At 65.6% G+C, this 57,671-nt stretch carries 37 protein-coding genes (1 of these 37 cut by a window edge); 26 read left to right on the forward strand and 11 right to left on the reverse strand.

The window, feature by feature from the left end; all coding sequences use genetic code 11:
* Both QQL87_RS02650 and QQL87_RS02655 read left to right on the forward strand, forming a co-directional pair.
* Positions 1-5,138: the 3' portion of a HAMP domain-containing protein gene (locus QQL87_RS02650; RefSeq protein WP_502871123.1), read on the forward strand. It extends 1,159 nt beyond the left edge of the window; the window shows 5,138 of its 6,297 coding nt (coding positions 1,160-6,297); its start codon lies off the left edge, out of view; the stop codon is at positions 5,136-5,138.
* 13 nt (positions 5,139-5,151) lie between these two features.
* Entirely contained in the window at positions 5,152-6,645 is a 1,494-nt protein-coding gene (locus tag QQL87_RS02655; protein ID WP_284416428.1) for an HWE histidine kinase domain-containing protein, read from the forward strand.
* 19 nt (positions 6,646-6,664) lie between these two features.
* Here the strand turns inward: QQL87_RS02655 and QQL87_RS02660 are convergent, their stop codons facing one another.
* Together QQL87_RS02660 and QQL87_RS02665 are read right to left on the reverse strand one after the other, a co-directional pair.
* On the reverse strand, positions 6,665-8,950 hold the full coding sequence (locus tag QQL87_RS02660) for an FdhF/YdeP family oxidoreductase (RefSeq protein ID WP_284415940.1): 2,286 nt from the start codon (positions 8,948-8,950) through the stop codon (positions 6,665-6,667).
* Between the two features lie 260 nt (positions 8,951-9,210).
* Positions 9,211-9,771 (reverse strand): type 1 glutamine amidotransferase domain-containing protein, encoded by a 561-nt coding sequence (locus QQL87_RS02665; protein WP_284416427.1) that lies wholly within the window; start codon positions 9,769-9,771, stop codon positions 9,211-9,213.
* A gap of 176 nt (positions 9,772-9,947) precedes the next feature.
* On the opposite strand from QQL87_RS02665, the gene QQL87_RS02670 reads away from it, so the two are divergent.
* The gene (locus QQL87_RS02670) at positions 9,948-10,241 is read left to right on the forward strand and encodes a hypothetical protein (protein ID WP_284415939.1); all 294 of its coding nucleotides are present in this window, start codon (positions 9,948-9,950) and stop codon (positions 10,239-10,241) included.
* A 106-nt stretch (positions 10,242-10,347) separates the two neighbouring features.
* Positions 10,348-10,635 (forward strand): hypothetical protein, encoded by a 288-nt coding sequence (locus QQL87_RS02675; protein WP_284415938.1) that lies wholly within the window; start codon positions 10,348-10,350, stop codon positions 10,633-10,635.
* A gap of 24 nt (positions 10,636-10,659) precedes the next feature.
* On the opposite strand, the gene QQL87_RS02680 is transcribed toward QQL87_RS02675, so the two are convergent.
* A complete protein-coding gene (locus QQL87_RS02680) occupies positions 10,660-12,024 on the reverse strand; it encodes a glycoside hydrolase family 3 N-terminal domain-containing protein (RefSeq protein WP_284415937.1) in 1,365 nt (454 codons plus the stop codon).
* Positions 12,025-12,234: 210 nt separating this feature from the next.
* Between QQL87_RS02680 and QQL87_RS02685 the strand changes: the two genes are divergently transcribed.
* The 7 genes from QQL87_RS02685 (at position 12,235) to QQL87_RS02715 (ending at position 21,398) form a co-directional block, all read left to right on the forward strand.
* Positions 12,235-13,713: a DUF4153 domain-containing protein gene (locus tag QQL87_RS02685; protein WP_284415936.1), complete on the forward strand. Its 1,479-nt coding sequence runs from the start codon at positions 12,235-12,237 to the stop codon at positions 13,711-13,713.
* A 23-nt stretch (positions 13,714-13,736) separates the two neighbouring features.
* Positions 13,737-14,438, forward strand: coding sequence for a response regulator (locus QQL87_RS02690; RefSeq protein ID WP_284415935.1), 702 nt, complete (start codon positions 13,737-13,739; stop codon positions 14,436-14,438).
* Positions 14,435-16,051, forward strand: a complete 1,617-nt coding sequence (locus QQL87_RS02695; protein WP_284415934.1) for an ATP-binding protein — start codon at positions 14,435-14,437, stop codon at positions 16,049-16,051. Before QQL87_RS02690 ends, QQL87_RS02695 begins: the two co-directional genes overlap by 4 nt.
* A 276-nt stretch (positions 16,052-16,327) precedes the next feature.
* Complete coding sequence (locus QQL87_RS02700) at positions 16,328-17,944, forward strand: ABC transporter substrate-binding protein (RefSeq protein WP_284415933.1); 1,617 nt, start codon at positions 16,328-16,330, stop codon at positions 17,942-17,944.
* Between the two features lie 24 nt (positions 17,945-17,968).
* On the forward strand, positions 17,969-18,946 hold the full coding sequence (locus tag QQL87_RS02705; protein ID WP_284415932.1) for an ABC transporter permease: 978 nt from the start codon (positions 17,969-17,971) through the stop codon (positions 18,944-18,946).
* 2 nt (positions 18,947-18,948) lie between these two features.
* On the forward strand, positions 18,949-19,779 hold the full coding sequence (locus QQL87_RS02710; protein ID WP_284415931.1) for an ABC transporter permease: 831 nt from the start codon (positions 18,949-18,951) through the stop codon (positions 19,777-19,779).
* The gene (locus QQL87_RS02715) at positions 19,776-21,398 is read left to right on the forward strand and encodes an ABC transporter ATP-binding protein (RefSeq protein WP_284415930.1); all 1,623 of its coding nucleotides are present in this window, start codon (positions 19,776-19,778) and stop codon (positions 21,396-21,398) included. Before QQL87_RS02710 ends, QQL87_RS02715 begins: the two co-directional genes overlap by 4 nt.
* A gap of 23 nt (positions 21,399-21,421) precedes the next feature.
* Here the strand turns inward: QQL87_RS02715 and QQL87_RS02720 are convergent, their stop codons facing one another.
* Positions 21,422-22,732, reverse strand: coding sequence for an NAD(P)/FAD-dependent oxidoreductase (locus QQL87_RS02720; protein ID WP_284415929.1), 1,311 nt, complete (start codon positions 22,730-22,732; stop codon positions 21,422-21,424).
* Positions 22,733-22,882: 150 nt separating this feature from the next.
* Between QQL87_RS02720 and QQL87_RS02725 the strand changes: the two genes are divergently transcribed.
* The gene (locus QQL87_RS02725; RefSeq protein ID WP_284415928.1) at positions 22,883-23,740 is read left to right on the forward strand and encodes a VOC family protein; all 858 of its coding nucleotides are present in this window, start codon (positions 22,883-22,885) and stop codon (positions 23,738-23,740) included.
* Positions 23,741-23,783: 43 nt separating this feature from the next.
* Here the strand turns inward: QQL87_RS02725 and QQL87_RS02730 are convergent, their stop codons facing one another.
* A complete protein-coding gene (locus QQL87_RS02730; RefSeq protein ID WP_284415927.1) occupies positions 23,784-24,821 on the reverse strand; it encodes a 2Fe-2S iron-sulfur cluster-binding protein in 1,038 nt (345 codons plus the stop codon).
* Entirely contained in the window at positions 24,821-26,752 is a 1,932-nt protein-coding gene (locus tag QQL87_RS02735; RefSeq protein WP_284415926.1) for an ethylbenzene dehydrogenase-related protein, read from the reverse strand. The genes QQL87_RS02730 and QQL87_RS02735 overlap by 1 nt, the downstream gene beginning before the upstream one ends.
* A gap of 1,056 nt (positions 26,753-27,808) precedes the next feature.
* On the opposite strand from QQL87_RS02735, the gene QQL87_RS02740 reads away from it, so the two are divergent.
* The 9 genes from QQL87_RS02740 to QQL87_RS02780 all read left to right on the forward strand — a co-directional run bounded on the left by QQL87_RS02740 (position 27,809) and on the right by QQL87_RS02780 (position 46,802).
* Complete coding sequence (locus tag QQL87_RS02740; RefSeq protein WP_284416426.1) at positions 27,809-29,560, forward strand: type I secretion system permease/ATPase; 1,752 nt, start codon at positions 27,809-27,811, stop codon at positions 29,558-29,560.
* A gap of 3 nt (positions 29,561-29,563) precedes the next feature.
* Complete coding sequence (locus tag QQL87_RS02745; RefSeq protein WP_284415925.1) at positions 29,564-31,495, forward strand: HlyD family type I secretion periplasmic adaptor subunit; 1,932 nt, start codon at positions 29,564-29,566, stop codon at positions 31,493-31,495.
* 67 nt (positions 31,496-31,562) lie between these two features.
* A complete protein-coding gene (locus tag QQL87_RS02750) occupies positions 31,563-33,701 on the forward strand; it encodes an autotransporter strand-loop-strand O-heptosyltransferase (RefSeq protein WP_502871124.1) in 2,139 nt (712 codons plus the stop codon).
* A 559-nt stretch (positions 33,702-34,260) separates the two neighbouring features.
* Complete coding sequence (locus QQL87_RS02755; protein ID WP_284415923.1) at positions 34,261-37,563, forward strand: beta strand repeat-containing protein; 3,303 nt, start codon at positions 34,261-34,263, stop codon at positions 37,561-37,563.
* Between the two features lie 551 nt (positions 37,564-38,114).
* Positions 38,115-39,896, forward strand: a complete 1,782-nt coding sequence (locus QQL87_RS02760) for a hypothetical protein (RefSeq protein WP_284415922.1) — start codon at positions 38,115-38,117, stop codon at positions 39,894-39,896.
* A gap of 221 nt (positions 39,897-40,117) precedes the next feature.
* A complete protein-coding gene (locus QQL87_RS02765; protein ID WP_284415921.1) occupies positions 40,118-44,347 on the forward strand; it encodes a sulfotransferase in 4,230 nt (1,409 codons plus the stop codon).
* A 739-nt stretch (positions 44,348-45,086) separates the two neighbouring features.
* Positions 45,087-45,680 carry a formyltransferase family protein gene (locus QQL87_RS02770; RefSeq protein WP_284415920.1) on the forward strand — a complete coding sequence of 198 codons (594 nt, stop codon included), beginning with the start codon at positions 45,087-45,089 and terminating at the stop codon, positions 45,678-45,680.
* 281 nt (positions 45,681-45,961) lie between these two features.
* Positions 45,962-46,312, forward strand: coding sequence for a hypothetical protein (locus tag QQL87_RS02775; protein WP_284415919.1), 351 nt, complete (start codon positions 45,962-45,964; stop codon positions 46,310-46,312).
* A 55-nt stretch (positions 46,313-46,367) separates the two neighbouring features.
* A complete protein-coding gene (locus QQL87_RS02780) occupies positions 46,368-46,802 on the forward strand; it encodes a hypothetical protein (RefSeq protein WP_284415918.1) in 435 nt (144 codons plus the stop codon).
* A gap of 6 nt (positions 46,803-46,808) precedes the next feature.
* Here the strand turns inward: QQL87_RS02780 and QQL87_RS02785 are convergent, their stop codons facing one another.
* The gene (locus QQL87_RS02785) at positions 46,809-47,036 is read right to left on the reverse strand and encodes a hypothetical protein (RefSeq protein ID WP_284415917.1); all 228 of its coding nucleotides are present in this window, start codon (positions 47,034-47,036) and stop codon (positions 46,809-46,811) included.
* Between the two features lie 197 nt (positions 47,037-47,233).
* Between QQL87_RS02785 and QQL87_RS02790 the strand changes: the two genes are divergently transcribed.
* The 3 genes from QQL87_RS02790 (at position 47,234) to QQL87_RS02800 (ending at position 51,386) form a co-directional block, all read left to right on the forward strand.
* Positions 47,234-48,124, forward strand: a complete 891-nt coding sequence (locus QQL87_RS02790; RefSeq protein ID WP_284416425.1) for a DMT family transporter — start codon at positions 47,234-47,236, stop codon at positions 48,122-48,124.
* A gap of 208 nt (positions 48,125-48,332) precedes the next feature.
* Positions 48,333-49,793: a caspase family protein gene (locus QQL87_RS02795; protein ID WP_284415916.1), complete on the forward strand. Its 1,461-nt coding sequence runs from the start codon at positions 48,333-48,335 to the stop codon at positions 49,791-49,793.
* A 174-nt stretch (positions 49,794-49,967) separates the two neighbouring features.
* Positions 49,968-51,386 carry a caspase family protein gene (locus QQL87_RS02800; RefSeq protein ID WP_284415915.1) on the forward strand — a complete coding sequence of 473 codons (1,419 nt, stop codon included), beginning with the start codon at positions 49,968-49,970 and terminating at the stop codon, positions 51,384-51,386.
* Between the two features lie 108 nt (positions 51,387-51,494).
* Here the strand turns inward: QQL87_RS02800 and QQL87_RS02805 are convergent, their stop codons facing one another.
* Together QQL87_RS02805 and cysK are read right to left on the reverse strand one after the other, a co-directional pair.
* Positions 51,495-51,734 (reverse strand): BrnA antitoxin family protein, encoded by a 240-nt coding sequence (locus QQL87_RS02805; protein WP_284415914.1) that lies wholly within the window; start codon positions 51,732-51,734, stop codon positions 51,495-51,497.
* Between the two features lie 2 nt (positions 51,735-51,736).
* Positions 51,737-52,705, reverse strand: coding sequence for a cysteine synthase A (cysK, locus tag QQL87_RS02810; protein ID WP_284415913.1), 969 nt, complete (start codon positions 52,703-52,705; stop codon positions 51,737-51,739).
* A 576-nt stretch (positions 52,706-53,281) separates the two neighbouring features.
* Here cysK and QQL87_RS02815 point away from each other — a divergent pair.
* Positions 53,282-53,500, forward strand: a complete 219-nt coding sequence (locus QQL87_RS02815) for a hypothetical protein (protein ID WP_284416424.1) — start codon at positions 53,282-53,284, stop codon at positions 53,498-53,500.
* 130 nt (positions 53,501-53,630) lie between these two features.
* Here the strand turns inward: QQL87_RS02815 and tgt are convergent, their stop codons facing one another.
* Entirely contained in the window at positions 53,631-54,785 is a 1,155-nt protein-coding gene (tgt, locus tag QQL87_RS02820) for a tRNA guanosine(34) transglycosylase Tgt (RefSeq protein ID WP_284415912.1), read from the reverse strand.
* Between the two features lie 273 nt (positions 54,786-55,058).
* Here tgt and QQL87_RS02825 point away from each other — a divergent pair, with 273 nt between their 5' ends.
* A complete protein-coding gene (locus QQL87_RS02825) occupies positions 55,059-56,084 on the forward strand; it encodes an aspartate-semialdehyde dehydrogenase (RefSeq protein WP_284415911.1) in 1,026 nt (341 codons plus the stop codon).
* Positions 56,085-56,480: 396 nt separating this feature from the next.
* On the opposite strand, the gene queA is transcribed toward QQL87_RS02825, so the two are convergent.
* A complete protein-coding gene (gene queA / locus QQL87_RS02830) occupies positions 56,481-57,575 on the reverse strand; it encodes a tRNA preQ1(34) S-adenosylmethionine ribosyltransferase-isomerase QueA (protein ID WP_284415910.1) in 1,095 nt (364 codons plus the stop codon).
* Positions 57,576-57,671: the final 96 nt, after the last annotated feature.

Here is a 57,671-nt window from a genome sequence, read left to right on the forward strand (position 1 = left end):
ACCTGACCGACAACGTCAACTTCATGGCCTCGAACCTGACGGCGCAGGTCCGCAACATCGCCGACGTGGCAACCGCAATCGCGAGCGGCGACCTCTCGAAGAAGATTACCGTGAACGTGTCCGGCGAGATCCTTCAGCTGAAGGAGACGCTCAACACGATGGTCGACCAGCTCAACGCCTTCGCCGGAGAAGTGACGCGTGTGGCACGCGAGGTCGGCACCGACGGCCGGCTCGGCGGCCAGGCCAATGTGCTCGGTGTCGCCGGCACCTGGAAGGACCTGACCGAGAGCGTCAACTCGATGGCGTCGAACCTGACCGCCCAGGTTCGCAACATCGCCGAGGTGACCACGGCCGTGGCGAACGGTGATCTCTCCAAGAAGATCACGGTGGACGTCCGCGGCGAGATCCTCGAGCTCAAGGACACCATCAACACGATGGTCGATCAGCTCAACGCCTTCGCCGGAGAGGTGACGCGGGTGGCGCGCGAGGTCGGCACCGAGGGCAAGCTCGGCGGCCAGGCCATGGTGCGCGGCGTCGCCGGGACCTGGAAGGATCTGACCGACAGCGTCAACTCGATGGCCTCCAACCTGACCGGCCAGGTGCGCAACATCGCCGAGGTGGCGACCGCGGTCGCGAAGGGCGATTTGTCGAAGAAGATCACCGTCAACGTCTCGGGCGAGATCCTTCAGCTGAAGGAAACGCTGAACACGATGGTCGACCAGCTCAACGCTTTTGCCGGCGAGGTGACGCGCGTCGCGCGCGAGGTCGGCACCGACGGCAAGCTCGGCGGCCAGGCCGAGGTGCCCGGCGTCGCCGGCACCTGGAAGGACCTCACCGACAGCGTCAACTCGATGGCCGGCAATCTCACGGCGCAGGTGCGCAACATCGCCGAAGTGGCAACGGCCATCGCCGGCGGCGACCTGTCGCGCAAGATCACCGTCGACGTCCGCGGCGAGATCCTGAGCCTGAAGGAAACCTTGAACACGATGGTCGATCAGCTCAACCGCTTCGCGGGCGAGGTGACGCGCGTCGCGCGCGAGGTCGGCACCGAAGGCCGGCTCGGCGGCCAGGCCAACGTGCCCGGCGTGGCCGGCACATGGAAAGACCTCACTGACAGCGTCAACTCGATGGCCGGCAATTTGACCGCGCAGGTGCGCAACATCGCCGAGGTGACCACGGCCGTGGCGCGCGGCGACCTGTCGCGCAAGATCACCGTCGACGTGAAGGGCGAGATCCTGGAGCTGAAGAACACCATCAACACGATGGTCGACCAGCTCAACGCCTTCGCCTCCGAGGTCACACGTGTCGCGCGCGAGGTCGGCACCGAGGGCAAGCTCGGCGGCCAGGCCCAGGTGCCCGAAGTCGCCGGCACCTGGAAGGACCTGACCGACAGCGTCAACTTCATGGCCTCCAATTTGACGGCCCAGGTTCGCAACATCGCGGAGGTCGCGACGGCCATCGCCGGCGGCGATCTGTCGAAGAAGATCACCGTCGACGTCCGCGGCGAGATCCTGCTTCTGAAGGACACCCTGAACACGATGGTCGAGCAGTTGCGCTCGTTCGCAGCCGAGGTGACGCGCGTGGCGCGCGAGGTCGGCACCGAAGGCCGGCTGGGCGGCCAGGCCGTGGTGCCCGGTGTCGGCGGCACGTGGAAGGATCTCACCGACAACGTCAATCTGCTCGCCGCCAACCTCACGACACAGGTCCGCAACATTGCCGAGGTGACCACGGCGGTGGCCCGCGGTGACCTGTCACGCAAGATCACCGTCGACGTGAAGGGTGAGATCCTGGAGCTGAAGAACACCATCAACACGATGGTCGATCAGCTCAACGCCTTTGCCGGCGAGGTGACGCGCGTCGCCCGCGAGGTCGGCACCGAGGGCAAGCTGGGCGGCCAGGCGCAGGTGCCCGGTGTTGCCGGCACCTGGAAGGATCTCACCGACACCGTCAACTTCATGGCGGCGAACCTGACCGAGCAGGTGCGCGGCATCGTCAAGGTCGTGACCGCCGTGGCCAATGGCGACCTCAAGCAGAACCTCACCGTGAAGTCGAAGGGCGAAGTCGCCGCCCTTGCTGACACCATCAACAACATGACCGAGACGCTCGCGACCTTCGCCGACCAGGTCACCAGCGTAGCGCGCGAGGTCGGCGTCGAGGGCCGCCTCGGCGGCCAGGCCAACGTGCCCGGCGCGGCCGGCACCTGGAAGGACCTGACCGGCAACGTCAACCTGCTCGCCGCAAATCTGACGTCGCAGGTGCGCGCCATCGCCGAGGTCGCGACCGCCGTGACCAAGGGCGACCTCACGCGATCCATTCAGGTCGATGCGCGCGGCGAGGTCGCCGAGCTCAAAGACAACATCAACACGATGATCACCAATCTGAGGCTGACGACCGACCTCAACACCGAGCAGGATTGGCTGAAGACGAACCTCGCGGAATTCACCAACATGCTGCAGGGCCAGCGCGACCTCGCCACCGTCGGCCGGCTGCTCCTGACCGAGCTGACGCCGCTCGTGAACGCCCATCGCGGGGTCATCTACCAGGTCGAAGCGGAGTATACGCCGCAGCTTCGCCTGCTCGCCTCCTACGCTCATGACGGCGTCTATCCGCACCGACAGCTCGTGCAGTTCGGCGAGGGACTGATCGGCCAATGCGCCATCGACAAGCGCCAGCGGCTGATATCCGAGATCCCGGCCGATGTCATTCCGGTCGGATCCGCCCTGCTCCGCGCCGTTCCGAAGAACCTCGTGGTGCTGCCCGTGCTGTTCGAGAACCAGGTCAAGGCCGTGATCGAGCTGGCTTCGCTCAGCCCGTTCACGACCTCGCAGATGACCTTCCTCGAACAGCTGACCGATTCCATCGGCATCGTGCTCAACTCGATCGAGGCCACGATGCAGACCGAGGGCCTCTTGAAGCAATCGCAGCAGCTCGCCGCCGAGTTGCAGGCCCAGCAGCGCGAGCTGCAGCAGACCAATGAGCAGCTCGAACAGAAGGCGCAGCAGCTCGCCGAGCGGAACGTCGAGGTCGAGCGCAAGAACCAGGAGATCGAACAGGCTCGCCGCGCGCTCGAGGAGAAGGCGACCGAGCTCGCGCTGACCTCCAAGTACAAGTCCGAGTTCCTCGCCAACATGTCGCACGAGCTGCGCACGCCACTGAACAGCATCCTGATCCTCGGACAGCAGCTCACCGAGAATCCCGACGGCAACCTGACGACCAAGCAGGTCGAATTCGCGCGCACGATCCACGGCGCCGGCACTGATCTGCTGAACCTCATCAGCGACATTCTCGATCTGTCGAAGATCGAATCCGGCACCGTCACGGTCGACGCCGAAGAGATACTCACGGCCAACCTGCTGGAGACGGTCGGGCGCCCGTTCCGGCACGAGGCCGAGAACCGCCTGCTGTCCTTCAACATCGATGTCGATCCGAACCTCGCCCGAAGCATCGTCACGGACTCCAAGCGACTGCAGCAGGTCTTGAAGAACCTGTTGTCCAACGCCTTCAAGTTCACCGCCGACGGCGGGGTCCGCTTGAAGGTGTCCGCGGCGCTCGGCGGCTGGAGCGCGGACCATCCGGTGCTCAACAGCGCCCCGGCCGTGATCGCTTTCGAGGTCACGGACACCGGAATCGGCATTCCTCAGGACAAGCAGAAGCTGATCTTCGAGGCGTTCCAGCAGGCCGACGCCGGCACGAGTCGCAAATATGGCGGCACCGGACTCGGGCTCGCAATCAGCCGCGAGCTCGCCAACCTCCTGGGGGGCGAGATTCACCTCAGGAGTGCGCTGGGCAAAGGCAGCACCTTCACGCTCTATCTGCCGCTGAAATATTCGGGACCTGCCACAGCACCGCGCATCAGCCCGCCGGCATCGGTTCCCTACGTCCAGACGCCAGCCCTGCAGCAGAGCGCTGCGCCCGAGCGCATCATCGAGCCGCCGAAGGACGACCGTCTCGATCTGGCCCCCGGAGATACGATTCTCCTGGTCGTCGAGGACGATCCTCACTACGCCCGCGTCCTGATCGATCTTGCACGCGACAGGGGATTCAAGGTGCTGGTCGCCAGCCGTGGCGCCGAAGCGCTCGACCTCGCCAAGCAATATCAGCCGGCCGCCATCTCGCTCGACGTGTTCCTGCCGGACATGCTGGGCTGGACCGTCCTCAGCCAGCTGAAGCACAATCCCCTGACCCGGCACATTCCCGTGCAGATCATCACGCTCGACGAAGACCGCCAGCACGCGCTGGCGCGCGGCGCCTTCTCCTTCGTCAGCAAGCCGACGACGACCGAAGGCGTCAGCGCGGCGCTGTCGCAGATCAAGGAATATGCCAAGCCCCGGCGCAAGCGGCTGCTGATCGTGGAGGACAATGCCGCCGAGCGGATGAGCATTCGCCAGCTGCTCGACCATGACGACATCGAAATCGTCGTGACGGACACCGGCGCGGGCGCACTCGACACGCTGCGCAGCGCGCCCTGCGACTGCGTCGTTCTGGATCTGCGTCTGCCCGACATGAGCGGCTTCGAGGTGCTCGACGAGCTGCGTTCTGATGAGACGCTGGCCGGCATCCCCGTCGTGGTCTTCACCGGACGCGAATTGTCGGCCGAGGAGGACGCGGAACTGCACACGATGGCTCGCAGCATCGTCGTCAAGGGCGTGGAATCACCCGAGCGGCTGCTCGACGAGACGTCGCTGTTCCTGCATCGCGTCATCACCGAACTGCCGATCGAAAAACAGCGCATGCTGGAGAAGCTCAACAGTTCCGATGAGGACCTGATCGGCAAGACGGTGCTGCTCGTGGACGATGACGCACGCAACATCTTCGCGCTGTCGAGCGTGCTGGAACGCCGCGGCATGAAGGTGCTGACCGCGATCACCGGAAGCGAGGCCATCGATCTGGTCCAGGGCAACCCTGAAATCGCGATCGTGCTGATGGACATCATGATGCCCCAGATGGACGGCTATCAGACGATCGGCGTCATCAGGCAGTCTCCGACGCTCGTCCGTCTCCCGATCATCGCGTTGACCGCGAAAGCCATGAAGGGAGATCGTGAAAAGTGCCTCGAAGCCGGCGCCTCCGACTATCTGGCAAAACCCGTCAACACCGAGCAGCTGCTTCTTGCCATCCGCATGTGGCTGCACCGCTGAACGGCTGATGATCATGGAACATCCGAAGGTCAACATTCTCCTGGTCGACGACCAGCCTGCAAAGCTGCTGGCCTATGAGGTCATCCTGAAGGAACTGGGAGAACACCTCGTGGTCGCGACCTCCGGTCGCGCGGCGCTGGAGATCCTGCTGAAGAACGAGATTGCTGTCATTCTGGTCGACGTCTGCATGCCGGAGCTCGACGGGTTCGAACTGGCCCAGATGATCCGCGAGCATCCGCGGTTCCAGAAGATCGCGATCATCTTCATCTCGGCGATCCAGGTCAGCGACTTCGACCGATTGCGCGGCTATGAGATGGGCGCCGTCGATTACGTGCCGGTTCCGGTCGTGCCGGAGGTGCTGCGGGCAAAGATCAAGGTCTTCACCGAGCTCTACCGCAAGACGCGCGAGCTGGAGCAGCTGAACCTCGAACTCGAAAGCCGCGTTCGCGCGCGCACGGCGGAGCTGGAGAGATCCACGGCCCAATTGCTCGAGAGCGAGCAGCGCCGCAGCATGGCCATCGCGGCCGGCAGGATGGGCTCGTGGGACTGGGACGGCGTCCATGGCGACTGGATGTGGGACGAAGGTCAATACCGCATCTTCGGGGTGACGCCGCAGAGCTTCGAGCTCAACAGCGTGAACATCATGGGGCTGCTGCATCCTGATGATGCCGAGCGCTTGCGGAAGGTCGTCGCTGAGTTCGGCCGGGGAACGACATCCTGCGAGGTGGAGTTCCGCATCAATCGGCCCGATGGCGAGGAGCGCTGGTGCGTCGGAACGGCAGCCGCCACCACGGACAAGGCCGGCCGCGTGATCCGCGTCAGCGGCGTCACCATCGACATCACCGAGCGCAAGCGCGCCGAGGAGCGCCAGAACCTGTTGACGCGCGAGGTCGATCACCGCGCGAAGAATGCCCTGACCCTGGCACAGTCGATCGTGAGGTTGACGAAGGCCGACAGCGTGAAAACCTACGTCAGCGCGGTGGAGGGCCGGATCAGCGCGCTCGCGCGCGTGCACACCATCCTGTCGCTCTCGAGTTGGCAGGGCGCAGAAATTAGCCGGCTCGTCGCAGAAGAGCTTGCTCCCTATGCGCCCAGCGGACAGGTCACCTTCGGCGGCGCCGAATTACAGCTCGAGCCCGCGACCGCCCAGACCCTCGCGCTGGCCTTGCACGAGCTGGTGACGAACTCGGCCAAATACGGCGCGCTCTCCGTCCGCTCCGGCCACCTAGCGGTTGAATGGACCATAGAGCGCGATCACCTCGATCTCTCCTGGATCGAATCCGGCGGCCCGCTGGTCCGGGTCCCGACCTCACGCGGCTTCGGCACCCGCAGCCTGATGGCCAGCGTGGAAAGCCAGCTCGGCGGCAGCGCCGTGTTCGACTGGCGGCCGGAGGGACTGGTGTGTCGCCTTGTCGTTCCGCTGCGCACCGGTGCGTCACCGTCGGAAACGACAGGTGCTCACGGGCAGGCCGCCATCAGCCAGGGGCGCCGGCGGGCCGCGAGCTGATCAGTCTCGTCCGGAACCATCAGACAGCTGCTTCCCGGTCAATTCTGACCGGCACCGATTTCGCAGCGGGCACCTTGCTGCCTTCCGCATAGTGCCACAGCGGGATCAGCCCGTTGCACTCCGGATAATACGCGGCGATGCTGTAGCGGGGAATGTCGAACGTCACGGCCTGCAACCCACCGAGCGCGCGCGCGACGCCATCATCGGCAACGGTCGACAGACGCACCATGTCGCCTTCGCCGACACCGAGCTCGGCCATGTCTTGCGCATTCATGAAGACGACCATGCGGCCACCGCTGACGCCGCGGAACCTGTCGTCCTCGTTGTAGATCGTGGTGTTGAACTGGCCGTCAGCGCGCAGCGTCATCAGCTGGAATACGCCATTGCCCTGCTCCGGCGGGTTCAGCGCTGCCTTCGGCACCGTGAAGTTGGCCTTGCCGGTGGACGTCTTCCACTTGCGCTCGCGCGCGGCGAGCGGCCGTGCAAAGCCGCCAGATTGAAACAGGCGCTGGTTGAAATCCTTGAACTGATCAGGGTAGGTCCGCTCGATCGCATCCCTCACCAGGGCGTAGTCGCCGACCCAGGCATCCCAGTCGACGCGCGGACTGGGCGCCAGCGTCGCCTTGGCGATCCCGGCCACGATGGCCGGCTCCGACAGCAGACTTTCTGCGACGGGCTCGCGCTGGCCGCGTGAGCCGTGGATGCAGGTCGTGGAGTCCTCCATGGACACCGCCTGCGCCCCGCTCGCCTGCCGGTCGATATCGATCCGGCCCAGGCAGGGCAAGAGGTACGTGGTCTCGCCCGGAATCAGATGCGTGCGATTGAGCTTGGTCGCGATCTGCACTGACAGCCGCAGCTTCGACCAGGCCGGCTCCATGAGCGAACGCTCCGGCACGGCCCGCAGGAAATTGCCGCCGAGTCCGACGAAGCCCTTCGCCTCGCCTTTGATGATCGCGTCGCAGGCATCGACCGTGCTGAGACCATCCCAGCGCGGCGGCTCGAAGCCGTAGAGTTCAGCCAGCTGATCCAAGGGCACGAGCTTGGTCTTTTCGGAGATCCCGACGGTGCGCTGCCCCTGCACGTTGGAATGCCCGCGTACCGGCGAAATCCCAGCGCCCGGCTTGCCGATGTTCCCGCGCAGCAGCAGCAGGTTCACGATCATCTTTGCGGTCTCGACGCCGTGGCGATGCTGCGTGATCCCCATGCCGTAGTTGGCGATGACAGCATGTGCCGAAGCATAGACTCTTGCCGTTGCCAGAAGGTCGGACCGATCGAGGCCGGAGGCCCGCTCGATGTCGCTCCAGGCCGCCTGCCGGCAATAGCTCGCGAACTCCTCGAAGCCCGACGTATGCTGCGCGATGAAGGCGACGTCGAGCACGCGCGGACTGTTCTCGGCGACTGCGGCGTCGTCGGCCTCGATCACCGCCTTGCACAGTCCGAGCAGCGCGGCGCCATCGCCGCCGACCCTGAGCTGATGATATTGCGTGCTGATCCGGGTTCCGCCTGTCAACACCATCTGGATCGGGTTTTGCGGATTGGTGAAACGCTCCAGCCCGCGCTCGCGCAGCGGATTGAATGTGATGATGGGAACGCCGCGCTGCGCCGCATGCTGCAGCGGATGCAGCATGCGTGGTGAATTGGTCGTGGTGTTCTGGCCAAAGAAGAAGATGCAGTCCGCCTTGTCGAAATCCTCCAGCAGCACTGTGCCAACGGCTCCGCCGATGACCTCCGGCAGCGCGACCGACGTCGACTCGTGGCACATGTTGGAGCTGTCGGGAAAGTTGTTGGTGCCGTACATGCGGCCGAACAGCTGGTACATGTAGCTCGTCTCGAGCGAGGCCCGACCCGACGTGTACATCACGACCGCGCGTGGATCGAGCCCGTTCAACTCGGCGCCAATGTCGCGAAACGCCTCGTCCCAGCTGACTGCGACATAGCGGTCCGTGGCGGCGTCGTAACGCATCGGATGCGTCAACCGCCCCTGCTCTTCCAGCCGGTGATCCGACCACGTCCGCAGCTCCGCCAGGCTGTGCGAAGCGAAGAATTCTGGCCCAACGGTCTTGCCGGTGATCTCCCACGCGGTGGCCTTGGCGCCATTCTCACAGAACTCGAACGGAAGCGGCTTTGCCGGCTTGGCCCACGAGCAGCTGACGCACATGAAGCCACCCGGCTTGTTCTGCTTCAGCAGGATCTCGCTGCCGAGCAGCACGACCTCCTCCTGCGTGAGAATGCTCGCCACGGAACGAACGGAACCCCAACCGCCGGCGGGAGCGTTGTCGTCCTGAATCTTCGCTTTGTCACTCACGGGCACATCTCCGCGGCCTGAACGCCGGGCAACCCGTGATCAACGCGTAAGTTCCGGCTCTCACAGGAGGTCGCCGGGTGCGTTGAGCAGGCAACGACCAAATTAGGAACCACGGGCTGCCGCCCACGTCTTCCATCTGTCCCCGGCGTTCCCCCATCTCGCCGGAGACACTCCGTGTGGACTGCGGCCCAGCGTCCGATCTCTCGGGCGCTGGGCCCGTCCACGCGAAGCGAGCCGGGATATCACCCGGCTCTCTCGTCTCAAGCGGCGCTGCGCTGCAGATGGCGGCCCTCCTTGATCTCCTCGATGATCTTTGCGCTGAACGCTTCGAGATCACCGGGATTGCGCGAGGTGATGACTCCCTGGTCCACCACCACCGCAGCATCCTGCCAGTGAGCACCGGCATTGACGACATCGGTCTTGATCGACTTGTAGGACGTCATCTGGCGTCCCTTGGCGATGCCCGTGTCGATGAGGAGCCATGGCGCATGACAGACCGCGGCCACGATCTTCTTGGCATCAAAGACCTCCTTGATGAACTTCAGAGCCTTCGGCTCCACGCGCAGCAGATCGGGATTGATCTGCCCGCCCGGCAACACGATCGCGTCATAATCCGACGCTGATGCCTGATCGAGCGTCTTGTCGACGCGGACGGACCGGCCCCAATCCTTCTGGTCCCAGCCTTTGATCTCGCCCGGCGCAAGCGAGATGATCTCCACGGTCGCTCCGGCCTGCGACAACCGATCACGCGTCACTTCGAGCTCGGACTGCTCGAACCCGTTGGTCGCGAGGATCGCGATCCTCTTTCCCTTGATGTCCACCATGATGGTCTCCTTTGTTGATCGACGATCGCAGGCAACCATGCGCAGGCGACCATCGTTCCCTGAAGATCGATGACCAATCGTCACAACTGGTCGATCGGCGGACTGCAGACCGGGGAACAGCAGAACCCGGCCGCCGTTTGGATAGATCAAGCCAATGATCTGGAGCTCTCCCGGTGCCCTACGCCCTCTTTGAGAATGACGAACGGCTGACGCGGCCGTTTCGAACCGAGCGCGAGGTGTGGGAGGCGGCCGAGCAGGCTGACCTCGTCACCCTGGATCACCACGGCGAGAAGGTGCTCGACAACAATTTCGAGATCAAGCCGTGCGAGGCCACCGCCGACGAGCTCGCCGCTGCGGGGCAGGACATCATCATCCCGGATGCCCGCGAACAAGATGCCACAAGCGACAAGCGTACGGCGCAACAGGACTCGCCGCAGGACTGGCGCGCGTGGGCAACACGCAAATAGGCAGGTTGATTCAGATCGGTATTGGAGTGCTTTCACACCACCGTCGGCCCGGTCGCGAATCAAGGGGCGGTCGGCTAGTCTTTGCGGCCTTTCGCGGGAGTACATGATGGTTGCGGACAGTGACAGCAGGGTCGCCTGGCACCGCGCTCAGCTCAAGAAAAACCGGGCCGCGCTGAAGCAGATCGAAACGGCCCGGTTCACGATCGGTGAGAGCGCGGACGCCAAGGCGATCGAGCAGACCCGGCGACAGGTGGCTGAGCTCCAGCTCAAGATCCGCGAGTCTGAGCAGATCATCGGCCAACACGACAAACAAGCAAGACGCCCCCTCGCCACTGACCTGCGTAGTCTCTCCAACGTGGCCTGGCGGAACTGGACCGGCAACGGTCCACGCTGACGCTCGTTCTGATCGACGATCGTCTCAGTCGCCCCCGCGATGCAACCCCGGCTGCAGCATCGATGCCGTCGAAGCATCCGCAGCCAGAGGCCTCTCATCCCGTGGCATCCACCGCCTCAGCCGCTCCTCGCTCCTGCGCAGCGCCTCCAGGTCGATCCGCCCCTGCGCCAGCGCCTGCTTGGCGCAGGCGAACACGCGATGGAACTGCGTCCCGTCATAGGCGACCAGCAGGAGGTCGGCGCCGCCGTTGAGCGCCTCGACGACGGCCTTGCACAGATCCCGGCCGTAGATCGCGCCCATCACGAGGTCATCGGTCACGATCACGCCCCGGTAGTTCCATCTGCCCCGGATGAGACCGTCGAGCACGGCTTTGGAATGGGACGCGGGGCGCTCTCGATCGATCGTGTCGACCACGACGTGGCCGACCATCATCGCGGCATCCGAGTTGTCGAGCACAGCGCGGAACGGCCGCCAATCCGACTGCTCAAGCACGTCGGCAGGCGTATCGAGCTGCGCAGAGAAGTGATGCGTGTCGGCCTGGACGCGCCCAAGGCCGGGGAAATGCTTGACGGCCGCGCGAACACCGCTTGCCTCGAGACCTCGCACATAGCCCAGCGCGATGTCGCCGACCACGGCCGGATCGTTGGAGATGGCACGCCGTCCGATCAGCGTGTGGAAGTCGAACCGATTGCGCGTCCAGCTCGGACGAAGATCGACGACAGGGGCCAGATTGAAGGTGATGCCAGCCGCCGCCAAGGACTGCCCTTGGCTGCGCCCCATTTCGAAGGCGTCATGTGTGCGTCGCGCTGCGGGCAGATCGGCGAGCGTCGCAAGGGCGGGCATGTTCGGCAGGATCGGCGACAGATGCGCCACCGAGCCGCCCTCCTGATCCGCCGAGACCAGCAGAGGCGGCAGCCCGGCGCTCATCCGCTCTCCCTGCAGACGCGCGATGTCGGCGCGCAGGTGGGCGGCGGTCCGCCCCCGCACATTGTGGTGGGTCACATAGACCCCCGCGATCAGGCCCTGTCGCGCCAGCGCCGCGGCATCCTCCGTCGCGGTGTAGCCGACGATGAAATGCTGGCCCAGCACACGCGCGACATCGGGGGCGGTGCGGAACGTCTCATATTTGCGCCAGCCGAACATGAACTGCGTCGACGTCAGCGCCAGCAGCGGCAGGCACCATGTCAGCACCAGCAGCCGCCCGGCAAGGCCGCGCTGCCAGCGTCCGCTCAGCAGCAGCAGAAGCGGCGCGGCCAGGCCGATGATCAGCAAGGCGGCGTGCCCGGTCCCGCGCAGGCGGACGAGATAGGGCTCGTTGCTGTTGAAGGTGATGACGATGAAGAGCAGAGCAAGGATCCAGAGGACGGCAGTCCTGATACGTCCAAGCATGTGTGTGGCCGATCATTCCAAGGGAGACGGGCCCTCTGCGTAGCGATGGCGATCCGCCTGCGCCAGCGGCTGATGCGGCTCTGCACGAAATCTGCAAACAAATCCTGAAATGCTGCAGACCGCCTCGTGAGCCGCTGCACGCGGCGACGTCATGGTGACTCATCGGCCGGTGCGTTCTGGCCGCATCGTGCTCCATCGAGGACTCCGGTCATGACCACCTCCGCCGAGCTGACGGCCGTTCCGGCCGCCGCTGATTCCCTCTGGCCCAAATTCGCGCTCGCTCTCGGCCTCGTCGGTCTCGCCGACATGCTGCTGTATGAGGGACGCCCGATCGGCCTCTCTCTGCCGCTCTTTCTCGCCGTGCTCGCCGCCACCGGCATCCTTGTCAACATCGCCCGGAGCACGCCGGGCCGGCTTGCCTATGCCGCGCTTCTCATCGTCGCCGGCCTGGCCGCGGTCGTCGAGGAGGCGAACCTGCTGTCGTTTCCGATCACGCTGCTCATGATCCTGTCAGCCGTTGCACTCGCAACCGACGCATCGTCTCGCGGACTCTGGCTGCCGCTCAGCGCCGCCGGGCAGTTGCTCGTCATCGGACCTTTGAGGCTGCTGCCGGACACGATCATGATGTTGCGCGCGAATGTGCTCATGCGCGCGCTGCTGATCTGGAGCGTCCCAGTGGCGCTCGGCTGTCTCTTCACCGCGTTGTTCGCCACGGCCAACCCGGTCATCGCGCAGTGGTTCGATGTCTTCGGTTCCGCAGAACGCGCTCCGGATCTCTCGATCGGGCGCGTCGTCTTCTGGTTCGTCGCATTGTCGATGATCTGGCCGTTCATCCATCTTCGCTGGCGGCAGCGCACCACCACGCCTGGCCACCCCTTGGAGCACGAGGCCGATCAGTCAGAATCTCTGCTGGCCGCGCTGCTCGGCCCCGCGACCGTGGTCCGATCGCTGATCCTGTTCAACATCCTGTTTGCCATCCAGACCGCGCTCGACGGCGTCTATCTGTGGGGACATGCTGCGCTTCCGAGCGGCGTGACCTATGCCGCCTATGCGCACCGCGGTGCCTATCTCCTGATCGTGACCGCGCTGCTCGCGGCGGCCTTCGTCATCGTTGCGGCTCGCTCCGAGATCACCGCAACCGGGTCGCCGCTCATTCGCCCGCTGATCTATCTCTGGGTGGCGCAGAACGTGGTGCTGGTCGTGTCCTCGATCCAGCGGCTGCACATGTATGTCGAGACCTACGCCCTGACCTACTGGCGGATCGCGGCCCTGATCTGGATGATCCTGGTTGCGGTCGGCCTGATCCTCATCGTGCTCAGGATCGCCCTCAACAAGCCTGGAGCGTGGCTGATCCGCATGAACCTGCTGGTGCTCTCCCTCACCCTCTACGGCTGCGCCTTCATCAATCTCGACGCGGCGATCGCCGACTACAACGTCAGCCACAGCCGCGAGGCCGGACAGAGCGGCCCCTCGATCGACAGCGCCTATCTGGCCTGGCTGGGGCCCCAGGCACTGCCGGCGATCGATCGCGCGATGCGGCTGTCGCCGAGCAATCAGCAGCTTTTGAGCGACCGTGACCGCCTTCTCCTGCTGCAGCAAAGCCAGATGGCGGCCTGGCGCTCCTGGAGCTTTCGCGGCTGGCGCTTGCAGCGCCATCTCGCTAAACATCCTCCGCAGGACCCCAGCTGATGTCACGCCCCGGAGCCCCGACCGTGTCCCCCCGTATCCTCATCGTCGACGATGACCCGCACATCAGGGAGGTGGTACGCGTGGCCTTGAGCAAGGCCGGCATGGCGGTGACCGAAGCCGCCGACGGCCGGGCCGCCCTGGTCAAGTTCACCGATGAGCGGCCCGACCTGATCGTGCTCGACGTCGGCATGCCGGAGTTCGACGGACTTGAAGTCTGCCGGCGCATTCGCAAAACCTCGCAGGTGCCGATCCTGTTCCTGTCGGCGCGCGACGAGGAGATCGATCGCATCCTCGGGCTCGAGATCGGCGGCGACGATTACGTCACCAAGCCGTTCAGTCCGCGAGAGCTGGTCGCCCGCGTCAATGTCATCCTGCGACGGGTGGCGACAGGCGGAGGCGGCCGCTCGGCGGAGCCCGAGGAGCTGGTTCATGGCCGGCTGCGGCTCGACCCGCAGCAGCACCTGGCCCAGTTCGGCGACACGCCGCTGACGCTCACGGCCCTCGAATTCAGCATCCTGCGCACGCTGCTGACGCGCCCCGCCGTCGTGTTCAGCCGCGAGCAGATCATGACCGCCGCCTATCAGCTCAACATCCAGGTCTCCGACCGCACCATCGACAGCCATATCCGCAACATCCGCGCCAAGCTCGCGGCCGCGCATTGCGAGGATGCCATCGAGACGGTCCATGGCGTCGGCTTCCGGCTCGGGCGCTGCGGCGCGCCATGATGGCTCCCAAGCCGAAGAAGAAGTGGCGGCCGTCGCTGGGACAGATCGTGTTCGGCGTCCTCGCGCTGGTGGCGACGCTGCCGCTCGTCGGGCTGTTCTTCTTCCGCATCTACGACAATCAGCTGATCCGCCAGACCCAGGCCGAGCTGATCGCACAGAGCCGCGTGCTGGCGGCCGTGTATGCCGAGGAGGTGACGGCCCGCCTCGCCTCCGGCATTCCGCTCGGCGCCGAGATCCCACTCGAAGCCCGACCCGATGCTTCGGACGAGGTGACGCCGATCCGCCCCCTGCTCGACCTCCTGGCCAATGATCTCTTCGTCCGCCGTCCAGATGCCCGCGAGGCGCTTCAGCCCGCCGATCCGGCCTATGTCGCGATCGGCGCGCGATTGGCGCCGATCATTCGCGAGACCCAGAAGGTCACCCTGGCCGGGTTTCGCGTGCTCGATCCGCAGGGCGTCGTGATCGCCGGTCGCGACGAGATGGGCAAATCGCTCGCCCATATCGACGAGGTCGCGGCCGCCCTGAAGGGCAAGTACAGTGCCGCGCTCCGGATCCGCATTCCCGACAAGGCGCCGCCCCCAATCTACTCGTTCAGCCGCGGTGTCGGCGTCCATGTCTTCTCCGCCATGCCGGTGATCGTCGACGATCACGTCGCGGGCGTCATCTATACCTCGCGGACGCCCCGCAACATCTTCGAGCATCTTTATGTCGAGCGCGGCAAGTTCATCGCCGCCGGGTCCGCCATCATCCTCACCACCCTGCTGGTGGGACTGATCGTGGCGCGCACGATCACCCGGCCGATGCGCGAGCTGGTCGATCGCGCCGGTCGGATCGGCCGCAACGATCCCGCCGGATTCCGGCCGCTCGCCCATTACGGCACGCGCGACTTCGCCGAGCTGGCGGAGCACTTTTTCGCGATGGCCGAGCAGCTCGCGCAACGCTCGAACTACATCAGGAGCTTTTCGGCGCATCTGACGCATGAGCTCAAATCGCCGCTGACCTCGATCAAGGGTGCGGCCGAGCTGCTGCTCGATTCTCTGGCCAGCCGTTCCGAAACGCTGACGCGCGCGGAGCAGGAGAAATTCCTCACCAATATCCTCGGCGACGCGGATCGTCTGGTGGCGCTGGCCCAGCGCCTGCGCGAACTGGCGCGGGCGGAGACGGTATCGACGGTCGAGCCCGGCACGGTCGCGGATGCCGTGGAGACGCTGCGACGGCGCTTTCCTTCGACCGTCATCGAGACGTCTGGCCCACTGGAGCGCAAGACAACGCTGTCCAACGAGACCGTGCTGATCGTGCTCACGCATCTGGTCGACAATGCCATTCGCCATGGCGCGCGGTACATCCGCCTCGACGCCGAGGACGGCGGCGATATCCTGGTCGTCCGCGCCAGCAATGACGGGGCTCCGATCTCGCCGGCGAACCGCGACCGCATCTTCGATGCGTTCTTTACGACCAGGCGCGAAAGCGGCGGCACCGGCATGGGACTGGCAATCGTGCGCGCCATCATGGCCGGCCATGGCGGCGAGATCGCGCTGCTCCCGGCCGATGCCGGAGTCTCGTTCGAATTGAGGATGCCGATCGATCGTGGCCCTCGCCGCGCATCGACTTGAGGTGGCGTCGTCCGATCAAAGATGCGTCGAGGTTGCCTACAGCTCCCGGCGCCAGCCAGCCAATCCCCATCGTCATCGGATCAAGACCGGTGAATTCCGCCCCTCGATCGTTTGTATGCAAGCAATATTCTCTCCTGCGCACCGGCCGCGGCGTCCGGACCAGCATGCCGCAGATCTGCAACGCAATTCCCAAATGACTCGGGCCCGCGATCCGCGTAAGCTCCGCGGCAATTGCACCAATGGCCCGCCTTCTGCCGCGGCCTTCGGGAGACCTTGATGAATTCGAGCCGTTTCGAGATCAATCGCCGCACCGCGCTTCTCACATCCGCTGCGATTGCCGCCAATGTCGTCAATCCGTTTCGCGCGTTTGCCCAGGAGACGCCGCGCAAGGGCGGCGTGTTCAACGCGCATTACGGCGCCGAGCAGCGGCAGCTGAACCCGAGCCTGCAGGCCTCGACCGGCGTCTACATCATCGGCGGCAAGATCCAGGAGAACCTCGTCGATCTCGATGCCGAGGGACAGCCGGTCGGCGTGCTCGCCGAAAGCTGGGAGGCCACACCCGACGGCAAGACCGTCACCTTCAAGCTGCGCAAGGGCGTCACCTGGCACGACGGCAAGCCGTTCACCTCTGAGGACGTCGCCTTCACCGCCATGAACATGTGGAAGAAGATCCTCAACTACGGATCGACGCTGCAGCTGTTCCTGACCGCCGTGGATACGCCCGATCCGCAGACCGCGATCTTCCGCTACGAGCGGCCGATGCCGCTCAACCTGCTGCTGCGCGCCCTGCCCGATCTCGGCTACGTCTCGGCCAAGCACATCTATGAGACCGGCGACATCCGACAGAACCCCGTGAACCTCGCGCCTGTCGGCACCGGCCCGTTCAAGTTCGTCAAATACGAGCGCGGGCAATATATCATCGCCGACCGCAACGCCGACTATTGGCGGCCCAACGCGCCCTATCTCGACCGCATCGTCTGGAAGGTGATCACCGATCGATCGGCCGCCGCAGCCCAGATGGAAGCCGGCGAACTGCACTACAGCCCGTTCTCCGGACTAACCATCTCGGACTTGGCGCGGCTCGGCAAGGACAAGCGCTTCATCGTCTCGACCAAGGGCAATGAGGGCAACGCCCGCACCAACACGCTGGAGTTCAACTTCCGCCGCAAGGAGCTGTCGGACGTCAAGGTCCGCCGCGCCATCGCGCATGCGATCAACGTGCCGTTCTTCATCGAGAACTTCCTCGGCGATTTCGCCAAGCTCGGCACCGGGCCGATCCCGTCGACCTCGACCGATTTCTATCCCGGCGCGAGCACGCCGCAATATCCCTATGACAAGGCCAAGGCGGCGGCACTGCTCGACGAGGCCGGCTACAAGCCTGCCGCGGGCGGCAGCCGCTTCTCGCTGAAGCTGCTGCCCGCCCCCTGGGGCGAGGATATCTCGCTGTGGTCGACCTTCATCCAGCAGTCGCTCGGCGAGGTCGGCATCACGGTCGAGATCGTCCGCAACGATGGCGGCGGCTTCCTGAAGCAGGTCTATGACGAGCATGCCTTCGATCTCGCCACGGGCTGGCACCAGTACCGCAACGACCCTGCGGTCTCGACCACGGTTTGGTACCGCTCAGGCCAGCCGAAGGGCGCGCCCTGGACCAACCAGTGGGGCTGGGACGACACCAAGATCGACAAGATCATCGACGACGCCGCGACCGAGGTCGATCCGGCCAAGCGCAAGGCGCTGTATGCCGATTTCGTCCGCGAGGCCAATACCGAGCTGCCGGTATGGATGCCGATCGAGCAGATCTTCGTCACCGTCATCACGGCGAAGGCGCGCAACCACTCGAACACGCCGCGCTGGGGATCGTCGAGCTGGCACGATCTCTGGCTTTCCGCCTGAGCCGAACTCCGTCAGGATGTGGCCATGCGCATCTTGAGCCTTGCGGGGCGGCGACTGGCCGCCTCGATCCCCACTCTGTTCCTGATCCTGATCGGCGTCTTTCTGCTGCTGCAACTCGCGCCGGGCGATACGGTCGACGCGATGATGGCCCAGATGGGCGGCGGCGACGCGGCCACCGCGCGCGAGCTGCGCCGCTTCTACGGCCTCGACGTCTCCGTCCCGGTCCAACTTGCCAACTATCTGTGGCGGCTGGTGCGGCTCGACCTCGGCTTCTCCGCGATCTATGGCAAGCCGGTCGCCGCTGTGATCCTGGAGCGTCTGCCGCCGACGCTGCTGCTGATGACCTCAGCCCTGTCGTTTGCGTTCTTCTTCGGCCTCGTCCTCGGGGTGATCGCTGCGCGCGGCGTCAACCGATGGCCTGATACGCTGATCTCGACCGTCGGCCTGATCTTCTACGCCACGCCGTCGTTCTGGTTCGGCCTGATGGCCATCGTGGTGTTCTCGATCTATCTGCAATGGCTGCCCGCGGGCGGCTTCGAGGACATCGGCGTGGTCAGGACCGGGATCTGGCGCGTGCTGGATATCGCCAGTCATCTGGTGCTGCCATCGCTGACGCTCGGCCTGATCTTCCTGGCGATCTATCTGCGCATCATGCGCGCGTCCATGCTCGAGGTGCTCAACCTCGATTTCGTGCGCACGGCGCGCGCCAAGGGCCTCGACGAGACCCGCATCATCACCCGCCATGTGCTGCGCAACGCGCTGCTGCCGATGGTGACCCTGATCGGGCTGCAGGCCGGGACGATGCTCGGCGGCTCCGTTGTGGTGGAAACGGTGTTCTCGCTGCCGGGTCTCGGGCGCCTCGCCTACGAATCGGTGGTCCAGCGCGACCTCAATACGCTGCTCGGAATCGTGTTCGTGTCGGCGCTGCTGGTGATCCTGGTCAACTTCATCACCGACTTGCTTTATGCGCGGCTCGATCCGCGCATCACGGCGGAGAGTTGAGCATGGGCCCAGTGAAGCGCTATTTCCGCAGTCCCGCCGCGGTTCTCGGCCTCGTTCTGCTGCTGATCGTCATCGGCATGGCGCTCAGTGCCGGCTATTTCTATCCGCGCGATCCGCTGGCGCTCGCCGGCCGTCCCCTGATCTGGCCGTTCGCCAATCCGCGCTTCCTGCTCGGCACCGACAATTCCGGCCGCGACATCGCCGCCCAGATCTTCCACGGCGCCCGCATCTCGCTCCTGATCGGCGGCGTGGCCACGCTGATCGCGGTCACGATCGGTGTGATGGTCGGAGCGCTTGCCGGCTTTTATGGCGGATGGATCGACAACGTCCTGATGCGCATCACCGAGGCGTTTCAGACATTGCCGAACTTCGTGCTGCTGCTGGTGCTCGTGGCGGTGTTCGGCTCGACGCTGACGACGGTCACCATCGCGGTCGGCATCGTTGCGTGGCCCGCACCGGCGCGGCTCACGCGGGCGGAATTCCTGTCGCTGCGCAGCCGCGAGTTCGTCCAGGCCGGCCGCACGCTCGGCATGCGCGACACGCAGCTGATGCTGCGTGAAATCCTGCCCAACGCGCTGCCGCCGGTGATCGTCTATGCCGGCGTGGTGATGGCGGTTGCGATCCTCTTGGAAAGCGCGCTCGCCTTCCTGCGGCTGTCCGATGCCAACGTCGCCTCCTGGGGCAATCTGATCGGCCTCGGGCGCGACGTGCTGCGCGTGCAATGGTACGTCTCGGCGATCCCTGGCGTCGCCATTCTGATCACCGTGCTCGCGGTGTCGCTGGTCGGCCAGGGCCTCAACGATGCGCTGAACCCGCGGCTGAAGCAGCGATGAGTTCGTCCGAGCCCATTCTCACCGTCGACCGCCTTAGCGTCCGCCTGCCCCCGGGAGCCGACCGCACGCACGCGATCACCGAAGTCTCGCTGTCGGTCGCCGAAAACGAGCTCGTGTGCATCGTCGGCGAATCCGGCTCCGGCAAGTCAATGCTGGCGAACACCATCATGCGGCTGCTGCCGGAGAGCGTGACCACGGATGGCGGGCGCATGCTGTTCGGCGGCCGCGATCTCTGCACGGCCACGGCGGCCGAGATGCGCCGCATCCGCGGCGCTGACATCGCGATGGTGTTCCAGGAGCCGATGACGGCGCTCAATCCGTTGCGCACGATCGGCGATCAGATCGGCGAAGTCCTGGACATCCATACTGATCTGTCGAAAGCCGACATCAGATCACGCGTGCAGTCCCTGCTCTCCGACGTCAACATCCCGGATCCGCTCCGCGCGGCAAAAGCCTATCCGCACGAGCTGTCCGGCGGGCAGCGCCAGCGCGCGATGATCGCAATGGCCTTGGCGCTCGATCCGAAGCTCCTGATCGCCGACGAGCCGACCACGGCGCTCGACGTCACGACGCAGGCCCAGATCCTCAAGCTGATCCGCGAGCTGCAGCAGCGGCGCAAGACCGCGGTGCTGTTCATCACCCACGATTTCGGCGTCGTCGCCGAGATCGCCGACCGCGTCGTGGTGATGCAGCATGGCGTCGTGGTCGAGCACGGTCCTGCGAAACAGGTGCTGCGCAACCCGCAGCACCCGTACACAAGGCAGCTGATCGCCGCCGTCCCCCCGGTCGCGGCGCCTCTTCCGCGCAAACTGTCGGACGAGACCATTCTCGCGCTGTCCGGCATCACCAAGACCTATCGGACCGGGGGATTTCTTGGCCGCGGCGCGCGCGTCACCCATGCGGTCAGGGATGTCTCGTTGACGCTGCCGAAGGGCGCGACGCTCGGCATCGTCGGTGAATCCGGCTCCGGCAAGTCGACCCTCGCGCGCTGCATCATCCGCCTGCTCGATCCTGATGCGGGATCGATCCTGATCGATGGGCAGGACTGGGCCCGCCTGTCGCGCGGCGAGATTCGCGGGCGGACCCGGCAGATGCAGATGGTGTTCCAGGATCCGTTCGCGTCGCTCAATCCGCGCCGCAAGGCCGCCGAGCTGGTCGCGCAGGGGCCGATCATCCACGGCACGCCCCGACACCAGGCGCTGGCCGAGGCGCGTGAGCTGTTCGAGCTGGTGGGGCTCGACCCCTCCGCCGCCGATCGCTTTCCGCACGAATTCTCCGGCGGTCAGCGCCAGCGCATCGGCCTGGCGCGCGCGCTCGCACTGAAGCCGGCGGTGCTCGTCGCCGACGAGCCGGTCTCCGCGCTCGACGTCTCCGTGCAGGCGCAAGTCCTTCGGCTGCTCACGGACCTGCGCGAGCGGCTCGGCCTGTCGATCATCTTCATCACCCACGACCTGCGCGTGGCGGCGCAGATCTGCGACCTCGTGGCTGTGATGAAGGATGGCGTCGTCGTCGAGCACGGGCTGACCGGCGACGTGTTCGGACGCCCGCAGCATCCCTACACGCAGGCCCTGCTCGAGGCCATTCCGGGCGGCGACTTCGCCCGGACGGCCCAGAACTAACAACGGCTGACAAGGGCTGAACGCTACGCGATCTCGCGGGCGTCGCGATAGCGATAGAGCAGCAGCATCAGCGGCGCGAACGGCCGCAGCAGCGCGTGCGCGGGGATCGTGACCGGCTCCGTGAACGGCAGCGCCAGCTCGTCGGCCGGAACGCCGCGGACGGCCTTTGCAAGCTCGGCGCCGAGCGGGATCGTCAGCGCGACGGCGCGTCCGTTGCAGCCGGTCCAGCCATAGGCATCCGGGCCGAGACGATGGATGCGCGGCATGTAGTCGGTGGTCATGCCGACATAGCCGTTCCAGACATAGTCGAACTTCACCTCGCCGATCTGTGGCCACAGCCGCTGCATACGGTCGGATACTCGAGCCTTGAGCCGCTCGACCTTGTTGCCGAGGCCGATCACGGCGCCGCCGGTCACCAGCCGGTTGCGGGCATCGTAGCGGGCGAAATAGAGCTCGCCATGGGTGTCCGACATCGCCTGCCGCGCCGGGATGATCGTCTTGCGCACATTGTCCGACAGCGGCTGCGTCGCCATCTGCCAGGACAGCACCGGCATCACCTCATGCGCGATATCAGGCGCCAGCGCCTTGGAGAACTCGCCGCTATAGGCATTGCTGGCCAGCACCAGCGCACCCGCTGACAGCTCACCTTGCGCCGTGCGCACCACCCAGCGATCACCCCGCCGGGCAAAATCGATCACCGGAGAGCGCGCGTAGATCCGGCCGCCCAGGCTCAGCACGGTGCGCGCAAGACCGCGCGCCAGCGCGAGTGGATTGATGTGCCCGCCGGTCCTGTTCCAGAAGCCGCCATGCCATGCATCCGAACCGAGCATGTCGCGCGCCTGGTCGCGCGACAGCAGCTCGACATCAGCGCCAAATTTCGACCACTGCCTGAACCGGCGCTCGGCGATCTTGATGCGGCCGGGAGAATGCACCGGCTGCACCCAGCCGCTCTGCTCGTACTCGGCCTCGATGTTGTAGCGCCTGACGGTGTCGAACAGCGTGGACGCGCTGTCGCGCAGCATGGCGACGAAGCGCTCGCCCGCCGCGCCGTGGCGCGCGATGAGATCCTCGGGATCGGGACGCGAGAGCGTCGGAATCACCTGGCCGTTGTTGCGGCCCGAGGCGCCCCAGCCCGGCTCCATCGCCTCGATGATGGCGACGTCCGTGCCCGCCTCGCGCAGATGCAGCGCCGTCGACAATCCGGTGAATCCGCCGCCGATGATCACGACATCGGCGTGCGCACTGCCCTGAAGCGAGGGCAGATCAGGCCCTGGCGGCGTCTGCGCAGCCCACAGCGACGGCGGCCATTGGACGTTTTCCGTTGTCATGTTCATCGCGGACGGCTCATCCTTGCTGCTCGACCTCCCTCACGGAGATCGATCTTGCCTTGCGCCGGGCGGCAGGCGCCACCGGTTGCGGCGCATAGGTCGATTGGGCATAGTTCGGCCGCCAATATGCCAAGTTCGGTGCAAGGAGACAAACGCGTGGCCCTGAAGAACGTCATCGGTATCGATCACGCTGTTGTCGTGGTGAAGGATCTCGACGCGGCAGCCGAGACATGGAAGCGGCTCGGCTTCACCCTGTCGCCGCGCGGCACGCACAGCGCCAAGATGGGATCCGGCAATTACACCATCATGCTCGATCCGGATTATATCGAGTTGCTCGGAATCCTCGCCGAGACCGATCACAATGTGCCCACCCGCAACTTCCTCGCCCAGCGCGGCGAAGGGATTGAGCGCATCGCCTTCACGGCGGTGGATTCCGCCGCAGGCGCCGAGGAGATTCGCGCCAATGGATTCGAGCCGATCGGCCCCATCGACTTCGAGCGCCCGGTGCCGCTGCCGGACGGTACGCTCTCGGCCGCGAAGTTCCGCGTGTTTCAATGGCCCGTGGCGGAGACGCCCGGTGGCCTGCGCATCTTCGCCTGCCAGCACAAGACCCGCGAGACGGTGTGGATTCCGGAGTTGATGAGCCACGCCAACGCCGCCAAGCGGCTGAAGCAGGCGCTGATCGTGACGCCCGATCCGGCCAAGGATGCCGCACATCTGTCGCGCCTGATCGATCGTGAAGGTCAGGGCGAAGCCGATGGCGCCGTGACGGTTGCCTCGGGCGGCGACCGCGCCGATTTCGTGTTCCTGACCAGGGACCAACTGGCGGTACGCTATCCCGGGGTTTCACTGGCCGGGCTGCCCGAGCGCGGCGGCGCCGGCCTCGTGCTGGCCTCGCATGATCTCGCCGCCTCTGAAAAGGCGCTGGGCACCGCGGCGGTGCGCAGCGGAAGCAGCATCGTGGTGCCGCCGGCCGCGGCCACCGGCACCCTGCTGGCCTTCGTGGCCGGCTGATCGACGGCAGATTGCGGCCGCGCCCTCTGCGGCCGCAACGATCTCATTCTGCCGGCTGGAACATGGCCGGACGGCCGCGCTGGCTGTCGAGCCAGCCCACCAGCCGATCCATCAGGCCGCCACCGCTCGACTCCGATGGCTGCGCGGACGACACGAACGGATCGCAATGACACTTTGCACCGCCCGCGCGCGCCATCTTCGCGACGGCCTCGGTCATCGCCGGCGCGCCGCAGGTATAGACGACGTCGTTCGGCGAGATCTCGGGCATGTGTTCGGTCGGGCGGCCGCTGCGAATCGCGGGCGAGACGTTCTGCGGCTCCGACACGATCGGGATGATCTTGACGTTCGGAAACCGCGCCAGCCGGCACAGCGCCTGATGCATGTAGAATGACTGCAGCGTGCGCGACACCACGATGAAGACGATCTCGCGCTTCGGATTCTCTGTGATGGCGGCGACCGCGATCGCCCACATCGGCGCGAAGCCGGTGCCGCTCGCGACCAGGATGATCCGGCCGCGATGCTTCTGCCGGAAGAACGCGGTGCCCAGCGGCGCGGTCAGCTTGACCCGATGACCAACCTGAATGTCGCGACCGAGCGCTGATGACACCAGGCCATCCTTCAGGATGCGGATGTGCAGATAGAGGAGATGGCTGTCGGGGGCACCGACCATCGGATAGGTCGGGCTGTAACAGCGCGTCGGGAATCCGCGATACTGCACCTTGGCGTATTGACCGGGGAAGAAACGCAGTGGCTTCGGCATTTCGAGGGTGACGCCGACGACGTCGGGCGCGAGGCGCACGAGATCACCCACCTCGCAATTCATCGTCACCGTCTCGGGCACGGGCTCGGTGATGATCTTCAGGTCCGACACCACGCGCGCCTGGCAGGCGTGAGCCATGTCGCCTTCCATGCCGCCGAACAGCTTGCCGTCGACAACCGTCACCTTGCAGGAGCCGCAGATTCCACTTCGGCAGTCATGGGGCAGATCCACGCCACTGTTGATGGCGCCGTCGAGCAGGATATCGCCCACATTCGCGTAGAACGTTTCCCTGTTGTACTGGATTTTGCAAATCTTACCCATCACTGCACCTCAAGTCGCATCGGCCGGATCTGCCTCGTATGTCGGATCTGAGTGTGATCGAAAGCCGCGACTCGCATGAAGACACCGTCCTTGATCGGAACGTCGTACTTACTTTTCGTGTCTAATTTGCGGGCAATCTCCAGCGTCCAATGGCCGGCTGCCCACCGCGCTGCGCAACGGATGTCGGCGCGGTCGCCGGTGAACTCGCCGGCGACGAGAACGCCAGGCACCACTGTCCCGATCGGTGTCTGTGCGTCCGCTTCAGCGGAATAAGGCACCGATTCGGCCTCTGTCATGAACCATCGCGAGCCTTCGCTCTCGCCGATGTTCGGATCGAGATTGATCTCGCCCATCGCCGCGGTCATTGCCGTCACGTCCTTTGGAAGGCGCTTCGGTCTCACACCCCGATTTCCAAGCCTCGCAGCCTCCCTGTCGATCACGAAATTGTCCGAATAGTTCGCGGTGCCCGGATCGGGCGCAAAGCCGCCTTTATAGGGCGCGAGGCCCTTGATCTGATCCGGCGTCGGCTCGGCCGGCGGACCGAAATGGTTGTCGTCCATCCATCCGGTCGGGCCGCCGCTCGTCGCCTTCCACAACCAGGCGTCGGCATAGAGATTCGGTGCCGGCGTGTAGTGAATGCCGCGGCCCGACAGCGTCGCCGGCTTGTCCGGCATCGGCTGCGAGCTCATGTGGAAGGTTCGGTCAGCGGCCAGGGTGATCGGCAGCGTCGTGAACAGCAGCGAGAACTTGTCCTCGTTGTAGTCGTTCTCGTCGCCCTTCTCGAAGCCGTTGTGCAGCAGATGCCAGCCATCGGCCTTCTTGATCAGCGGCAACTGTTTCAGCGACCGCGTCGGATCTTCCCAGATCACGAGGAAGTAGACCCAGGTGCCGTCATGCGCGGCCTTGATCCACACGCGCGACTCGCCGGTGCCGTCGAAATTGTCGCCCTGGTTGGTCGTCACCATGTGCGGCTGGATGTTGCGCCAGACGCGGTCCGACGAATCGCCGTCGAGCGTCGGCGCATCCGAGCTGGCGATTCGATAAACCGTGACAGTGTCCTCGGCGTAGTAGTCGGCGGCGAACATCGCCGAGCCGATCACGATGGCTGCGGCCGTCGCGACCATGAAAGGGTTCGCCTGGAAGCTCGGATTGCGGCGTCGGGAATTGCCTTTCGTCGGCGCGGGCGGACGCGTGCGGACCGGCGGCATGCGCTGCTCGGGACGCCCTCGCATCGGCTCCTCCATCCGTCGCGGCGCCGGAATCGATTCGCGCGGCCCGGGCCGTGCGGCGGGTGCTGCGGGTTTCTTTGGCGGCGCCTCGGCTTCCTCGAGCTTTTCAGACTGCTCGACCAGCATGGTGAGAAGTTCAACCGGATCGAGCTTCGGCGGCGGCGGCGGCAAGGGTGCAGGACGGAACACGCGATAGAGCTGCATCTTTCCACCGATGGCGAAGTGGACCAGGACGTGGAGCACCACGAAAGCCGGGATGACCCAGGTGGCGTACCAATGAATCATCATCGTGGCGTAGCCGGAGGCCACGCCGAAGAACAGCAGGCCACCGGTGATGATCAGCGTCGCCATCGAAAGGAACAGCACCCAGTGCAGCATCACGCTGATCGAGCCCAGCCGCGCCGGCCGGCGGCCGAGCAGACCCTTGAAACGCATCTTGTCGATGGTGACGCGGCGGCCGAGCCCGGATTTGGCGATGTAGATCATGTAGGCCACCGCGACGCTCGCGAGCACAACTCCCGCGGGCATGTGCCAGGTCCAGGTCCGATGCCGCGGCAGCAGCCAATCGAGATTGTTGGCGATCCAGGCGTGCCCCGGCGCCTCCGTGGCCATGCGCAGGCCCGTCAGGAACGCAATCACGGTCGCGCCCACCAGCGTCCAGTGCAGCAGGATCGTCCCGTAGTCGGTCTTTCGGATCTTCATGCGCGCGTCTCCCGACCTGTGCGCACGCAATCGGCGCGTCTCACCGAAGAACCGGTGACCGAATTTCGTTTCAGCGGGTCGATCCCGCACCGGATGGTCGTCGAATACGCACCCCTGACATGCGCTCCCCGATCCGAATGCAATCCCGCATCACGCGTCCCGATGATGGTGATGTAGTCCAACAACTCTTCGTCCCCCGGATACTCTCAGTGAGCAACTTTGTCGTTTGACATTGGCGTTAAGAAACCGCGCCGCCCTCCACGCCGATCGTTGCCACGCTACGATTCATCGCGACCGCTTGGATCACGCCTGTGATTGGTCAGTTGTTGCGGCCCGAGCCGGTGACGGGTTGCTCGGATCGCATGAGAACTGGCCCGCTTTGTCCTCCCTATTTTGTTCGGCCGCAGTCGTCAGACCGACCGGCGCATCGAGGCGACGCGTTCGCTGAAAGAACGCATCGACGCTGGCCGAGTGTGCTGGTCGCGCGTCCCGAGTTTGGCGTGGGAAGCTGGATGTCCATGTGTTGCCGCCGTCACCATGGTCGTCCTCCGCACCGCCGTCGAGTACCGCACACTCGTGGTGACAACGCCTGTGCATTGCACCGCAGGAAGATTTATTCGCCTTCGTGGCGTCATTCGGCCCAGACCGCGACCAATGAGCACAGAAGCAAGGTGATAGCCGGACGAATGTGTGACAGGCGTTCTGCGCAGATGATCGCCATTCAGTCGCAACTATCGAAGATCGCGAACGGATTTCGCGCGCCATCGACCGCCGCGAACAGTGCCGCATTGTTCATCGACCGCGTCAGGCTTTGCCGTCTCCCGGAGATTTCACCCCCGCAATGCTGAGACAGAAAGGGCTGCGTGTCTCATTGTTGCCGGAAAATCGTCGGCATCGACTGTCAATAGCGCTGATTGAAGCACTAGCCTTGGGAGACGCGCCTGGATGAGTCTGGCTCAAGACCGCCCCCGAAAAAAAGCCGCGGCTGCCTTAACTGACCTTCTCTCGGGAAGCGACGATCCGGTGACGCACGGCTTGCGCCAGGCCATCAAGCGCATGGCCGGCATTGGCGTGTTCAGTGGCGTCATCAACATCCTGATGCTCTCCGGCTCGGTTTATATGATGCAGGTCAATGACCGCGTCGTTCCGAGCAAGAATCTCGCGACGCTCATCGGCCTTTCGGTGATGATTCTGGCCGCGTACTTGATCCAGGGCTATTTCGACGCGCTGCGCTCGCGCATGCTGTGCCGGGTCGCCACCGTATTCGACGCGAGCCTGCAGGACGCGATTCATCACGCCTTGGCCACGCTGCCCCTGCGCGGCACCAAGCCGATGCTGATGCAGCAGCCGTTGCGCGATCTCGACCAGCTCCGCGCCTTCATGTCGAGCATGGGGCCGACCGCCTTTCTCGACATGCCCTGGATTCCGATCTTCCTGATCGGCATGTTCCTGTTCCACCCGCTGATCGGCGTCACCGCCATCATCGGCACGGTGGGAATCATCTCGATGACGATGGTCACCGACCGGCTGTCGCGGCAGGCCAGCAAATCCGCCAGCGACACCAGTGCCGCGCGGCAGGTGCTTGCCGACGCCACCCAGCGCAATGCCGAGGTGATTCGCGCGCTTGGAATGCTGGATCGCTTCTCGGCGCGCTGGAACGCCGTCAACGAGCGCTATCTGAAGGATAATATCCGCGCGAGCGACGTCTATTCCAATCTTGGCGCAGCCGCCAAGGTGCTGCGCTACGTGCTGCAGTCGGGCATGCTCGGCATCGGCGCGGCGCTGGTCGTCTCCGAGCAGGCGTCCGGCGGCGTCATGATGGCCTCTTCGATCCTGATGGGCCGCGCACTCGCTCCGATCGAGATCGCGCTCGGCAGCTGGAAGCAGCTGGTCGCCGCGCGCCAGGGCATCGCGCGCCTGCGCGACGTCTGCAGGGCCACCGCGAAGCCGGAAGCGCCTCCCGTCGCGCTGCCGCGCCCCTGTCGCGAGCTGACTGTCCAGGAGCTGACGGTGTCGGCCCCCGGCACGGATCGCCCGATCGTTCACAATGTGTCTTTCTCGATCAAGGCCGGCACGGGTCTCGCGTTGCTCGGGGCAAGCGCGTCCGGCAAGACCTCGCTGTCAAAGGCGCTCGTCGGCATCTGGCCCGCGCTCAATGGCAGCGTGCGTCTCGACGGCGCGGCCCTCGATCAGTGGAGCAACGAGGATCTCGGCCGCCACATCGGCTACCTGCCGCAGGACGTCGCGCTGTTCGACGGCAGCATCGCCGACAACATCTGCCGCTTCGACGAGAATGCGAGTTCGGATGCGATCTTGAAGGCGGCGCAGATCGCCGGCGTGCACGACATCATCCTGCGGCTGCCGGAAGGCTATTCGACGCGAATCGGCCAGGGCGGCATGTCGCTGTCGGCCGGACAGCGACAGCGCGTCGGTCTTGCGCGCGCGGTGTATGGCGATCCGTTCCTCATCGTGCTCGACGAGCCGAATGCCAATCTGGACACCGACGGTGAGAACGCGCTGAGCCGCGCCATTCTGATCATGCGGCAGCAGAACCAGAGCATCGTCATCGTCATCTCGCACCGGCCGAGCGCGCTCAATGCGCTCGACATGGCGCTCGTGCTGTACGAGGGCAAGGCGATCGCCTTCGGTCCGTGTCAGGAGATCTTTGCCCGCGTCGCGGGCGCCAAGGCGCCCGCCGGCCCCGCCGTCGCGCACGCTGCCGCGGCGCCGAGGGTTGCCGCTCCGGCGGCAGCGCCAAATCCGAACGCCAGAATGCTTCGTCGCGCCGCCCCAGCAGAAAGCGCTTGATCAATGAAACACATCAACGACTTCAGGCCCTTCGATGACGACGACTATGTGCGGCCGAAAACGCGCGCCGTCGGTCCGCAGGGCGATGCTCTGATCCTCGAGCTGCAGCGGCTGCAGGGTGCGTTCGACGACGGCTCCGACGAGGATCCGCGGGCGCGTCGCGGCTCACGCGACAGCGGCAAGAAGCGCCGGCGTCCGCCGCCGGCCCAAGCCCGCGTCAAGCCGCGCAAGAAGAAGGGCAGCACGATGGGTCGCGCGCTGTCGCTGTTCGGACTCGGCGCCCAGGAGCCGCGGGAGCGACGCGGCGAAGGCATCCGCGAAATGGACTGGCAACGGCCCGCACCGGTGCGCGGCTACGAGCCGGAGCTGGCACCGCCGCCGCGCCATGCACCCGCGCGCGTGCCGACCAACAATATGGCCGTGGTCGACGTCCGAGACGCACGCCGCGACGGCGGCTTCGGTGACGCGCCCCGACTGGGACAGCAGAACCTCCCTGCCCGTCTCGGCCAGGTGCCGGCCGTTCCGCAAACCGGAGTCCGCCGGCTGGTCGGCACCGCCGGCACGGCGTTGACGACCGGCATGACGTTCATTGCCACCCAGGGAACGGCCGCCACTCTCGACGATGATTCGGACGAACTGCTGGTTCCACGCGTCGGCCGGATGTTCGAGAATGAGCTGCGCCTCGGCCTGCGCGTCCTGCTCGTCGCTGCCGTGTTCGGCGGCGGCTGGCTGACCCTGGTGCCGCTGGCCGGCGCGATCGTCGTTCCGGGCAATCTCGTCGTGCAGTCCAACGTGAAGGCCATCCAGCATCCGACCGGCGGCATCATCGCCGAGATCAAGGTCGACAACGGCAAGCGCGTTGCCGCCGGCGATCTGCTCGTGCGGCTCGACAACACCCAGAGCCAGGCCCAGCTGCAGTCGATCACCAAGCAGCTGAACGAGCAGCGCGCCAAGATCGCCCGCCTGTCCGCGGAGCGCGACGGTCTGGAGCTGCCGGACTATCCGACCACGCTGACGTCACGCGGGGACGATCCTCACGTTCGTGCGGTCATCGCCTCGGAGAACACCCTGTTCAAGGCGCGAGCCGTCACGCGCAAGAGCCAGAAGGATCTGCTGCAAGGCCGCATCGTCCAGCTCAACAACGAGATCGCCGGCATGGAGGCGCAACTCGATTCGAAGACCAAGCAGATCGACCTCATCAAGGGAGAGCTGGCGGGTGTTCAGGACCTCTACGACAAGCGCCTCGTCCCGCTGACGCGATTGACGACGCTGCAGCGGGAGGCCGCACGAATCGACGGCGAACGCGGCCAGCTGGTGTCGAGCGTCGCGGAGACGCGGTCCAAGATCAGCGAAGCCGAGCTGCAGACGGTCAAGATCGATCAGGATTTCCGCAGCGAAGTGGTCAAGGATCTCAGCGAGGCCCAGGCCAAGGAAGGCGATCTGGTCGAGAAAGGCGTCGCCGCCCGCGACCAGTTGGACCGCATCGAGATGCGCGCGCCCAACTCCGGCACGATCCACCAGCTTGCGGTTCACACCATCGGCGGCGTCATCAAGCCCGGCGAGACGGTGATGGAGCTGGTCCCCGATTCGGACGAGCTGCAGGTCGAAGGACACGTGCAGCCGAAGGACATCGATCACGTCCACACCGGACAGGATGCGATGGTCCACTTCAACGGCTTCAACCAGCACACGACGCCGAAGTTGAGCGGCCAGGTCTCGTTCGTATCGCCCGACATCACCAACGATCCGCGAACAGGTTCGACATTCTACACGGTCAGGATCACGCTGTCCGACGAGGAGCGAAAGCGGCTCGGCAACGTCAACTTGTTGCCCGGCATGCAGGCGGAGGTCTATGTCCAGACCGGCAGCCGCACGATGCTCAGCTATCTGATGAAGCCGGTTCTCGATCAGTGGCGGCGCGCCTTTGTGGAGTAATCGGGCCTGACAAGCCGCGGTCTGCGCGCTCTTCCGCAGGGAACGCAGACCGCATCGGCCATTCAGCATGAACGTTGCAAATTTTCCCCGCACCTCGGACCCGACGATGGTGCCGACAATTGCGATCCCGCATGCCGACGCCCAGCAGGGCGTGCGCGCAGGCGTGGCCGGGCAATCGACAAGGCCGCGGCTGCCGCCCCCGTCCGCCGTGCCGACACAGGAGGGTCCACAGGGCCTCCGCTTCGATTTCAACGATGGCTGCCGGGTCATGCTGCCCGACAACGGGCAGGCCTGGCGCGTCAGGATGAGCGATCTCGAGACCGCCAACGTCCTGTTCGACATCGATCTGCGTTCGGGGCACGTCAACAGCAGCAAGCGCTACTTCATCCCGTTCCGGCTCGAGGTCTGGTCGGGGCAGGAGCTGCTGCTGCGGCACGACTACAATGCCGCCGATCGAGACGTCCTGATCCAGTTTCCGGTCGGCACCATCGGCGACATCATCGGCTGGCTGAGCTACGCGGTGAAGTTCAAGGAGCTGCACCAGTGTCGTCTCACCTGCGCGATGGGAGAGCCGCTGATCGCGCTGTTCCGCGCCGCCTATCCTGACATCACGTTCGTAACGCACGAGATGATCCAGCCGGAGCGCTATTACGCCACCTACTCGGTCGCACTGTTCTTCGATGACGCCGAGCAGGTTTATCAACCCTGCGACTTCCGCCAGGTTGGATTGCATCGGACCGCGGCGCATATTCTCGGCGTCGATCCGGCGGAGCGCCCGCCGCGCATCGCGCTCAGTGAGGACAGCCGTCCCATCGCGGAGCCGTATGTCTGCATCGCGGTGCAGGCAACGACGCAATCCAAGCATTGGAACAATCCGGGCGGCTGGGAAAGCATCGTCGGTTTTCTCAAGGCGACCGGCTACCGCGTGGTCTGCATCGATCAGAAGGCGGAGCACAGCAACGGCCCATTTCGAACGCGGATCCCGGCCGGCGCCGAGGATCAGACCGGCGACCGACCGCTGCAGGAGCGCGCCCGCTGGTTGAGACACGCCGAGTTCTTCATCGGTCTTTCCTCAGGCCTGTCCTGGCTGGCCTGGGCTGCGCGCACGCCGGTCGTGCTGATCAGCGGCTTCACCCATCCCACCAACGAATTCGCGACCCCCTATCGCATCATCAACCATCACGCCTGCAACAGCTGCTGGAATGACGTCCATCATCGCTTCGATCACCAGGACGCTCTCTGGTGTCCGCGCTGGAAGGACACGCCCCGGCAATTCGAATGCACGCGCCTGATCAAGGCCGAGCAGGTCGAGGGCATGTTGCGCCGAATCCCCGGCTTCGGGCAGGGATTGCGCCCGCAGCCGCGCCCGCCGACATCGACGAATCAGCAGGCTGCGCAGCCCATGCCGGACGATGCGGGCTACGCAGCAAGCGGGGCCACAGGCCCGGCCGGCGCCGAGGAGCCGATCGCACTTGCTGCATTGCTGGCCCGCCCGCGCGGCGAGGTCCCGCATGGCGGCCTCGCTGTCGGCGTGACCGTCGCCGCCGGCAGACTGCTGGATCAGGCCGCCGCAACCATTGCGCAAGGCGACCGCAGCGCCGGCGCCAGCGATCTGGCCGGCGCGCTGCAGAACTACAAGCAGAGCATCGATATCGTCAGGCACCTGACGCAGGCCGACCCGGACAATGCCGGCTTCCAGCGCAACCTGTCGGTCGCCTTGAACCGCATCGGCGCCGTGCTGTTCGTTCAGCGCAACCTTCAGGGCGCACTTGCCGCCTATTCTGCCAGCCTCGGCATCGTCCAGAAGCTGACGGCGGCCCATCCCGGCAATGTGAGCTTCCGGCGTGATCTCGCCTGGTGCCACGCTCTGCTGGCCGACGTGCTCGGGGCCATGGGCCGCCATGCCGAAGCCTTCGAGCAGCGTCGTTCCAACGCGGCATTGATCACGCAACTCGCCACCGCCGTTCCCAGCGATTCGTCGCTGCAGCAGGCGTTGGCAATGTCTTACCAGAGCCTGGGTGATGCCTTCGTCCCGCTCGGCAACATCGACGGCGCGTTGACCGTCTACAGGATCAGCCTCGGGCTGACCAAACGCGGGCTCGATGCAAACGGGCAGGATCCGGCCTGGAACAGGCTCTACAGCAGCCTGCTGCAGAAAATCCGGGACGCGCTGCTCGCACAGCGCCAAGCCGCGCCGCCGTCCTGAGTTCGCAGGCGAGGCGATGTCGGCCTAAGAGGCATCCACGTCCAGCGCCATGAGGCATGGCCGCTGATCGCAGCGGGGTTCGCCTGCACGCGAGTGATGCGCATGCCGCCTCTCCAGAGCCGTCGAGCCCCCTGCGACACTTGACAAGCTCTGCGACCTAGTCGCAGCAGCAACTGCGCATCGGTGGGATGCAGGCAGCATCGTGACGAGAACATGCAGCTCGCGTCAGGCCGATGCAGACCACATCCCTCGCTTACCCCTGAAAATCAATCACTTAGCGGCGGATTTCGGCGCATCGTTCACAGCTCCGCGATGCCCGAACAACAACATATTTGCGGACTCCCCAACGCCTCTTTTGGCCCGATTGCTTGGAGCATATAGCGAGGTGCGACAAATTAGCGCGCGGCAGATTGGCGCGCGACACAGCATCGCACAGGCGCGGCGCGCAACTCGAACGCGCGGCGCGTCCTGCGGCAGGGCCGATGCAGTTCCGCATCGTCTGGCCAGTTTCGGTACGGGGCCCTGCCGGGCGTCGGATGAACTTGGGGAGAGATGATCCATGGCGAATAACACCTTCAACCCGACGGCCCTGGCCAACGGTACGTCGAACCTGCTGGTGCGTGCCTCCGCGCTCAATCTGTCGACGGACCTGGTGCAGGCAGGCGTCGTGTTCAACGATGCAATGCGCGCCTCGCTCGGCCTGTTCTCACAGGCGGGCAGCGGCAATTCGAATCCGTTTCTCGGCAGCTACACGACGGATCTGCACGCCGTGCAGAACGACATCGCCGCGATGCTCGCCAATCCGGGACAGGTCACGCTCGGCGGCCAGACCTTCACGCTGAACGCAACCGACACCGCGGTCCTCAACAACGTTCAGGCGCAGATCTCGACCTTGATCACTGCCGCGGGGCAGACCACCAATGCAGCGACGATCACGGCCGCAGACCAGACGCTTCATGCCGTCCAGCAGGAGATCCTGCAGGAGATCAATGGCGATGCGCATCTCTCCGGCGCGCTGAACAAGGTCAACTTCCTCGCCAACACCGGCGGCCAGGACGTCGCCTTCCAGAACACGCCGGCGGGCGCCGACGATGCGGCGACCCTGGCCGCAGCCACCGCCGGCAACACCCTCAAGGACGTCGGTCTCGTCTTCAACAAGGTCGTCGATCTCGCCTCCGGCGGCATCCACACCGGCAACCTGCAGGAGGTCACGACCGACCTCACCGCGATCTCGCAAGGCCTGACCAACATCCTCAACAACAAGACCCAGCTTGCTCAGATCGAGAACGGCGAGACCGCGAACGCGGCCGCGCTGACCACGATCCATCTGCAGACGGTGCTCGGGCAGATCAATCTCGAGCTGAACCAGTACGCCAAGGCGGAGACGACCGGCAATCAGGCCGCGTTGCGCGGCACCGCTGACAATCTGCTCGACAGCATCGACATCATCCAGGGCGACGCCAATCTGAACATGGCGGCCGGCGGCAACGGCATGCCGGGTCACGCCGGCGGCTTCGCGGAGGATCCGGGCGGGTTGACCGGCACGGTCACCAAGTTCCAGGACAACCAGGCGCAGACGAATTTCTGGGCCGCATTCCTGGCGGAAGCCAACACCATCAACGCGACACTGCAGAAGATCTCGACGGGCGGCGCACAAGCCAGTGCCGCACTGGTCACGCAGATCCAGAACTACCAGGCCTTCGGCGCCAATTTCGACGCCGCACAGGGCAACGTCTTCCGTGGCCGCTTCGACAACGAGCTGCTGAGCGGCACGCTGGAGGCCGATACCGCGGCGGCCGTAAAGGGCCTGCAGGGCATCCTGAACGGAGACACCGGCGCCGCCCTCGCCGCCGACAAGGCGATGCTCAACGCGGCTGGCCAGGGCTTCGCGGCCGACGCCATGGACGTCTCCGGCAACAACATCGCGATCGGCGGGGCGACCTATGTCGGAACGGCGACGACGGTGTCGACCGCGACATCAGTGCATGGCCTCGCCCACGGCACGATCCCCGTCACCGCAACTCCGAACATTGCCAACGGAACCGGGGGGTCCAGCACGACGCCGCCAGCGACCGGCGGCGGGACCGGCACGGGCACCGGCGGCATGCATACGACACCGGTCAATTTCAGTCCCACGGCGCTGGCCAACGGCACGTCGAACCTGCTGACCCGCGCCACCGCGATCCAGCACTCGACCGACCTGGTGCAGGCCGGCGTGGTCTTCAACGACGCCGTGCGCGCCTCGCTCGGCCTGTTCAGCCTCGCCAACAGCGGCAACTCACCGGCCTTCCTGACGAGCTACCAGGCCGACATCACGGCGGTGCAGACCGACATCGCTGCAATGCTGGCCAATCCCGGCCAGGTGACGCTCGGCGGCCATACGTTCGCATTGAACGCCACCGACACGGCGGTGCTCACCAACGTCGAGGGGCAGCTGGGCACGCTGCTGCAGGCCGCGGGCCAGTTCGCCAACGCCAGCACATCGGCAGCGGCAAGCCAGACGATCCACGCGCTGCAGCAGGAAATTCTCGGCGAGATCCACAACGACGCCCATCTGGCGACCGCGCTGAACAACGTGCCATTCCTGGCGAACACCGGAGGAATGGACGTTGCGTTCCAGACGTCGCCCGCCGGCGCTGATGATCCGGCGAGCCTCGCGGCGGCCACCGCGGGCAACAGCCTGAAGGATGTCGGTCTCGTCTTCAACAAGGCGGTCGAGCTCGCCACCGGCGGCATCAACACCGGCAATCTCGCCGAGGTCAACGCTGATCTCACCGCGGTCCAGCACGGCTTGACCGCCATCCTCAACAACAAGACGCAGCTCGCGCAGATCGAGGCCGGCGAAACCGCGAACGCGGCCGCACTGACCACGGTCCATCTCCAGACGGTGCTCGGGCAGATCAACCTGCAACTCAACAAATACGATGCGGCTGCGACGACCGGCAATCAGGCTGCGCTGCGCGGTACCGCCGACAATCTGCTCGACATCATCGATATCGTTCAGAACGACGCAAATCTGAACACGGCGGCTGGCGGCAACGGAGCGGCCGGTCATGCCGGCGGCTTCGCCGAGGATCCGGGCGGGCTGACCGGCACCGTCACCAAGTTCCAGGACAACCAGGCGCAAACGAACTTCTGGGCGGCCTTCCTCGCCGAAGCCAACACCATCAACGCGACGCTGCAGAAGATCTCGACCGGCGGTGCGCAGGCCAGCGCAGCCCTGATCACGCAGATCCAGAACTACCAGGCCTTCGGCGCCAATTTCGACGCCGCCCAGGGCGCCGTGTTCCAGGGCCGCTTCGACAACGAACTGCTCAGCGGCACGCTCGAGGCCGACACGGCGAATGCGGTGAAGGGCCTGCAGGGCATCCTCAACGGCGACACTGGTGCTGCGCTCGCCGCCGACAAGGCGATGATCAACGCCGCCGGCCAGGGCTTTGCGGCCGACGCGATGGACGTGTCCGGCAACAACATCCCGGTCAATGGTGGCACCTATGTCGGCACCGCGACGACTGTCTCGGCGGCGACCTCCATCAAGGGCACCGCACATGGCACCATTCCGGTGACGGCCACGCCGAACCTCGCCAATGGCACGGGTGGCACCGCAGCCGCTGGGACGACTGCGGCGGGTGGCGCAGCGGCTGGTGGCACGACCACGGCGGGTGGTACGGCGGCCGGCGGCACGACGAGCGGAGCCACGACCGGCACGTCGACGGGGACCACGGCAGGCAACAACACCGGCGCCGATCACAGCAGCCATCATCACCACGATCACAGCAGCCACGCGGCCAATACGGCGGCAGCTGCGACGGCCGGTCCCGACATGTCGCATCACCACGCGATGCATCACATGTGGGCCTAAGAGATACGACGGGAGCAGCCGCCGTGCTGCTCCCGTCGGTCGCTTTCAGGGAGTGCCGGGACGAGACCTTTTGTGCCTCCAGGCGCTCGTCGGGCGAGGAGAAAACAAGGACCTCAACGAGGAGACCAGCAAGCCGAGATGCACGATCCATTCCCCTCGACCGAGTCGGCTCTCGTTGGAACCATTCCAAGGAGAGTGCGGGGAACCATCGCAAGATCAGGGCAACTTCTTGTCTGGACGGTGCCTCGATGTGTCTCTCAATTATCGATGTTGCAAGGATGCCACGACGGAAATCAACGAGTTAGAATGTTTCCAAGCGTTGCCGTGACCCGGGTGCGACACTGAGCGCATGCCCGAACAACATCATATTTGGGGACTCGACGGCGCTTCTTTTGGCCCCATTGGAGCAAATAATTCCCAAGTGCTCTGAGGCTGCGACATTTCGCCCGCTCTGCGAGGGGTGAACGAGGTGTCGCAGCCCCGATCAACGCCCGCGTGCTGCCGAACCGCCAAGCAGCAGACGCCGGGTTGAAACTTGGGGAGATGATCTAATGGCAGCCAATACCTTCAACCCGACGGCGCTGGCGAATGGCACGTCCAATCTGCTGGTCCGCGCGTCGGCGCTGAACCTCTCGACCGACCTCGTCCAGGCCGGTGTCGTGTTCAACGACGCCACGCGTATCACGACCGGTTTGTTCTCGACGCCGCAGAACAGCGGCAACTCCAACCCGTTCCTCACCAGCTACACGACCGATCTGCATGCCGTGCAGAACGACATCGCGGCGATGCTGGCCAATCCCGGTCAGGTCACGCTCGGTGGCCAGGCGTTCACGCTGAACGCGACCGACACCGCGGTGCTCACGCAGGTTTCGAGCGAGATCACGACGCTGATCAACGCGGCGCCGAACACGGCCAATCCGGCGACGCTCGCCGAAGCCGACCAGACCATCCACAACGTGCAGGCGATGATCCTGCAGCAGATCCAGGGTGACGCGCATCTGTCGTCGGCGCTGACCAACTTCACCTTCCTCGCCAACACCGGCGCCCAGGACGTCGCCTTCCAGTCGCTTCCCGCCGGTAACGACAGCACCGCGAATCTCGCCGCCGCAACCGGCGGCGACCTCATGGCCATCGGCCAGGTGTTCAACGCAGCCGCCGATCTCGCGCTCGGCGGCATCAGCGCCAACAATCTCGGTCAGGTCACCGCGGACTTCACCGCCGTGCAGCAGGGACTGCAGGCGCTGCTCGCCGATCCGGCCAAGCTCGCCGCGCTCGAGGCGGGTCAGACGGCGGTGGCTGCACAGACCACGACGCTTCACCTGCAGACCATCCTCGGCCAGATCGGACTGCAGCTGAACAAGTACGACGCGGCCGAGGCCAACGCGAGCCCGACGGCCCTGCGCGGCACCGCCGACAACATCCTGGACATGATCGACGTGTTCCAGAATGACGCCGTGCTCAACAAGGCGGCCGGCGGCACCGGCATGCCGGGTCACGGCGGCGGCTTCTCGGAAATGCCGGGCGGTCTGACCGGGACGGTCACCAAGTTCCAGGACAACCAGGTGCAGACCAACTTCTGGGCCTCGTTCCTGGCGGAAGCCAATACGCTCGGCAACAAGCTGGTCGCGGTGGCCAACGGCACAGCGGCGGCGACACAGGATATCATCACCCAGATCGCCAACTATCAGAACTTTGGTGTGCAGTTCAACAACGCGCAAGGCGCGGTCTTCCAAGGCCGCTTCGACAACGAGCTGGCCGCGGGCGCGCTGCAGTCCGACTCGGCCATGGCCACGAAGGCGTTGCAAGGCATCTTGAACGGCGACACCGGTGCCGCGCTTGCCACCGACAACGCCATGCTGCAGGCGGCCGCCGCCAACTTCATCGGCAACGCCGGTGACATCGGTGGCAACAACATGGCCATCGGCGGCGCTAGCTACGTGGGTTCGGCAACCTCCTTCGTGACCGCCACATCGGTCAACGGCATCGCCATGGGCACGGGAGCGCCAGCCGGCGCCAACCCGAACATCGCCAATGGCACCGGCGGCACGCCTGCGAGCACCACCACTCCGGCACCGACGACACCGACGCCGACGACACCGGCTCCGACCACGCCGGCCCCGACCACCGGCGGCGGAACTACGACGACACCGGCACCGACCACTCCGGCCACCGGCGGAACGACCAACAACACCAACACCACGACGACGCATCACCACCACCATCACAGCCACGGCCACCACACGGCGGCAGCGGCGCCGGCTGGCACGGCGGCCGCGGCGTCGAGCGGTCCCGACATGTCGCATCACCACGCAATGCATCACATGTGGGCCTGACGTCGTCAGCAACGCCATCTCAATCTTGGCCGGCACAGACCTCAGGTCTGTGCCGGCCTTGTTGCGTTTGACGACGACAGCGACATCACTTCCCCCTCGCCGAGGCGTACGGCCCTCGAAGGGTTCTAGGTGGTCGATTCCGTTCGGCCCCAGCTTAGCCTCCGTTTCGCTTCAATCCGCCCGGACAACGGTTTCGGTCGAACATTCAGCAAGTTGTGATCATGAACGAGCTCGCCGTCGCCGTCCGCCCTCGCCTCGTCCCCGCACCAGCCGACGGCGGACAACCACCGACAGCCGCGATCAACGAGCGAGCCCTGCGTGTCGCCGAAGAGGCCTATCGCAAAGTGCTGGCGCTGCAGCCCCGGCATTTCCGCACCCTGTGCAGCCTGGCGATGGTCCGCCTGCAGCTCGGCGACGCGCATGAGGCGCGGACGTTGCTGGACCAGGCCGCTGAGGAGACCGGCGACTCCGCGGAACTGCACCTGTCGCTCGGCAAGACCTTCGCCGGTCTCGGCGATCTCGCCAAGGCGAGCACGCATCTGCAGCGCGCGGTCGCGCTCGACGGCACGTCGACCGAGGCGCGCTTTCTGCTCGGCAGCGCGCTCACCAGCCTTGGTGATCCCGCCAGCGCGGTGCGACACCTCGAGCAGGCGCTCGCCGACCGTCCCGGCGACGCCGATGCCCACCAGGCCCTCGGCTTCGCCCTGCAGCGGCTGGCTCAGTATGAGCGCGCGCTGTCGCATCACGAGGCCGCACTCGCGGCGCGGCCGGACTTCGCGGCGGCTGCGGCGAGTCTCGGTGACGCCTGCCGCGTGCTCGGACGGCATGCCGAAGCCATTGCGCATTATCAGCGCGCGCTCACGACCCAACCCAACGCACCGGTCGTGCTGCTGAACATCGGCGGCTGCCAGCAGGCCATTGGCCAGCTCGATGCGGCCGTGCGGACCTATCAGCAAGTCCTCGCGCTGAGTCCTCACCTCGCCGAGGCGCACTACAATCTCGCCAATCTTCATCTCGACATGAACAGCTGGCCGGCGGCCATCTTCCACTACGAACGCGCCATCGCCGAACGGCCGGATTTCCCCGAGGCCCACAACAATCTTGCCAATGCGCTGCAATCGCGCGGCAGGTCGAACGAGGCCCTGGCGCACTACGACGAGGCCTTGCGCCGGCGCCCCGACTACGCGACCGCCCACCGCAACCGCGGCGATACGCTTCGCAACATGAAGCGCTTCGAGGAGGCCATCGCGAGCTATCGGACCGCCCTCGTCCATGATCCGCGCGATACGACCACGATGAATCATCTGGCCGGCGTGCTGATGATCCTGGGACGGCTGGACGAGGCGGCGCGGGCCTATGAGTCCGCGCTGGCGATCAATCCGCGCAATGCCGGCGTGCATCTGAACTACGGTGTCGTCAAGCCGTTCAAGGTTGACGACGTGCGCTGGGCGCCGCTGCAGGAGCTGGCGGCGAACTCCGAGACGCTCAGCGAGGACGCGCGGATCGCGCTGCACTTCACCCTCGGGCGCGCCTTTGCCGACATCAAGGATGGCGAACGGTCACTGCTGCATCTCAACGCCGGAAACGGCCTCGAGCGGCGCCGCATCAACTACGACGAGAACCAGACGCTGCGCCAGATCGAACGCATCCGCGCGATCTTCTCCAAGGAGATGCTGCAGGCGCGCGCCGGCCATGGCGATCCGTCGCAGGCCCCCGTCTTCATCATCGGCATGCCGCGGTCCGGCACCAGCCTGGTCGAGCAGGTCCTGGCCAGCCATCCTGCCGTGCATGGCGCCGGCGAGGTCAACTATTTCGCCGCAGCCGCCGGGCAGTTCACCGATCGCGCCCGCGGCGACTATCCTGAGATGCTCGCCAAACTGTCCGATGCCGATTTCGGGACCCTGGCCCGCGCCTATCTGCAGCGTTTCACGGAGCTTCCGGCGGACACCAAGCGCATCGCCGACAAGATGCCGTCGAACTTCCTGTTTGCGGGGCTGATCCATCTCGCCCTGCCAAATGCCCGCATCATTCACGTCCGGCGCAATCCCATCGATACGTGCCTGTCGTGCTATACCCAGTTGTTCGCCGAGCCGCAGCCGTTTGCCTACGACCTCGCCGAACTGGGCCGCTACTTCAGGGCCTACGAGGCGCTGATGAGCCATTGGCGTGCGGTCCTGCCGCAGGGCCTCATGCTCGAGTTGTCCTACGAGGACGTCGTGCGCGACTTCGAGCCGAATGCCCGCAAGATCGTCGCGCATTGCGGGCTCGACTGGGATGAGGCCTGCCTCTCCTTCCATGAGAACGAGCGCCCGGTGAACACCGCGAGCCTGGTCCAGGTCCGCAAGCCGCTGTTCAGCGGATCGGTCGGCCGCTGGCGCATGTATGGCGACCGGCTGAAGCCGCTGCTCGATGCGCTCGGAACCGAGGCGCTGCGGCCGACGATTGCCGAGGCGATCGCCGGCGTGGCCCAGCCTCAGCCCGTGAACGTCGCCCCGCCGGTGGTCACGCCGACGACGGACTCCCGCCCGTTCGACGCCACGCGGCTTGCGTCCCTGCAGACGCTGGCAGACGGCGTCGTGGCCGTCGCCAAGAAGCTGCAGAGCCGCGGCGAAATCGGCGATGCCGAGCAGATCTTCAAGCTGATCCTTGCCGGACAGCCGGCCAATTTCGACGCCCTCGTCGGCCTCGGGATGATCTCGACCACCACCAACCGGCTCGATGAGGCCAAGGACTACTTCCAGCGCGCGGTGGCGGTGAACGACAAGTCCGCCGAGGCCCATGGCAGCATCGGCGCCGTGGAAGCCTCCGCCGGCCGCTACGATGCGGCGGTCCAGTACTACGAGACCGCGCTCGGGCTGGCGCCGAGCCATCCGGGCATCCTCTACGCCTTCGCCATGGTGCGCCAGAACCAGGGTCTGATCGAGGAGGCGATGGCCCTGCTCAGGCGGGCCATCGAGAACAAGCCACAGCACCTCGACGCGCATTTCGCGCTGGGCAACCTGCTGTATACGGCCGGCAAGGACATCGAGGCGGCGAAATGCTACCTCAAGGTCCTCGACTTCAGCCCGGAGCACGCCGAGACCCACAACAACATCGCCAATGTCCTGTTGCGCCAGGGCCATCGCGAGCGCGCGATCGAGCATTACAAGCGGGCGATCGCCAGCCGGCCCGATTATGCCGACGCCTATGGCAATCTCGGCAATGCCTATCTCGAGCTCAACCGCCTCGACGAGTCGATCGAGCAGAACCTCCTGGCCATCAAGATCAAGCCGGAGCGCTTCGGCTCCTACAACAATCTGGGCGTCGCCTACCAGGCGCTCGGCCGCTTCGAGGAGGCGACCGCGGCGTTCCAGAAGGCGCTGGAGCTGGCGCCGGACGATGCGCCGATCCATCTCAACCTCGCGAACATGTCCAAGTTCAAGCCGGAGGACAGCCGGCTGCCCAGCCTGCGGCGGCTGATCGAACGTGTCGACCAGCTCGATGAGGAGAAGCAGATCGCGGCGCATTTCGCGTTTGGCAAGGCGCTGTCCGATCTCAAGGACTACGACGCCGCTTTCTCGCATCTGCACAAGGCCAACACGCTCAAGCGCAAGAGCTTCGACTATGATCCGGAGCAGCGGCTCGCCATGATGCAGAACGTCGCCAGCCGCTTCACGCCCGAGTTCTTCCGCTCGGTCGCGGGGCATGGCGACGATTCCTGGGCGCCGATTTTCATCGTCGGCATGCCGCGCTCCGGAACGACGCTGATGGAGCAGGTGCTGGCGAGCCATTCCAAGGTGTTCGGCGCGGGCGAGCTCGAGACCTTCAAGGAGCTGGTCGGCGAATGCGCCCACCGGCAGAAGGTCGTTCCCGCCTTCCCCGACCTGATCGCGCTGCTGCCGCCGGAGGAGATGACGAAGCTCGGCCAGGACTATACGTCCCGCGTCCGCGTGCTGGCGCCGGAGGCCGAGCGCATCGTCGACAAGATGCCGCTGAACTTCCTGTTCGTCGGGCTGATCCACGCGGCGTTCCCGCGGGCCAGGATCATCAACACGCGCCGCGACCCGCTCGACAATTGCGTGTCATGCTATTCGCTGCTGTTCACCGGCGCGCAGCCGTTCGCCTACGACCTGACCGAGCTCGGCCACTACTACCGGGGCTACGAGGGCGTGATGGAGCACTGGCACAAGGTGCTGCCGCCCGGCGTCCTGATGGATGTTCACTACGAGGATCTGGTCGACGATCTCGAAGGAAGCTCGCGCCGCGTGCTCGCCCATTGCGGCCTCGACTGGGAGGATGCCTGCCTCGACTTCCACCGCACCGAGCGCATGGTGCGGACCGCGAGCCTGATGCAGGTGCGCGAGCCGATCTACCGCCGTTCGATCGGAAGCTGGCGCCGCTACGAGAAGCATCTTGGGCCGTTGTGCGAGGCACTCGGCATCGAGACTCCGCCGCCGGCGGAGACGACCTGACCGCCGGCAAATAACCGGGTGCTGTTGCCCAGGGATCGGTGACAGGCGCGGCACCCGGCTATCCGGCCGCGCGGCGGAGCGGCTTACACATTGTGCGCGAGGGCATTTAAGAAATTATCTTCATCATACCCAAAAGCGTCAGTTTTACTACGCACGAGGAACAACTCATTACACAACCAATAATTGTATCGCAAAACTGCGCCCAGGTTGGCGCGAGTAGCGTTCGTAGATCGGTCAAATACCTGCCGATAAAGCCACGCCTGCTGCCCAAAGATCGTTCGGCCCTGCGGCGCAGCTGATAGTCCAGCTCATTAGTTCGATCAGGGCCGGCTCATCGTCTCAGTCGAGACGTGGCGGCTTGGACAGCGATGGCAACTGGCGACGGGAGGACAGGATGCGCCGCATGCCATGGCGGCCTGCCTGCGACGAACTGGTCGGCCGGGACCGAGGCGAGATCATTGATGCCGGCTGACCCGGCGCGCGCGGTGAGCCGTTCCGGACTGCGACCGTCGCGGCCGCGGCGCTCCGCGCCGTCCGGGACGGACCTGCATTCTCCCCACCGCAAAGCCCTGCCCGTTCAGCATCTTCATGCCGGTCCGGTGTGCCCGGGCGGCGATTGTGAGGAAAGCACAGCAGGCGCTTGACCTGGGCGCCAAGGCTTGATTTGACCCGATGTCGTGCCGGTCTCGAGACCGCAGACCGGACGTCCTCCCGCCCCAACCATGGAAGATCCCTGACCATGCGTATCACCCTCGTCGGCTCCCGCCATTTCGGTGTCGCCACACTGAACATGCTGCGCGAGAGAGACATCGAGATCGCTCGCGTGGTCGTCCACGACGCCGAGGACCGGCTGGCTGCCGCGGCACGTGCCGCCGGGATCGAGGTCGTGGTCCAGGCCGATCCGAAGGTCGTTCCCGCCAGCGAAATCGCTCCCGGAACGGACCTGATCGTGACGGCGCACAGCCATGCCCGCGTCACCCAGGAGGCGGTTGCTGCCGCGCGCCTCGGCGGTATCGGCTACCATCCCTCGCTGCTGCCGCGGCATCGCGGCATCGCCGCCGTGGAATGGACCATCAAGGAAGGCGATCCGGTCTCAGGCGGCACCATCTATCATCTGGCCGAGCGGATGGATGCGGGGGCCATCGCGGCGCAGGACTGGTGCTTCGTCAGGAAGGGCGAGACGGCCCGCGAATTATGGGAGCGCGCGCTGGCGCCGCTCGGCCTCAAGCTGCTCGGCGACGTCGTCGAATCGGCCAAGGCGACCGGCACGATTCCCGCCAAGCCGCAGGACGAGCAGTTCGCCACCAAGGCGCCGAGCATCACGCCGCACTGAACGCAATTCCAGGCCTACAGCCTGACCCGGCTGGCTGCTCCGCAGCCGTCCCAGCGAACGGCTGGCCAGTCAACGCCAGGCTGTGGCGGACGTCTGCTCATGTTGTGCGTGAAGGCGCAGTTTGCCCACAATGCCGCCAGAATGGCTCAAGAGCGCGTTTCGCGTTAATCCTTAATAGCCTGAAACTGCTCGCTAAAATTTGGTTTTGGCAGTGCGGCAAATTTTCGTCACAATTCCTCCAAATAAGCTTCTCTCATCAACGACATTGAGGGACAAGATTCATGCGTCTCGACCGCATTGGAATGGCTTTCGCCGCGTCGATCCTGCTGGGTGGCGCCGCCGCTCCCGCATTCGCCCAGTCGCCCTATGACGGCCAGTGGCAGGTCACGATCGTTACCAGCAGCGGCAGCTGTGAGCCGACGGCTAGCTCGACCCTGACCGTCGCGGACGGTAAGGTTTCGGCGGCCGGCGCCAACGTGACGGGCTCGATTGGGCGCGAAGGCTTGGTGAAGGTCTCGATCAATGGCGCCTATGCGAATGGTCAGCTCAATGGCAATTCCGGCTCGGGAAAATGGAACGGAGCATCCGCGGGTATCCCGTGCAGCGGACGCTGGCAGGCATCCCGGCTGTAACGGATCAATGTTTCCGAGCTGGTCCAGGCGGCGGCTTCCGGTCGCCGCCGTTTTGATGTCCGCCCTTCTCTCCGCATCCCCGACGCGCGCCGATCCGGGCATCTTCACCGGCCTGGCCGGGAATTGGGGCGGCAGCGGTACCGTTGCGCTCGAGGACGGATCGACCGAGCGCATCCGTTGCCGGGCGAGCTACGGCGTCACCGGGCCCAGGATGAACCTGATTCTCACCTGTGCGAGCGACGCCTACAAGTTCGGCCTGCAGGCCGACGTCGTCGCCGAGGGTTCGACCATCTCGGGAACCTGGAGCGAGACCAGCCGCGGCGTCAGCGGCGTGCTGGAGGGGCGCGGCGGCGGGGGCAACTTCCAGCTGCTCGCGACCACCGCCGGCTTCAACGCCAACATTGCGCTCGCGACCCGCGGCAACAAGCAATCGGTGTCGATCCGGGCCGACAGCCAGTTCCGCGCAGCGAGCATCTCGCTGTCGCGGTGATGGCGCTCAGGCGCGCCGGGCGCCGGGGTTCGGCCCGGCAGCCGGCGGCGGCGCCAGCTGGGCAGCGGTGCGCTTGATGGTCTTGGCGACCAGCAGCGCCTGCTCCCGGGTGAGGGCAAAATCCTGCACGCCCTTCTGGGTGGTCAGCGACAGCACCATCAGATGAGGCTCGCGCTCCGGCCAGCCGGTGGCGAAGGCGGTCAGGAACTCGGCTGAGGCGGCACGGTCGGTCATGTCAAAGCTGCCCTTGGATGTTTTCGCGGCGGTCGCTTTAGGACGAAACGCCGTCACACTCCACGCTTTTCTCACCGGCTTCTGCCGCCATTTGCTGCCGCGTTGATGCACTGCATCGTTGATTTCATTTGCAATGCCGTGCACCCGAGGTGATACAGCCGCTCCTCCTCGTCTCGCCCGCCTCCCGCTTCGGCCTCATGCATCACCCCGCTTCGAAACTGATGGCCGCGCTCTGGATGACCGGCTGGCTCAGCCTGATGCTGGTGATGGCGGTGGCCGGGCGCGAGGCCATGCGCGAGCTCAACGTCTTCGAGCTGATGGAGCTGCGCTGCCTGATCGGCCTCGTGATGCTGTCACCGGTCATCGCGCTCAGCGGCGGCTTGGCCACGCTCCGCACCACGCGGCTGAAGCTGCACACCGCCCGCAACCTGATCCACTATGGCGCGCAGCTCGGCTGGTTCTTCGCGCTGACGCTGATCCCGATCGGCCAGGTCGTCGCGATCGAGTTCACGATGCCGATCTGGACCGCCCTGCTCGCAGCGACGTTCCTTGGCGAGCGCATCACCCTGTTCAAGCTCGCAGCCATCGTGCTCGGTCTCGTCGGCGTCGTCGTGATCGTTCGTCCTGACACTGGCGCGATCAATCCGGGCCAGCTCATCGCCCTCGCGGCCGCCGTGGGCTTCGGCATCTCGATCGCGCTGGTCAAGTTCCTGACCCGCACCGAGCCGACCGTCTCGATCATCTTCTGGATGCTGGCAGTGCAATCGGTGGCCGGGCTCGTTCCGACGCTGCTGTTGTGGACGTGGCCATCGGCCACCGCCTGGGGGTGGATCGTCGTCGTCGCCTTGTGCGGCACCTTCTCGCACTTCTGCATGGCGCGGGCGATGCTCTATGCCGACGCCACCATCGTGATACCGATGGACTTCCTGCGGGTGCCGCTGACCGCGACGGTCGGCTGGCTGGTATATTCGGAGCGTCTTGACGGCTTCACGGTGCTCGGCGCCGTGCTGATTCTGGCGGGCAATCTGTTGAACCTGCGTCCACCGCAGCCTCAGCCGGTGCCGGTCCATCGATCGTCGCAAGGCTGATCCCGGGTTCTCAGCGCGTCCCGCCTGATCGTCTGTGATACATCTCACGGAACCGCCGGACTACACGTTTTCGGCGTTGGCTTCGCGCAACACTCGCAAACTGCTTTGTGGCGAAAACGAGATTTTTTGTTTGGGACCAAGACTTTTCGGGCTGATCCGCGACTAATGCTGCAGTGATCGCTTCGCTTGATCGTTAGGGGATCTTCTGATGCGCTTTCTCACCATCACCTTGTCGCTGCTTTGCGTGGTGCTGACCGCCGAAGCCGCCAAGGCCGACCGCCGCGTCGCCTTCGTGGTCGGCAACGGCGCCTACAAGACCGTGACGCAATTGCCGAACCCGCCGGTCGATGCCAAGGCCATGGCGGCGACCTTGCGCAATGTCGGATTCGATGTCGTCGAGGGCACCAATCTCACGCGCGACAAGATGACCGAAAAGCTGCTCGACTTCGGTCGCAAGGCACAGGGCGCCGACATCGCGGTGTTCTACTACGCCGGCCATGGCATCGCGATTGCCGGGACCAACTATCTGCTGCCGGTCGACGCCGATCTCAAATCGGAAATAGACGTCAAGCTCGGCTCGGCGATCAACATCGACGTCACGCTCGACCAGACCATGGGCGACGCCAAGGTCAAGCTGGTGTTCCTCGATGCCTGCCGCGACAATCCGTTTGCCGCCAAGATCAAGTCGAACTCGCCGACCCGCAGCGTGTCGGTGCAGACCGGCCTTGCTGAAATGAAGTCGGGCGAAGGCACCTTGATCGCATTCGCGACGGGTCCCGGCCAGACGGCATTGGACGGTGATGCCGGCGCCAACAGCCCGTTCACCCGCGCGCTGATCTCGCACATCGCCCAGCCCGGCGTGGAGATCCAGCAAGCGATGACTGCGGTGCGCGCCCAGGTCAATGAGGAGACCAGCAAGGGCCAGCTGCCGTGGGGGCACACCAACCTGATCGGCGCGGTCTATCTCAACCCGGCGGCGGCTCCCGCCGCGACGGCGGCCACGGCCGGCACCACCCCGGTGGCCGCCGCGGCGAGCCCGACGGCGGCCGAGGCCGAGCTCGAGTTCTGGCGCTCGGTGAAGGACTCCAACAAGCCGGAGGAGCTCAACGCCTATCTGTCGACCTATCCGAACGGGCAATTCAAATCGCTGGCGATGGCGCGCATCGCCTCGATCGAGAGCGGCGCCGTGAACACCGCGACCCGCAACGTCGCCAAGGGCGTCGATCCCGCGACCTTCACCGAGGAAGGGACCCAGGTCAGCGAGGACCAGATCGGCCTCGACAAGACCAAGCGCCGCGACATCCAGCGCCGCCTGACCGGGCTCGGCTTCGACACCAAGATGACCGGATTGTTCGATGACGAGACCCGCGGCGTGATGAAGCGCTGGCAGGCCGCCAGAGGCTATCCGTCGACCGGCTTCCTGACCAAGCTGCAGCACAAGGCCCTTCTTGCCGAGCCGCAGCCGGCGCCCGCGACCGCCGCAGTGGGCGACGAGGCCAAGCCGCGCCGGGCCAAGCCCGCCGGCAACGTCGCTGCCGGCAACCCGCCGCCGCAGGGCGCGCCCGTCTACCGCAATCCGCCGCCGCAGGACAATGCCGGCAATGCCGCCGGCGCCGCCTTCATCGGCGGCATGATGGGCGGCGTGCTCGGCGGTGCCCTGCGACGGTAAATTCAACACATGCTTGCAGGCCAAAGCCCGCGCCCAACGGCGCGGGCTTTTTGCATGGACCCCTGCCCCCCGGCTCCCACAACTGCTGATTTGACCTGGGCTGATCACGTCTTTTCAGTGTAGATATGATGGCGAATTTGCGTCGCCGATCATGCCTCGATGGGGGAATTTCAGATGCGGGTGCTCAGCCTCATTCCGGCGCCGGTGCTGGCGTTGGTCATGTCCGTGCTCGCAGTCGGCGCCGCGCAGGCCGACCGTCGCGTGGCCTTCGTGGTCGGCAACGGCGCCTACAGGAACGTCGCGCAGCTGCCCAACCCGCCGGTCGATGCCAAGGCGATAGCAGTCACGCTGCGCAATGTCGGCTTCGACGTCGTCGAGGGCACCAATCTCACCCGCGAGCAGATGACCGAGAAGCTGCTCGAGTTCGGCCGCCGCAGCCAGGGCGCCGACGTCGCCGTGTTCTACTATGCCGGCCACGGCATCGCGATCTCCGGCACCAACTACCTGCTGCCCATCGATGCCGACATCAAGTCGGAGATGGACGCCAAGCTCGGCGCCGCCATCAATGTCGACATCACGCTCGACCAGACATTGGGCGATGCCAAGGTCAAGCTGGTGTTCCTCGACGCCTGCCGCGACAATCCGTTCGCCGCCAAGATCAGGTCGAGCGCATCCACCCGCAGCGTCTCGGTGCAGACAGGCCTTGCCGAGATGAAATCCGGCGAGGGCACTCTGATCGCGTTCGCGACCGGCCCAGGGCAGACCGCGCTCGACGGTGAGGCCGGCACCAACAGCCCGTTCACACGCGCCCTGATCGCGCACATCACCCAGCCAGGCCTCGAGATCCAGCAGGCCATGACCAAGGTCCGCGCCCAGGTCAACGAGGAGACCGGCAAGGGCCAGCTGCCCTGGGGCCATACCAACCTGATCGGCGCTGTCTATCTGAACCCGGCGGCGGCAGGAGCACCTGCCAGCGCCGCCCCGGCGGCCATTGCCGCGGTCCAGCCGGCAAACGACGTCGAGCTGGAATTCTGGCGCTCGGTCAAGGACTCCAACAAGGCCGAGGAGCTCAAGGCCTATCTGACCAACTATCCGAACGGTCAGTTCAGATCGCTGGCGCTGGCCCGGGTGGCGTCGCTCGACAATGGCCCGTCGACCACGACGCGCAACCTGACGACCGGCGTCGATCCCCTGACCTTCACCGAAGAGGGCACGCAAGTCAGCGAGGACCAGATCGGTCTCGACAAGGGCCAGCGCCGCGACGTGCAGCGCCGGCTGACCGGGCTCGGCTTCGATACCAGGGTGAGCGGCAAGTTCGACGGCGACACCCGTGCCGTGCTCAAGCGCTGGCAGGCGGCGCGCGGCTATCCGTCGAGCGGCTATCTCACCAGGCTGCAGCACAAGGCCCTGCTGGCCGAGATCGTCCCGGCCGCTGCGACGGCCAGCGCCGACGAGGAGCGTCCGACCCGCCGGGCACAGCGCAGCAGCGGGGGTGGCGGCGGTGGCGGACATCATCGCGGCGGTCCGGACGCCGGTGCCGCCTTCATTGGCGGCATGATGGGCGGAATGCTCGGCGGTGCATTCCGCCGCTGAGCATCCGCGGTCTCCGGACAATCGCCGCTGCGACGCGGCTCGCGCGCAGGCCTTGAAGCGGCGGTGACTCACGCCCCGCCGCTTCCTTTGCCAGTCAGAGCACTTCAGTCACAGCCCCGCCGCCTTGCGCAGGGCGTCATTGATGCGGTCCTGCCAGCCGGGCCCTTCGGACTGGAAGTGCTCCAGCACGTCCTGATCGATCCGCAAGGTCACCTGCTCGCGGACACCCGGGACCGCCGTCTTCTTCGGCAGCGCCTCCACCGGCTTGGTCGTCACCTTCTTGAACGCTGCCTCCGCCTCGGTGCGGGGATCGGCGAGCGTGCGGGGGCGCCGGGGCTGGTCGGCCATGATCAGATTCCTTCGAACAGCGCCGTGGAGAGATAGCGCTCGGAGAACGACGGCACGATCGCCAGGATCGTCTTGCCGGCGCTCTCGGGCCGCTTGCCGATCTCGATCGCCGCAGCAATCGCCGCGCCGGAGGAGATGCCGCCTGCGATGCCCTCGTTGCGCGCCAGCGCGCGCGACGTGTCGATCGCGGTGGCGCTGTTGATCTTGACGATCTCGTCGATCACCGCCCGGTCGAGAATGTCAGGCACGAAGCCGGCGCCGATGCCCTGGATCTTGTGCGGCGAGTGCTGGCCGCCCGACAGCACCGGGCTCTCCTCGGGCTCGACGGCCACCACCTTGATACCAGGCTTGCGCGACTTCAGCACCTGGCCGACGCCGGTGATGGTCCCGCCGGTGCCGACGCCGGCGACGAACACGTCGATATTGCCCGCGGTGTCGTTCCAGATCTCCTCGGCCGTGGTGCGGCGATGAATGTCCGGATTGGCGAGGTTCTTGAACTGCTGAGGCATCACCGAATTCGGTGTGGTTCGCAACAGCTCCTCGGCGGTGGCGATCGCGCCCTTCATGCCCTGCGCCGCCGGCGTCAGCACGATCTCGGCGCCGAGGAAAGCGAGCATCTTGCGCCGCTCGACCGACATTGATTCCGGCATCACGAGCTTCAGCTTGTAGCCGCGCGCGGCCGATACGAAGGCGAGCGCGATGCCGGTATTGCCGGAGGTCGGCTCGATCAGCACGGTATCGGGCTTGATGACTCCGGCCTGCTCCATCGCCAGGATCATGCCGACACCAATGCGATCCTTCACGCTCGCCGCCGGATTGAAATATTCCAGCTTGGCAAGAATGGTCGCATTGACGCCGTGCTGCTCCGGCAGCTTTCGCAAGCGCACAATCGGCGTGTTACCGAATGCTTCGACAATTGAATCGAATACGCGTCCGCGCCCGGGACGCTGTGTCGCAGCTGACGACTCCATGAGATCGCTCCTTGCGCCATTTTGGCGCGACATTGACAATGGTCCTGACCATCTTCAGCGAGCTTGTTGCGCTGCGCAAGCACGTTTACGCGATCACCTGATCATCGCGGCGCACAACAAGTCGTCGCTAAATTACGCAAAACCAACGCATTTGTGTTGCGACAAGGTCAACGAACTCGGTGTATGTTAGACTTCAGTCGGGTGCAGATTCACGACGCGCCGCCGACTGCGATCCGACCTCACATCAGCACGACATCATCGCCGGGACATCCGCGCGAAGATTAGCAAGAAGACATCAGCAAGATGTCATCTTCGGAATGGTATAAGCAGGACGTCGGTGCCACACCGGATCGTCCCGGTAGAACAGACCAGCTAACACTGACCACATAAGAAGAGACCACCAGACAAACTCTTTGTGTGACGGACTTCAGACCTGTTGGAAGTTGGACGAGTTGAATCTTGGACGTGTCGAAAATCGTACCTGTCGCAAACCAGACCAGTTCGAAACGCGCCACGCCCGAAGTTGCAATCACTCAAACAGAAAACCACAACAAAGAGATCGCCCAGGAGGTCACTATGTCAGCACTCGCTGATCTCATGTCGGCTGCATCGTCCCGCCCGGAGCCCCGCGGCTGTGATCTGCCGACGTGCCCGGTCTGCGCCGATTCCATGATCGCTGCTGAAGCATCGGCGTATCTGGCCGACAATGCGATCAGCTATCTCTGGACCTGCGACACCTGCGGCTACGGTTTCGTCACCAAGCACGCGGTGAAAAGCCGCTTCGTCTGCAACTGAACCACCAACGAAACGTTCCGCGACGCGATGCCGCTGCCATCGCGTCGGCGCCATGTCGGTCAGCTGACCGCAAATCTCATCCCATTCGAACCCGATGACGGACTGACGGCTCCCGCGCCGGCGGTGGCCGTCAACTGGCGCGTGGAGCGATGTCGCCGCGAGCCCAATCCGCCTTGGTCCGCAGGTAGAACTCCTCGAATCGAGCTTGCGCGATCGCCTCGCGCATCCCGGCCATCAGCTGCTGGAAATAGGCGATGTTGATCTCCGACAGCAAGGTCGCGCCGAGCGCCTCACCGGCCTTGATCAGGTGGTGCAGATAGGCCCGCGCGTAGCTTCGCGCCGGCGGCCATGGGCTTTCCTCATCCAGCGGACGCGGGTCATCGGCGTGGCGCGCATTGCGCAGGTTGACCGGCCCGAAGCGCGTATAGGCGACGCCGTGGCGGCCGTTGCGGGTCGGCAGCACGCAGTCGAACATGTCGATGCCGCGCCTCGTCGACTCCAGGAGATCATCGGGTGTGCCGACGCCCATCAGATAGCGCGGCCGGTTCGCCGGCAGCGCCGGCGCGGTGGCCTCGATCATCTCCAGCATGACGGCCTGCGGCTCGCCGACGGCGAGGCCGCCGATCGCGTAGCCATGGAAACCGATGTCGACCAGCGCCTCCGCGCTCGTCAGCCGCAGCGCCGGCACGTCGCCGCCCTGCACGATGCCGAACAGCATGTAGCCGGCAGGCGCGCTCTCGAAGGCGCGGCGGCAGCGCTCGGCCCAGCGCAGCGACAGCCGCATCGCCCGCTCGATGTCGTCAGGCTCGGCCGGCAGCCGCACGCATTCGTCGAGCTGCATGGCGATGTCGGAGTTGAGCAGGCGCTGCACCTCGATGGCGCGCTCAGGCGACAGCTCGATCTTGGCGCCGTCGATATGCGAGCGGAACGTCACCGCCTGCTCGGTGACCTTGCGCAAGCCCGACAGCGACATCACCTGGAAGCCGCCGGAATCGGTCAGCATCGGTCCGCCCCAGCCGGTGAAGCGCTGCAGGCCGCCCAGCGCTGCGATGCGTTCGGCCGTCGGCCGCAGCATCAGGTGATAGGTGTTGCCGAGCACGATGTCGGCGCCGGCCTCGCGCACGTCGCGCCAGTGGACACCCTTCATCGCGCCGGCCGTGCCGACCGGCATGAAGGCGGGGGTCCGGACCACGCCATGCGGCGTCGTCAGCCGGCCCGTGCGGGCCGCACCGTCCGTGCCGAGCAGTTCGAAATGATTGGGAAGTTGGTCGCCGGGGGAGCTCATGGCGGGCTTATTGCGTCAGGACGGCCCCCGATTCAACCGTGATCGGCGGCGTTTTCGCCGCTCCCGGCCGTTGACGGCGGTTCCGCGTGCCCCTATGGTCCCGCGCCATGTCGACCTCGACCAAACGCACGACGAAAACGAGCAAGCCCTTGAGGGCCTCGGGAGGCGTGCGCGCGTAATCGAACTCGATCGCGACCATCTTCGAACCGAAGCCCCGCCTGATGAAGGTCCGGGGCTTTTTTATTGCCCAAATTTCAACCGGAGACCCAAGACGTGCCTCACGATCCCACCATTGCCATCGTCGGCGTTACCGGCGCCGTCGGCGCCGAATTCATCGCCACCCTGGAGCGCCGCAACGTCCGGGTCGGCAAGCTGAAGGCGCTGGCGAGCGCCCGCTCGGCCGGCCAGACGCTGACTTTCCGCGGCCAGCCCGTCGTGATCGAGGAGCTCAATGAGCGCTCGTTCGAGGGCGTCGACATCGCGCTGTTCTCGGCCGGCAGCGGCATCTCCAGGAAGTTCGCGCCGATCGCCGTCAGGTCCGGCGCTGTCGTTGTCGACAACTCCTCGGCCTTCCGCATGGACCCCAACGTGCCGCTGGTGATCCCGGAGATCAATGCCCGCCGCATCCGCGACCACAAGGGCATCATCGCCAACCCGAATTGCGCGGCGATCACGGCGCTGGTGCCGCTGTGGCCGATCCACCAGCAGAACCGCATCAAGCGCGTCATCATCTCGACCTATCAGGCTGCCAGCGGCGCCGGTGCGGCCGCTATGGACGAGCTGGTGCAGTCGACCCGCGCGAACCTCAACGGCCAGGTCTATGCGCCGAAGGTGATGCCGCATCCGTTCGCGTTCAATCTGTTCAGCCACAACACGGCCATCGATCCCGACACCGGCTACAACGACGAAGAGACCAAGGTCATCAACGAGACCCGCAAGATCTTCGAGGACGAAGGCATCGCAATCGGCGTCACCTGCGTCCGCGTGCCGGTGCTGCGCGCCCATTGCGAGGCCATCACCTTCGAATGCGAGAAGCCGATCACGGAAGACGAGGTCCGCCGCATCCTCGCCACCGCGCCGGGCGTGCGCATCGTCGACGACCGCGCCAACAACTACTTCCCCATGCCGGTCGACGCGTCCGGCCAGGACGACGTGCTGGTGGGGCGCATCCGCAAGGACCTGTCGGATCCGAGTGGGCATTCCATCGCGATGTTCGTGGCAGCAGACCAGCTGCTCAAGGGCGCCGCGCTGAATGCCGTGCAAATTGCGGAGCTCCTGCCGGAGCGGGCGATGGCGTAAGCCGGCCCTGCTCCGTCCACGCCCACGCTGTCATCATCCGCGAAAGCGGGTGATCCAGTACTCACCGGCAGAAGTTATTGACCGGGATGCCGCAGCGTACTGGATTTCCCGCCTTCGCGGGGAATGACAGCGGAGTGTGCGGCAGCAGATCGGCTTGCGGCCACCTGCGACGACACTCTCCTTCGTCATTCCGGGGCGCGCGAAAGCGCGAGCCCGGAATCCATAGCCACAGGCGGCAATGAGGCGCGAGATATGTGTGGCGCTTGCCTTCGAGAAAACGGCCGCTCGTGGTTATGGATTCCGGGCTCATCGCTGCGCGATGCCCCGGAATGACGGCGGATGGACCGGTGCTCATCGTCTGATGACAGCGGTCCTGGTCGCGGCGCATGCGCAGCTCTACGGCTCGACGACGCGCTCGTCCTGCTGGCGAAACAACAGACACGCATCGCCATAGGAATAGAACCGATAGCCGCTCTCGATCGCATGCGCATAGGCCGCCTGCATCGTCTCCAGGCCGGCGAACGCCGAGACCAGCATGAACAGGGTCGAGCGTGGCAGATGGAAGTTGGTCATCAGGATGTCAACGGCGCGGAAGCGATAGCCGGGCGTGATGAAGATCGCGGTCTCGGCCTCGAACGGCGCGATGGTGCCATCGGGCAGCGCCGCGCTCTCCAGCAGCCGCATCGACGTGGTGCCGACCGCGACGATACGCCCGCCCTTGGCGCGAGCCTCGTTCAGGACAGCCGCGGTCTCAGGCGTGAGACTGCCCCACTCCGCATGCATGCGGTGGCCTTCGGTGTCCTCGACCTTCACCGGGAGAAACGTGCCGGCGCCGACATGCAGCGTGACGCGCTGCAGCCCGACGCCGCGTTCGCGCAGCCGCTGCTCCAGCGCGGGCGTGAAATGCAGGCCGGCGGTCGGCGCAGCGACGGCCCCCTCCTTGGCCGCGAACATCGTTTGGTAGTCGGCCGCGTCCTGCGCGTCGGCGGGGCGCTTGCCGGCGATGTAGGGCGGCAGCGGCGGCCGGCCGATATCGGCGATCGCCTGGTCGAGCGCCGGGCCATGAAACACGAAGGCCAGCGTCACCTCGCCCTCCTCGCCCTTGGCCTCGACGGTGGCGTCGAGATGGCCGAGCAGGCAGACCTTGCCCTCGTTGCCGAACCGGATCTTATCGCCGGGCGCGAGCTTCTTGGCCGGCCGCACCAGCGCCTGCCAGCGCGAGCCGTCGAGCCGCTTGATCAGGGTGGCCTCGATCTTCGCCTCGGTGTCACGGCTGATGCGGCGGCCCGAGAGCTGCGCGGCGATCACCTTGGTGTCGTTGACGACCAGCTGGTCGCCCGGCTCGAGCCAGTCCGGCAGGTCGGCGACGGTGCGGTCGCGCAGCACGCCATCGCCCTGCACCACGAGCATGCGCGCCGACTCGCGCGGGCTCGCCGGCCGCAGCGCGATGTTCTCGGGAGGAAGATGGAAGTCGAAAAGGTCGGTGCGCATCGTTCTGGGACGAGCATCGGAAACCTCATCCTGAGGAGCGCGACAGCGCGTCTCGAAGGATGAGGCCCGACTGTGGCCTCATGGTTCGAGACGCGT

It is taken from the genome of Bradyrhizobium sp. SSBR45G (assembly GCF_030159255.1).
GTDB lineage: Bacteria > Pseudomonadota > Alphaproteobacteria > Rhizobiales > Xanthobacteraceae > Bradyrhizobium.

Coding starts and splice junctions, on each gene's coding strand:
- QQL87_RS02655 (WP_284416428.1), top strand. CDS start 5,152: ATGGAACATCCGAAGGTCAACATTCTCCTGGTCGACGACCAGCCTGCA.
- QQL87_RS02675 (WP_284415938.1), top strand. CDS start 10,348: ATGGTTGCGGACAGTGACAGCAGGGTCGCCTGGCACCGCGCTCAGCTC.
- QQL87_RS02680 (WP_284415937.1), bottom strand. CDS start 12,024: ATGCTTGGACGTATCAGGACTGCCGTCCTCTGGATCCTTGCTCTGCTC.
- QQL87_RS02685 (WP_284415936.1), top strand. CDS start 12,235: ATGACCACCTCCGCCGAGCTGACGGCCGTTCCGGCCGCCGCTGATTCC.
- QQL87_RS02695 (WP_284415934.1), top strand. CDS start 14,435: ATGATGGCTCCCAAGCCGAAGAAGAAGTGGCGGCCGTCGCTGGGACAG.
- QQL87_RS02700 (WP_284415933.1), top strand. CDS start 16,328: ATGAATTCGAGCCGTTTCGAGATCAATCGCCGCACCGCGCTTCTCACA.
- QQL87_RS02705 (WP_284415932.1), top strand. CDS start 17,969: ATGCGCATCTTGAGCCTTGCGGGGCGGCGACTGGCCGCCTCGATCCCC.
- QQL87_RS02710 (WP_284415931.1), top strand. CDS start 18,949: ATGGGCCCAGTGAAGCGCTATTTCCGCAGTCCCGCCGCGGTTCTCGGC.
- QQL87_RS02715 (WP_284415930.1), top strand. CDS start 19,776: ATGAGTTCGTCCGAGCCCATTCTCACCGTCGACCGCCTTAGCGTCCGC.
- QQL87_RS02720 (WP_284415929.1), bottom strand. CDS start 22,732: ATGAACATGACAACGGAAAACGTCCAATGGCCGCCGTCGCTGTGGGCT.
- QQL87_RS02730 (WP_284415927.1), bottom strand. CDS start 24,821: ATGGGTAAGATTTGCAAAATCCAGTACAACAGGGAAACGTTCTACGCG.
- QQL87_RS02735 (WP_284415926.1), bottom strand. CDS start 26,752: ATGAAGATCCGAAAGACCGACTACGGGACGATCCTGCTGCACTGGACG.
- QQL87_RS02740 (WP_284416426.1), top strand. CDS start 27,809: ATGGCCGGCATTGGCGTGTTCAGTGGCGTCATCAACATCCTGATGCTC.
- QQL87_RS02745 (WP_284415925.1), top strand. CDS start 29,564: ATGAAACACATCAACGACTTCAGGCCCTTCGATGACGACGACTATGTG.
- QQL87_RS02750 (WP_502871124.1), top strand. CDS start 31,563: ATGAACGTTGCAAATTTTCCCCGCACCTCGGACCCGACGATGGTGCCG.
- QQL87_RS02755 (WP_284415923.1), top strand. CDS start 34,261: ATGGCGAATAACACCTTCAACCCGACGGCCCTGGCCAACGGTACGTCG.
- QQL87_RS02760 (WP_284415922.1), top strand. CDS start 38,115: ATGGCAGCCAATACCTTCAACCCGACGGCGCTGGCGAATGGCACGTCC.
- QQL87_RS02765 (WP_284415921.1), top strand. CDS start 40,118: ATGAACGAGCTCGCCGTCGCCGTCCGCCCTCGCCTCGTCCCCGCACCA.
- QQL87_RS02770 (WP_284415920.1), top strand. CDS start 45,087: ATGCGTATCACCCTCGTCGGCTCCCGCCATTTCGGTGTCGCCACACTG.
- QQL87_RS02775 (WP_284415919.1), top strand. CDS start 45,962: ATGCGTCTCGACCGCATTGGAATGGCTTTCGCCGCGTCGATCCTGCTG.
- QQL87_RS02780 (WP_284415918.1), top strand. CDS start 46,368: ATGTCCGCCCTTCTCTCCGCATCCCCGACGCGCGCCGATCCGGGCATC.
- QQL87_RS02785 (WP_284415917.1), bottom strand. CDS start 47,036: ATGACCGACCGTGCCGCCTCAGCCGAGTTCCTGACCGCCTTCGCCACC.
- QQL87_RS02790 (WP_284416425.1), top strand. CDS start 47,234: ATGCATCACCCCGCTTCGAAACTGATGGCCGCGCTCTGGATGACCGGC.
- QQL87_RS02795 (WP_284415916.1), top strand. CDS start 48,333: ATGCGCTTTCTCACCATCACCTTGTCGCTGCTTTGCGTGGTGCTGACC.
- QQL87_RS02800 (WP_284415915.1), top strand. CDS start 49,968: ATGCGGGTGCTCAGCCTCATTCCGGCGCCGGTGCTGGCGTTGGTCATG.
- QQL87_RS02805 (WP_284415914.1), bottom strand. CDS start 51,734: ATGGCCGACCAGCCCCGGCGCCCCCGCACGCTCGCCGATCCCCGCACC.
- cysK (WP_284415913.1), bottom strand. CDS start 52,705: ATGGAGTCGTCAGCTGCGACACAGCGTCCCGGGCGCGGACGCGTATTC.
- QQL87_RS02815 (WP_284416424.1), top strand. CDS start 53,282: ATGTCAGCACTCGCTGATCTCATGTCGGCTGCATCGTCCCGCCCGGAG.
- tgt (WP_284415912.1), bottom strand. CDS start 54,785: ATGAGCTCCCCCGGCGACCAACTTCCCAATCATTTCGAACTGCTCGGC.
- queA (WP_284415910.1), bottom strand. CDS start 57,575: ATGCGCACCGACCTTTTCGACTTCCATCTTCCTCCCGAGAACATCGCG.